The following is a 52,749-nucleotide window of genomic DNA, read 5'->3' on the forward strand; positions in this document are numbered from 1 at the left end:
CTTCGATTACCAGCAGGCCCGCGCCACCCGCACGGCGTCCGAAGCTTACAACGAACAGCAGGGCGTGTGCCGGGACTATGCCCATCTGGCGATCTCCCTCTGCCGCGCGCTCAATATTCCGGCGCGATACTGCACGGGCTATGTCAGCGATGTCGGCCTCAATCCTCCACCCAGCGATCCCATGGATTATGCTGCCTGGATGGAGGTGTATCTTGGCGGTCGCTGGCACGCGTTTGATCCGCGCAATAATGCTCCGCGCGTCGGCCGTATCCTGATCGGCGTCGGGCGTGATGCCGCCGATGTTCCGATCGTGCACAGCTTTGGCGCAAATCGCCTGACAGGCTTCAAAGTCCTGACAGAGGAAGCCGAAGAACCATCGCGTGGTTGGTAGGGTTCGAGGTATCGCCCCCTTCCGTTTACTCCAATACCGCAATCTTTGCTCGGCTGCACCTAAGCCGTGACAAATAGAGTTTCCCCATGCCCGGCGGCGCGAAAGGCGTTATATTCGTGCCACTCGACCACATGCTGGACGCGGCAGAGGGAGATATTCGATCATGGATCTTTGGACTGAAATCGGCCACGGCCTGATTATCGGCCTCTTGGTGATCGCCCTGTTTTTATTGCTCGGCACATCGCCTGAAGATGGCCACCGGCACGCCCGCGCCTCCCGCGACCGGTGAGCGGCTCCCGCGTTTCATAAGACCTGATGCTGGGCGTCTCATATCAATTTATTTTGCACTTAAAATATCCAACGCTGCCTAAAGCTTGAACGTTTACGCGTCACCGAAGATCGGTCAGTGGCGCTGCCCTTGTGTCGGCATGGCTCTTGCTATTCCCGAGACTCGATTATTACCGTCATGGGACTGGTAAATGACGGGCGACCGGCGCGAGGGCTTCACGGGTATGGTAAGGCGTTCTCTGGATCTTCTCTACCTGGGGGCCGGGTGGCTGGCCGGGTTGTTCCTGATCTCGATCTTTGCCCTGATGATGGGCCTGTCCATAGGACGGCAAGTGGGGCTGAACATCCCCTCGGGCGATGATTTCACCTCCTGGGCGATGGCGGCGATGGCCTTTCTGGGGCTCGCCCATACCTTCAAATCCGGCGATATGATCCGGGTGGAGCTGCTGTTCGAACGCTTCAAGGGCCGCATCCGCCAGGTGATGGAAATCCTCTGCCTGTCGCTGGCCCTGGTGATGAGCGGCTATTTCTCCTGGCATGCCACGATGATGAGCTGGGACAGCTATCGCTTCTTCGAATATTCGCAGGGCGTGCTGGCGGTGCCGATGTGGATCCCGCAGATCGGCTACGCGCTGGGCCTGATCATCCTGACCATCGCGATCCTGGACGAGCTGGTGATCGTGCTGTCGGGGCGCAAACCGACCTACGAGAAGCCCCCCGCGACCACGGCTGAAGAAGTGGTCGAACGCGCCCTTCAGAGTGGGGTCTGAGGGTATGGATATCGTCACCCTCTCGGGCCTGCTGCTGATCGCCCTGCTGGTTCTGCTGGGGTCGGGCGTCTGGATCGCCATCGCGCTGCTGAGCATCGGCTGGCTCGGCATGCAGTTTGTCCCCAACGTGCCCTCCAGCGGCACGGTGCTGGCCACCACCATCTGGGGCAATTCAGCTTCCTGGACCATGGCGGCACTGCCGCTGTTCATCTGGATGGGCGAGATCCTGTTCCGCTCGCGTCTGTCGGAGGAAATGTTCCGCGGCCTAGCGCCCTGGCTGAACCGCATTCCCGGCCGTCTGCTGCATGTGAATGTGCTGGCCTGCGGGATCTTCGGATCGGTTTCCGGCTCGTCCGCCGCCACCTGCGCCACGGTCGCCAAAATGGCGCTGCCGGAGCTCAAAAAGCGCGGCTATGACGAGAAGATCAGCCTGGGCTCGCTGGCTGGAGCCGGGACGCTGGGCATCCTGATCCCACCATCGATCATGATGGTCATCTATGCCGTCGCCGCCGATGTCTCGATCATCCAGGTCTTCCTGGCGGGCTTCATCCCTGGCGCCCTCGTGATGGGGCTCTATTCCGGCTACATCATCCTGTGGGCCCTGCTGAACCCCAAGCGGATGCCCCCGCCTGAACCCCTGATGAGCTTGCGCGAAAAGCTGAGCGAAAGCGCCAAGCTGATCCCCTGCATGGCGCTGATCTCGCTGGTGTTCATCTCGCTGCTGGCGGGCTGGGCGACGGCGACCGAATGTGCCGCCTGGGGTGTCGCGGGATCGCTGGCCATCGCCTGGTGGTCCGGCACCTTGAGCCGCACCAGCTTCTGGCAGAGCGTGATGGGCACGACGCGCGTCACCTGCATGATCATGCTGATCCTGGCAGGCGCCTCCTTCATGTCGACTTCAATGGCCTATACCGGCATTCCGCAGGCCCTGGCGGCCTGGGTTCAGACGCTGGGGCTTGGGCCGTTCGGCCTGATCGCCGCGCTGACGGTCATGTACATCATCCTTGGCACCGCGCTGGACGGCATCTCGATGATCGTGCTGACCACCACGGTCGTTATTCCGATGGTGCAGCAGGCCGGCTTCGATCTGATCTGGTTCGGCATCTTCCTGGTGCTGATCGTGGAGATGGCGGAAGTCTCGCCGCCGGTCGGCTTCAATCTGTTTGTCCTACAGACCATGTCGGGCAAGGACAGCAATACCGTCGCCCTCGCCAGTCTGCCGTTCTTCGGCCTGCTGGTCATCGCGGTTGCCATCATCACGATCTTCCCCGGTCTGGTGATGTGGCTGCCGCGCCTCGTCTTTCCAGGTTAACCCTTAAGGAGTGTTCCCATGTCGAGCTTCGTTACCCGTCGCGCGCTCTTGGCTGCCACCGGTCTGGCCCTGTCGATGGCCGCCTTTCCGGCCTTTGCCCAGACCAAGTGGAACCTCGCGTCGGCCTATCCGGCAACCAACTTCCATACCGAAAATCTGGTGAAGTTCGCCGAAGACGTGAAGACCGCCACCAAGGGCGGCCTGGAAATCACCGTCCATCCCAACGCCTCGCTGTTCAAAGCGCCGGAAATCAAGCGCGCCGTCATGACCGGCTCGGCCCAGGTCGGCGAGGTGCTGATCTCGGTCCATGAGAACGAAGACCCGATCTATGGTGTCGACGTGGTGCCGTTCCTGGCCTCCTCCTATCCCGATGCCATGAAGCTGTGGCAGGCGCAGAAGCCCTTCCTGGAAAAGAAGTTCGAAAGCCAGGGCCTGAAGACGCTTTATGCCGTTGCCTGGCCGCCCCAGGGCATCTTCGCCAACAAGGAAATCAACAAGATCGAGGATCTGAAGGGCACCAAGTGGCGCTCCTACAATCCCGGCACCGCCCGTATCGCCGAACTGGTCAGCGCGCAGCCCGTGACGGTGCAGGCCGCCGAACTGGCCCAGGCGCTGGCGGGCGGCATCGTCAATGCCCTCATGACCTCCTCGGCCACCGGCGTCGACTCTAAGATCTGGGAATCGCTGAAGTACTATTACGACACCCAGGCCTGGCTGCCGAAGAACGTCATCATGGTCAATAAGACCGCCTTCGACGCACTGCCTGCCGATCAGAAGGAAGCGGTGCTGAAAGCCGCCGCCGATGCCGAAAAGCGCGGCTGGGAAGTCTCGGCCATCAAGACCAAGGAAAATGCCGAGAAGCTGACCGCCAACGGCATGAAGGTTCTGCCGCCCAGCCCCGAACTTGCCGCTGCCATGAAGAAGATCGGCGAAGAGTTGACCGCCGATTGGCTGAAGAAGGCAGGGGCCGACGGCAAAGCCCTCGTCGACGCCTACAAAAAATAAGACACTTAGGCGGAGAGAGCATCTGCCCTCTCCGCCCATCGCTTCTAAACGTTCAACCAAAAAGACTGTCATCCCGGCCCCCGAGCCGCGATCCGGCCGCAGGGAGTAGCTGTATACAGCGTCGGGCGTCGTGCAACAGCCGTCGGCCGGATCCCGGGTCAAGCCCGGGATGACAGTTTGCAGTTATTTCTACCGCTTGAAATGCACGATCCCGACGCCGATCAGAGCCATAGCGCCGCCGATGGCGCCCAGCAGGGTCGGCACTTCACCGAGCCACAGGAAGCCGATCAAGGTCGCAACCGGCGGCACCAGGAACAGGACGTTCGACGCCTTACTGGCAGGCAGTTTCGAGAGAACGATGGCCCAGGCGGCGTAGGAAATCAGGCTCGGCACCACGCCTAAGAACACAACCGACAACAGACCGGATGTCGAAGCGGCAGAGGCCTGCTCGAACCCGCTGGGCAGGAAGGGCGCCAGGAAAAGCGCACCTAAGATCATGTTCCAGGCCGAAACCGTGAGCGGACGATGGCGGGCGAACAGCGGCTTCTGCACGACCGTGGTGACCGACGTCGCAAAGGCAGCGCCCAGGATCAGCAAGGCTCCGGAGTCGATGGAGATCCCGCTCCGCTCGCCGAGTGCGATCAGGCCAACACCGCCGAACGACACCAGAGTCCCGATCCAGGCCTTGGTCCCAAAACGCTCACCCAGCAGGAACATGGCCAATACGGGGGTGATGATCGGGCTGGTATTGACGATGAAGCTGGCCGCGCCCGCCGATACCGTCATCTCGCCCATGTTCAGCAGGGCCGAGTAGAGCGCAATGAACAGCAGGCCACCGGCGACAAAGCGCCAGGCCTCCCCGAGGCTAGGCAGCGGGGCGCGGGTGATCGCCAGGAACAGCGCGGCAGGGATGGCGGCCACCAGGAAGCGGAGAGCGCCGATCTCAATCGGACCGAATTCGGTCAGCGCGACGCGGATGGCGGGGAAAGAGGCCGCCCAACCCAGGATGGTGGCCGCTGCCGCCAGCAGGGTCCCCAGGCCGACACTGGGAGCGGAATTGATCGAAAGTGCAGGGGCAGACATGGCGAAGGCTCCTATCTGAAACAATTTCCGTTACTAGGCGCCTTCCCCAGCCTATTGACAAATGAGCAAATAGGGAGCGAGCTGTGAGCATGACTCACACCTCATTCCAGCTCCCTCCCTTGGACAGCTTGCGCGCCTTCGAAGCAGCCGCGCGGGCAGGCAGTTTTTCCGGTGCGGCCGAGGCGGCGAACATGACCCACGGGTCGATTTCGCGGCAGGTCGCCAAGCTGGAACAATGGCTGGGTCTGAAACTGTTCGAGCGGCAGGCGCGCGGGGTTGAACTCACTACCGACGGTCAGCGCCTGCTGGAGCGCACACGCGAGGCCTTCGCCCTGATCGCCGATACGTCGGACCGCTGGATCGAGCCGCGCGGGACCGAGGTGGTGCGCCTGACCTCGCTGCAATCGGTCTGCGGCCTGTGGCTGATGCCACGCCTCACCCAGTTGGAGACCGGCAATCCAGCGCTGCGGATCGTACTGCGTGTCGATGGCCGCATGAGCGATATGGAAGAAGACGGCATGGAACTGGCGGTACGCTGCGGGCGCGGCAGTGTGCCGGGGCGCGTGTCGGTAAAATTGTCGGAGGAATGGTGCTATCCCGTCGCCAATCCCGAGATGGCGGCAAAGATCGGCGATGGCGATCCGGAACGGTTGCTCGCTTATCCCCTGATCCATGACAGCGATGCCTCGGGCTGGCGCGCCTGGTTCGCGGCCCAGGGCCTCGATTATCAGCCGCGCCCCAAGGATCGGCGATTCGACGATTACAACATCGTGCTGGATGCCGCCGCGCACGGTCTCGGTATCGCCTTATCGCGGCCGATGCTGGCCGAGGCTGCATTGGCGAGCGGCCGGGTGGTGCAGATCGACGACCGCACCGCCCTCAATCCCAATTCCTATTGGCTGGATCGCCCGATCCGTCCCCTGCGACCGGGCGCGGCGGCCCTGGCGGAACGGATCGGCGCTGCTGCCGGGCTGAACCCCGCCCATATGGCGGTGTTTCTGCGGAACGTGCGATAGGGGGTTCTTTAAGAAGACCGTCATGCCGGGACTTGATCCCGGCATCCCCTCCGGGAGCGCTTCCACGCCTAGCTAAAACCTTCTGGACAGGCTCCCAAAGGAGATCCCGTGGTCAAGCCACGGGATGACGAGATTTTTGATCAGCTGACTTAGCCTGCCACCAACCACGCACCGAAGACGATCAGCAAACTCCCCGTCACCCGGTCGATCCAGACGGCAAAACGCTGATAGGTCCTTTGAGCCGCCGGGTTGGACAGAGCAAAAGCCACCGTCACATACCAGACGAAGGATGCCCCGGTCACCGTGACCACCGCCCCGACCAGCACCCAGCCCGGCGTTCCCGGTACCAGGATCTGACCGAAGGTGCTGGCGAGATAAATCGGTGCCTTGGGGTTGGTGAGACTGACCATCATCGCGGGGAAGAAACCGCTGGTACGCCCCACTGCCTCCACCCCCTGTCCCGCATAGCGCCAGAGGCACCAGCCGACATAGGCGAGATAGAGCCCTCCCCCAATCCGCAAGACAGTCTGCAGACTGGGGACAGCCTCCAGCAACGCCGAGAGGCCGATGACGGCGCCGATGGCCCAGAGCGTGTCACCGGTCATGATGCCCAGCGCCGTCGCCACCGCATGACCGCGCGAACGCTTGACCGCCGCCCCGCTGACGGTCAGGAAATTTGGCCCCGGCGAGATGCAGGCCATCATATTGAGGGTGAAGATCGAGAGGAGGATCGGCAGATAGACACTCATGCTGCGACCCCTTCGACAGCCAGGGTTTCATAGACGCTGGAGGGCTGCGAGGCCTCGGCCGTACGGGTGAAATCCATCACCCAGTTGGTTTCCCAGCTGTCGCCGCCATCGGTGGAGAAAGCCTGTTCCCAGCGGGCAGAGGTCGCAGCGATCTGGCTCCAGAGGAACCGCACCCGGATCGGACGGCCATTGAAACTTTCATCGCAGAAGAAGCGACCGATCCCGCCCTCGAACCTACCCACCATCGGCACGTCGAAGGCCGGGTTGCGGCTGTCGACCCAACTGATCGACCAGAGTTCGCTCTTGGGGTCATAGAGGCGGATCGTTACCCCGACGTAGGTGCCACCCGGCAGATGCAGCACCGATTCATCGAAATTCCCAAGCCCCCCAAAGCTTTTACGGATTTGCGAATAGCCGGTGAACTCGTCGCAGCTCGGATCATCCGCCAGCCGGTTGCGCAGGCGGCGATGGCGGATGTCCCAGGACCCAAGCAAGAAGTCGAAGTCATTGGCGGACATGGCAGTTTCCTCGTTTGCGTTGGCCTACCGCGCTTCGCGCTACTTGAGGCCGGTTGCGTTGAAGAACATCCTGCGCCGTTAAAACTGACATCTAATGTCAGGTATTTCTGCTAGATTTAAAAAATCATGCGCGCCAGCCGACTGCTCTCGATCCTGCTGCTGCTCCAGACCCGTGGCCGGATGACGGCGCAGGCGCTGGCGGATGAGTTTGAGGTATCGGTCCGCACCATCTATCGCGACATTGATCAGCTCTCAGCGGCCGATGTGCCGGTCTATGCCGACCGCGGCGCCAATGGTGGCTTTCAGTTGCTGGACGGCTATCGCACCCGCCTGACCGGCCTCACCCCCGCCGAAGCGGAGGCGCTGTTTCTGGCGGGTCTGCCGGGACCGGCGGCCGAACTGGGTCTGGGCGATGCGATGGCGCAGGGGCAATTGAAGCTGCTGGCCGCTTTACCCGATCCCATGCGCGCCGACGCCCAACGCCCCGGCAAACATTTCCACCTGGATCCCATCGGCTGGTTCAAGGGGGCGGAGCAGGTGAAGCTGCTTCCCCTGATCGCCCCGGCTGTCTTCGGCGAGAAGCGCCTCGCGATCCGCTATGACAGTTGGAAAGGCGTGGTGGAGCGGCAGCTCGATCCCCTGGGTCTCGTGCTCAAGGCTGGCGTCTGGTACCTGATCGGGCAGGTGGGACAGCAGGTGCGGACCTATCGCGCCGCCAGTATTCTGGATGTCCAGGTGCTGGAGGAAGGGTTCATCCGCCCGCCCGGCTTTGATCTCAGCACCTTTTGGGAGAACTGGGCGCAGGAATATGAACAGCGCATGCAGCAGCGGCAGTCCAGCGTGCGTCTGTCGCCACGCGGCATGACAATTCTGGCGCGTGAAGGTCAGGTGATCGCCCAGGCCCTGCGAACGGCGGGTCCCGCCGATGATTCCGGTTGGCGCGAGGTCACCCTACCCATCGAATCCATCGAGGTCGCGACGGCCAGCTTCCTGGCTCTGGGCATCGAGGTGGAGGTCCTGGCGCCCCCCGACCTGCGCGACAGCATCCGGCAGACCGCCGCCAGCGTGGCTGCCCGCTATTCCTGAGGTTTCGTCAGCGAGGCTTTGCTCAAGGCCCGGAACCACCCCGCCACCGCCAAGGTGCCAAGGACGCTCAGGAGTCCGCCGCCTACCAGCGCCGCCATCGGCGAAAACAGGCGGGCGGAGAAACCGACCTGGGCATTGCCGAGGGCAGGGCTCAGGCTCGCCTGCATCATCCACAGGCTGGAGACGCGGCCCATCATGGCATCGGGAATGATCGATTGCAGCCAAGCGCCGCGCAGAATTTCCGCCACCGTAAAGGCAAAACCCGCCCCGAGCAGGAAGACCATGGCGAGCGGGATATTACCCGCCAGACCAAACCCAGCCACCAGCACGCCCCAGGCCAGGGTCGCGCCGATCAGCACCATGCCGGTGTGCTTGAATTTGCCCATCCAGCCGGAGGTCAGGGCCGCCGCCAGGGCGCCTGCGGCAAAGGCCGAATGCAGCAGACCCACCGTTTCCGCCCCGCCGCCCAGCTCGCCGGCGCCGAGTTCGGGAAACACAGCGAAAGGCATGGAAAAGATGACCGCAGCCAGATCGATCAGCAACACGCCGCCAACCACGGGGTTGCCCCGGATGAAGCGCGCGGCTTCCTTCAGACCCGCAAGGCCGGGGGTCTGACTTTCGCGCCCTTCGGGCCGTAGCGGCTTCATGAAGAGGATCAGCAGCGGCGTCAGGCTGACCCCGATGGCGCAGAAGAGGTAACAGGCCGCCAGCCCCCAACGCGCGATCATCGCCGCTGCCATCAGGGGGCCGATAATCGTGCCGAACTGGGTCGCGGCGGCATTGAGCGCCCCGGTCGCCGCCAGTCTCTGCCGCCCCACCAGTGCCGGTATCGCGGCGATGAAGGCAGGGGAAGACAGGCCGCCGGTCGCGCCCGATAGGCTGGCCGCCAGATGGATCGGCCAAAGGCGCGGCTCGTCGGACAGGGTATTCAGCAGCAGCAGGATATTGACCGGCACAAACGCCGCCCGCGCCCAGAACAGCAGGGCTCTGCGGTCATAGCGATCAGCCAGAAATCCGCCCAGGATCAGGAAGACGAAGGCCGCCACCGCGATGGTGACATTGATCAGCCCCACCTGGAACGACGAGCCGCTGATCGCATAGATCTGGCTGTTGCAGGCCACCACCATCACGCCGATGCAAAGCAGTGTGATGGCGTGACCGGCATAGAGATAGCGAAAGTCCGGGACCTCGCGCAGGGGCGCGAGGTCGATCATCAGGGATTTCACTCGGTCGGTTTCCCGGCGAAATCATCCTCCGTTGTGCCACGCCGCCAATAAGCGACGCAGTAATGCTGGGTCTTGTCCAACTCCAGCTCGTTCCGGAAATAGCGGCGCAGCGACTTGAAGGCGGAGAACTCGCTGGCTGTCCAGGCGAAGTTGCGGCCTTCCGTCGGCCATTCGACCGTACGCACTGCTGCTTCCAGCAGATGGGTCGTGCCGGGTTCGGCGCCATCGCGATGCAGCCAGGTAACCTCGATGCCAGTGTTATTGACCAGCGTCTGTTCCTCGGCTGCGTCCGCCACTTCGATGAAAGCGCGCCCCTTGGTCGACGCGGGCATATCTTCCAGAATGCGGGCGATGGCGGGCAGCGCGGTTTCGTCCCCGGCCAGCAGCACCCAGTCGGCATCCGGCACTTCGCCGCCACCCGGCCCCAGGATACCGACGATATCGCCCGGCTGGCAGTGGCTGGCCCAGCGCGATCCTGCAGTATCGTCACCATGCAGGACAACGTCGAAATCCATCGTCCCCGCCGCCACGTCGATCCCGCGGATCGTATAGGTGCGCAGGGTCAGCGCATCCTCGCCCGGCGGCCAGATCAGAATGCCGTTTACCCCGAAACCCGGCCACACCGGCGCGCGACCGACAGGGGGGATCAGCAGGCGGATATGCAGGCCGCCCAGATTGAAGCGGTCCAGGCGCTCGCCCGATAAGGTCACACGTCGCATATGCGGCGTGATAGTGCGCGCGCCGACCACTTTGAGTTCACGGAAATAGGCGGGCGTGCGCGTCTCGCAGCCATCGCCCACCCAGACGAGATTCGGCACCGTGCCGGGGCCAACGAACTCCTCCAGATGATAGGCGACACCCGCCCGCATCAGGTCGATATAGCCCATGTCTTCGGCCTCGACCCGGAACACCAACTCGCGCCCATCGATCTTCATCACCGTCCGGCCGATGGAGAACTTAGCTTCGCCCCCCTTGGCCGTGCGGGTGATCTTGGCGTCATGTTCGACAAAATGTTCACAGATCGCGTCGATCAGCTTGCCGGGATCGGCCACACCGACGCGGACTTCGGAAACCAGGGTCATCGGCTCGTCACTTTCTCCACTGTCGCGTCCACCAGCACCTGCAGCCGACCCATCGAACAGGGCTCAACCCGGGCGGAGACGCCATAAACCTCGGCCAGCATCGCGGGCGTGATCGCTTGCTCCGGGCTGCCTGCCGATTTCAGATGCCCGCCATTGAGCACCAGGATGCGATCGGCCCAGCGCGCGGCCAGGGCCAGATCATGCAGCACCGCCACCACGGCGGCGCCCTTGTCGGCCATATCCCGAGCGATCGACATCACCCGTGTCTGGTGCCGCAGGTCGAGGGCGCTGGTCGGCTCGTCCAGCAGCAGCAGGCGCGGATTGCGCACGATGGCCTGGGCAAGCCCCACCATCTGCCGCTGCCCACCCGACAGGGTATCGAGCGAAATGAGCGCCAGACCTTCGATGTCCAGGCGTTGCAGAATCGCTAAAGCCTGCTCCCGCGCCAAGGCGCTCGACCGGGGCCGCTGGCCGGAGGGAGCGGCCATCAGGGCGCTCACCACCGTTTCCAGCACCCGCAGTTGCACGCCCGCAGGCAGGGCCTGGGGCATGAAAGCGATCTGGCCCGCCCGGTCAGCCAGGCTGGCGCGTTGCAGATCCATCTCGCCCCAACGCAACCCGCCCTTGGAGGGAATGAGCCCGGCGATGGCCCGCAGCAGGGTCGATTTACCCGCCGCATTCGGCCCCACCAGCGCCGTCACCGCGCCCGATGGGATCGCGGGCAACGTCAGGCTATTGATGATTGTGCGACCGCCAAGCGCGACGCTCAGGCTTTCAACATGCAGCGCGCTCATAGCCGCTCCTTCCGCTTCAGGATCAGCGCAAAGAAGATCGGCAGCCCCACCAGGGCCGTCACGATGCCGACCGGAATCAGGATCCCCGGCACGATCATCTTCGAGGCGATGGAGGAGAGCGACATGACCAGCGCGCCCATCAGCGCGCTGACCGGCAGGAAGAACCGATGATCCTCCCCCACCAGCAGGCGCGCGATATGGGGGCCGACCAGCCCGATGAAACCGATGATGCCGACAAAGGCGACGGAGGCGGAGGTCAGCAGCGCGATCCGCAGCAAGGAGGCGATGCGCAACCGGCCCACATCCACCCCGAAGCTGCGCGCACGATCCTCGCCCAGCCGCAAAGCCGTAAGGCCCCAGGCGGCGCGGAAGGACAGCGGGGTGATGACCAGGATCACGGCGCCCAGGATGGTGATGGATTCCCAATTGGCGCGCGTCAGGCTGCCGAGGGTCCAGAACACAAGGCGCTGCAAGGTTTCCTGCGAGGCGACAAACTGCAGCAGCGACACCAGGGCATTGAAGGTGAAGACCAGGGCGATACCGAACAACACCAGCGTCTCCGCCCCCGCCCCGCGTAGACGGACGAGCAGTTGCAACAGCGCCATCGACCCGAAGGCGAAGACAAAGGCGTTGAAGGCGACGATCCAGCCCTGCGGGATGCCGGGAATGCTGATCCCCAGCACGATGGCGAAGGCCGCGCCCAACGAAGCGGCGGACGAAACACCCAGGGTGAAGGGGCTGGCCATGGCATTATTCATCAGCGTCTGCATCTCTGCGCCCGCCAGCGACAGGCCGACACCGACCAGCACCGCCATCACGGCGGCAGGCAGACGCACCTGATAGAGGATAACGGTCACCGACCGCTTCACCTCGTCCGGGAACAGCAGACCCTGGATGGTTTCGCCCAGCGACAGGCCAGACGGACCCAGGGCCACATCGGCCAGAAAAGCGATGAGCGTCAGAAAGCTTAAAGCCGCCACGATGAGCACGCGGCGGCGCAAAAGGGTGCCATATTCGGCCAGCGTATCCGCATCCGGCCGCAAGGTAGTATCCATCAGGGTCTACTCGGTTCCTTGAGATCGATCCAGTAGGTCCCCTCGAAAGGAACCGCCAGGAAACGCCTGTTGATTTCGGCCATAGCCGCGTCGGGATCAAGATCGGCAAAGACCGTCGGCTGGATCCAGCGCGCCAGCGCCTCGATGCCCAGGATGTTCAGCGGGCTGCCGTTGAAGAAATTCCACAAACCATGCGCGCGCCCCTTATCCTTGGCTGAAAGCTCGGCGATGCCGGGGATCTCCATGACCCCTGCGAGACTGGTACGCGCCGCCGCCTTGTCGACACCCCAGCCGACCGACAGCGTATTCTTCTGTTTGAGCTGCGGCAGGCCGGTCGCGATATAGACGTCCGGATCCTGGTCGATGACGAATTCCAGATTGAGCTGGCCGCCATTCTCGGTCGGGAACTTGTCAGCGCCAATGTTCCGGCCGCCCAGCAGGCTGATGAATTCACCCGTTCCGCCCGATCCCGCCGACCAGCAGCAAGGCCAAAGGCCGGGATAGGCATGCAGCAGCACCGTCGGCTTTTCCGGCAGACCGGCCGCAACCCGGCTGCGGATGCGGTCCATGCGGGAATTATAGAAGTCGATATAGGCCTTCGCCGCCGCTTCCTTGCCCAGGGCTTCGCCCAGGACGCGGATGCTTTCGACGGTGTTCTTCAGCGGATCGCGATAGAAGTCGATGATGACGACCGGAATGCCCGCCGCCTCGAACTTCTGCAAGGCAGGATCCTGGACACCGCCCGGCACCTGCCAGGCGCCAAAGATCGCAAGGTCCGGCGAAACCGCCAGCGCCTTTTCCAGCGAGAAAGTGTCGCCGGTTCCAGCCCCTACCACCGGCACTTCGGCCAGCTTCGGAAACGCCTTCAGATAGGTTGCGTAGATCGCAGGCTCCAGGGCAGAGAGGTCGCCGCCCCAACCGACCAGCAGATCGGCCGGATTCTTATCCAACAGGCCGAGCGTCTGGATCTGGAAACCTTCAGCCAGCATCAGGCGCTTTGGCTGCGCCTTCAGCTCCACCTTGCGCCCCAGGACGTCGGTCACGGTACGTGGGAAACTCGTGCCTTGTGCATAGGCTGATGGCGCCGCTGAAACCAGCGACGCCATCAGGACCACTACCCAGACCAGAGCCAGGGCAAAGCGGCAGTATTTTACCACTTGTAGCTCGCGTTCAGCATCGCGCGGCGACCTTCGCCCCAGTAGCAGTATTCGTTGCCGTGGGTGGTGCCGGTGCAGGCCGCGACATAACGCTTGTCGAAGAGGTTCGAGACATTCAGGCCCAGACGCCAGCCCTGGATGTCGTAGAAGATCGCGGCATCGGCCAGCGCGTAGTCGGGAACATAACGGCTGTTTTGATCATTGGCTGGCGAGTCACCGACGTAGCGCACACCAGCACCGAAACCAAGACCGCGCAGGTCGCCGGTCTGGAAGGTGTAATCAGCCCAGGCCGAAGCATAGAGTTCCGGCGCCGAGACCGGACGCTCGCCCTTGTTCGAACCTTCGAGGATCTTCAGGTCGTGATAGGTGAAGGCGCCGCGCAGGTTCAGACCATCGACGATCTCGCTGCTGCCTTCGATTTCGAAACCGCGCGAGCGGACTTCGTCATCCTGACGGCCGTTGAATGGCGCGACGTTGGAGCTGACGACGTTTTCGCGGACGATATCGAACACCGCCGCCGTGATCATGGTGCGGCTGCCTTCGGGTTGGAACTTCACACCCAGTTCGTACTGGCGGCCGGTTTCCGGCTTATAGAGGCCACCCGTGGAGTTTTCGCCCACGACCGGATTGAAGAAGGTCGAGTAGCTGACATAGGGAGACAGACCGATGGAGGTCTTGTAGAGCAGGGCCGCACGGCCGCTGAAGCTCGAATCCTTGCGATCCAGATTCGGGTCCATCCCGGTCGGGCTGTTCTGTTCCAGGGTCACCCAATCGTGACGACCCGACAGCGTCAGATACCAGCGGTCGAGGTTCATCTCGTCCTGGAGATAGACGCCGTACTGGTTGAGCTTCTGGGTGTTGTCGTTATAGGCAAACCGCCCGAACGCCGGGGGATCATAATCCGGATTGGCAACATCCAGGGCGGCCGGGAAGCCGAATTCATCGTAGTTGTCGGTCTGATAGTAGCGATAGTCGAAGCCACCCAGGAAGGTATGGTTGACCGAGCCGGTCTGGGCCTTGAAGATCGCCGAATTATCGACCGAAACCTGATGCGACTCGGGCTTGCTGAGGCCCCAGAGGCGGTTGAAGGTCGTGCCGGTACCACCGTTCGGCATCGAGTAGGTCAGGCCATAGCTGACGTCGAGATAGGTGTATTTCGTGCTCTGACGCAGGGTCAGCTGGTCATTGACCTTATGCTCGAAATCATAGCCGAGCATGATCTGGTCGCGATCAAAACCGTCCAGGCTGTCTTCACCGAAGTTGAAATCGCGATCGATATGGCCATAGCCGGGGATCGGATCCACCGTACCGACGTAAGGCAGGAAGGTCGGCTTCAGTTTCGGGCCGGTATGGTCCTTCTGATAGGAGGCCAGAACCGTCAGCGTGGTGTCGTCGGTCGGGCGCCAGGTCAGCGACGGGGCGATGAAAAAGCGTTCGTCCTTGGCGCCATCGCCCTCGACCTCGCCCGCGCGACCCAGTGCGATCAAGCGGTAGGCAAGCTTGCCCGACGCATCGACCGCACCCGTGGCATCGGCACCGGCATAGAACTGGCCGAAGTTGTCGACGCCGGTCTGGACTTCATAGCCGTTCTCGAACTGCGGGCGCTTGGAGACCATGTTGACGAAACCGCCAGCAGGTGCGCCGCCGTACATGGCCGAATTAGGCCCCTTCACGACTTCGATACGCTCAAGGCCAAATTCTTCGATACGGGTCCCGGCAAAGCCGGTCGCAAACATCGAATGGCCATCCAGGAAGCCACCGTCGGAGGTGGCGTGGATACCGCGGATCGCGAACCAGTCATGGCGGGTATCGGTACCGAAACGCTCAGAGCGGATGCCGCTGGTATAGCGGGTGGCGGCATCGACCGTGCGGGCGCCCTGGGCCGTCATGGCATCGCGGGTCACGACCGAAACGGACTGCGGAGTGTCGATCAGCGCGGTGTCGGTCTTGGTGGCGGTCGCACTGCGGGACGCGATGATGCCCTGGTCAGGACCGACCGGGCTTTCCTGGCGGCGACCTTCCAGCGTCAGCGGCGCCAGCGTGGTCGTACCGCTGTTGGCGGCGGCCATCTTCTGAATAGTGACCGACTTCGGGCCGGTGAAGCGCGGGGCAAAGCCGGTCCCGGCGAGCAGGCGGCTCAGGGCTTCCTGCGGGTCCATGCTGCCGGACACGCCCGGCGAACGGACGCCATTGGCGACACCGGCGTCATAGAGAACTTGGATACCGCTGGCGGCGCCAAAGGCTGCCAAGGCGCCATCAAGGGACTGCGGGTTGATCGCAAAGGCAACCGGGGCTTGCGCCTGGGCGCGCGCTTCGGTGGGAACCATTGCGATCATCGGCACGGCGACCAGGGCGCTTCCCGACAGAAGGAGGGCGGCAAGTCCACCCCGCTTTAATTTTGCCCAACTAGCCACCGGCTGACCCATTCTCTGTCCCTTTTCTAAGACACTGTCTTCGGCCCCTTTTAAAGGCCGGCGCAATCGCGATTGCGAACTGCTCTCAATGTCTAAGACGACAGGGATTTTGAAAACCGAACTGCGGACGCAAAGTTTTTTAGGTTTTTATGTCGGGGTCGATTTGGGAGGAGCGGGGGACCTCCCAGGACTCGGCCTCCTTCATCAGCCGTCATCCCGGGACTTGACCACGGGATCTCCTCCGGGAGCCTGTCCAATTCTCACCCCGACAGCGTGGAAACGCCCCCGGAGGAGACCCCGGGATCCAGTCCCGGGGCGACGGGTTTTTTGTTTAGCTCAGAACGATCAGACGATTGGTGATGCGGGTTTCGGACAGGCCTAGGGTCTGTTCGATATGGCGCAGCAGCTCTTCCGGGCGGTCCAGATGGAAAACACCGGTGACCTTATGTTCGGCCCGCTTGGGATCGGCAATGATGATCCAGCCGCTGCGATAGCGGCCGACCTGTTCGATGACAGTCCCCAGACGCTCGTCGCGGAAGATCAGCAGGCCCTTGCTCCAGGCGGTCGCAATCTGAGGATCCACTTCCTGGACCGGACCGATGGTCCGGCCATAGCGGATCTGCTGGCCTGCCGTCAGGCGCGCCGTACTTCCTGCCGCGACGTCGATGATGCCCTCGACGCAGGTAACCGCCACATGGCCGTCGGTGCGATGCACGGAAAAGACCGTACCGACCGCTGTCGTGGTTCCCTCGGAGGCCTGCACGACGAAGGGCCGTGCCTTATCGGGGGAGACGGTGAAAAGCGCTTCACCCTCGACCAGTTCGATCCGGCGCTCCCCTGCCGTATAGCGAACGGAGAGGGCGGTTCGGGTATTGAGTTCCACCCGGCTGCCGTCGGGTAGCGCCACTGTCCGCCGTTCTCCTACGCCGGTGCGGAAATCGGCGAATAGAGCCCCCATCGACGGGCCCAGCACGCCATATCCCCCCGCCACAACCGCCAGCCCGGCAACGCTGGCCGCCAGAGCGCCGGAGCGCAGAAAGCCACGACGGCTGACCGGGGTTTGCGCGAACGGATTATGGCTGGCGCTTTTCACGGTCCCGAGATCCCGCCACAGGCGGACCGCCTCGCGATAGGCGCGCTCATGATCCTGTCCCGTTGCACGCCAGCCCTTCAGTGCCGTGGCATCGGCCTCGGTCGCATCGCCCGACGTCAGACGCACGACAAACGCCAGCGCCTCCCGCAGCAGCGGGTCGAGACCGGGTAAATCGAGGACGTTGCTCGTCGTATTCTGGGGCATCTGATCCATGAACATTGCGACGCAGGGGCTCGCCAACGGTCGGCCAGCCAACCCACGTTGCATTACTCTATCCTCTAAGACGTTTCAGACTGTCCAGACCCGAATCGCCCTTTTAAAGATCGACGCAGGCGGAGTGCGCAATGTTCGAGCGCTTTCAGGATATCTTTTTCCACCGTCCGGGTTGAAACGTCGAATTTCTCGGCAATCTCGCGGTGGGCCATCCCCTCAATGCGGGCAAGACGGAAAATTTCGCGCTGACGGCTGGGAAGATCCCCCAAGGCCTTTGCCAGCACCTGGAGCTCCTGACGGCCGGTCGCAATCTCGGACGGGTCGGGGCTATCGGCCGGAATCTCAAGCAGATCTTCGACCTCGTTAGCGGTCAGGCGCCGATTCTCGACCCGCGCATGATCGGCGGCGAGGTTGGCCGCTACCCGGAAGAGGTAGGCGTCGGGATTTGCAACCTCCATCGAAACGGAGCCGGTCGCGATCCGGATCCAGGTTTCCTGGGTCAGATCCTCGGCAATCTCGGGATTGCGGACACGGCGGACCAGGAAGCGCGTAACGGCTTCCCGTCGCTCCTGAAACGCTGCCAGCAATTTCTCCCGCTCGTCCGTCATCGGCCCCTTAAAGCCCGAAGGTCGCTGCCGCCATCCGGCCCTATAATGGCTACTTCAATTGATAATCGTTCGCAATTACTAAGAAATGCCTACGCACCTGCGAGAATCGCAAGGCATGCGGCTGGGACATTTGTGCATTGCGATGAAAAAAGCGGATCAGCGTGGGGAAAATGCTCGCCTGGAACGTCTTATGAAATGAGAATAGATTGCGCTCGCACTCGCAAGGCTGCGGGCCGTCGGCATTTCTCAAGGCCTGCCGCCGTTCTGATGACACTCCCGATAGGGTAAGACCGATGCGTTTTCTTCTGACCTGCCTGCTGCTTTTCCCGACCCTGGTGTTTGCCCAAGCTCCGGCAGCAGAAACCCTGGCCATCCCGACGGGCATGACCCACGACCTGTCGCCGATGGGCATGTTCCTGGCTGCCGATTGGGTGGTCAAAGCGGTCATGATCGGCCTGGCACTGGCGTCGGTTGCGACCTGGACCGTCTGGCTGGCAAAAAGCTGGGAACTGTCAAGCGCCCGCAAGGATCTGCGCGCTGGTCTCGATGTCCTCTTGCGCGCTCGTACCTTGGCCGAAGCGGGGTCAAAGCCGACCAAGGGCATCGTGTCGCGTCTGGTGAAAGTCGCTGCCGCCGAAGCCGAGGCATCGGGCAGCGGCACGGGCGAGGGCTTGAAGGAGCGTGTCTCCTCGCACCTCGACCGCCTTGTGCAGGCGACGGGCCGCCGCATGACGCGCGGCACGGGCCTGCTGGCCACCATCGGCTCCATCGGTCCGTTCGTGGGTCTGTTCGGTACCGTCTGGGGCATCATGAACAGCTTCATCGGTATTTCGAAGAGCCAGACGACCAATCTGGCCGTCGTCGCCCCCGGTATTGCCGAGGCGCTGCTGGCGACCGCCATCGGCCTCGTGGCCGCGATCCCCGCCGTCATCATCTATAACGTCTTCGCCCGCGCGATCGCCGGTTACAAGGCCGAATGCCTGGATGCCGCCGCTGCCGTCGAACGCCTGATCAGCCGTGATCTGGACCGCCGGATCTCCCCGGCCCCGCTGACCCGCGCGGCGGAGTAGTCACTATGGGCGCACGTCTGGGCGGTCACGATGACGACGATCTCGCCGTCAATCACGAGATCAACGTTACCCCCTTCATCGACGTCATTCTGGTTCTGCTGATCATCTTCATGGTGGCGGCGCCGCTCGCCACCGTCGATGTGCCCGTCGATCTGCCCGCCTCCACCGCGGCCCAGCAGCCGCGCCCGGACAAACCGGTCTATCTGACCGTGAAGGACGATCTGTCGCTGGTGTTGGGCGATCAGCCGATCAGCACCAGCGGCCTCGTCCAAGCCCTGGAGGGTGCCACCCATGGTGACAAGGAAACCCGCATTTTTCTGCGCGCCGACCGGGTCGTCCCCTATGGCGACCTGATGGATACGATGAACAAGCTGCGGGACGCAGGTTACCTAAAGGTCGCCTTGGTCGGGATCGAGCAGGCCGTCCGCCCATGACCATGGAGCTCTATCAGGAAAGCCGGAGTTCCCGGCCCTGGTTGATCGCGGGCCTCGTGGTGCTGACCATCCATGCCGGCGGCGTGGCAGCAATGCTTGTGCGCTTCTTCGACCCCGCGCCGATGCCCCCGCCGCTGCCCGCGATCCTGATCGATATGGAGCCGCTGCCGCTGCCCGAAATCCCGCCCGAGGCTATCCCCCTGCCCGAGGAAGCGCCGCCGGTCGATTTGCAGCCGCCCCCACCGCCGCCCGAGCCAGAACCTGTACCCGAGCCGCCCAAGCCGATCGAAGTTCCCATCGAACTGCCACCGCCACCCGAACCACCGCCGCCGGTGATCGAGCGCGAGGTCGCGGTGCCTTTGCCGCCGCCTCCCCCGCCGCCCAAGCCGAAACCCAAACCGGCGCCCAAGCCCCAGGTGCGGCAGGTGGTTCCGCCACCGCCAAATCCGCTGCCGCCGGTCGTCGACGCGCCGCCGCCCCCGCCTGCGCCGCCCCCCTCGGCTCCGGCTGCCCCTGCGGCCGTGGAGGCGCCACCGCCGCGCCCGACCATGAAATCGGACGCGGAGATGACTTGGGAAAACCAGATGTTCGCGCGCTTGCGCCGATTCACCCGGCGCACGGACTACATCACGTCACGGGGCATCCGCCCTTACATCGAGATCAAGTTCGTCATCGATCGCGAAGGCAACGTCCTATCGTCTCAGGTGCATGTTTCCTCCGGCAATGGCGATTTCGACCGCACCGCCCTCGGTATCGTTCGCCGCGCCTCCCCGCTGCCCGCGCCACCGCCTGAAAAGCTGGGGGAAACGGTGGAGATCATTGTGCCGGTCAACCTAAGCCTTTAGTAAACGCCGCCATTCATGTCCGAAAACCGCGAGACGGCCTCGCAGGTTTCGGGGATGATCGAGGCATGGAAAATCTCGACCCCGATATCTGCTATCGTGCGCTTGCCACCAGAGACGCCCGCTTCGACGGGCGGATCTTCGTGGCGGTCCGCAGCACCGGGATCTATTGCCGCCCGATCTGCCCGGCCCGCACCGCCAAGCGCGAGAATGTGACCTTCTATGCCTCGGCCGCCGCTGCCCAGGAGGCGGGCTTTCGCCCCTGCCTGCGCTGCCGTCCCGAAACCTCGCCGGACATGGGCGCCTGGCGGGGGTCCTCCAACACCGTCTCCCGCGCGCTCGCCCTGATCGAGGAAGGTGCGATGGATGAAGGCGACGTGGAAGCCCTGGGTGACCGTCTGGGTGTCGGCGGGCGTCAGTTGCGGCGGCTGTTCAAGCAGCATCTGGGGGCCAGCCCCGTGGCCGTTGCCCAGACTCGCCGGGTACTGCTTGCCAAGCAGTTGATCCACGAGACCCGCCTGTCGATGGCCGAAGTGGCTCTGGCTGCCGGATTCGGCAGCGTCCGCCGTTTCAACGAGACCTTTCAGACCCTGTTCCGCCGCGCGCCTGCCAGCCTTCGGCATGGCGCCCAAGCCATCGAGATTGCCGACGCCCCCGTGACCCTGACCCTGGGGTACCGCGCGCCCTATGATTGGGCTGGCATGCTCGGCTTCCTGGCCTCGCGGGCGATACTGGGGGTCGAGGCGGTCATCGACGGGCGCTACGCCCGCACCATCGCCTTGGGAGGCAAAACCGGTCATCTGCTGGTGGAACCCGGCAAAGGCGACAGCCTGAAGGTCACCATCCGCTTCCCCGATCTGACCCAGTTGCCGCAGATCATCGCCAGGGTCCGGCGGGTCTTCGATCTGTCGGCCGATCCCCTGGCGATCAGCTCCCATCTGGCAGAAGACCCGACCCTTGCTCCCCTGGTCGCCCGCCGCCCCGGCCTGCGCGCACCGGGCGCCTGGGATAGTTTCGAGCTGGCGGTACGTGCCATCCTTGGCCAGCAGATCACGGTGCCGGTTGCCAGCAGACTGGCCGGGACGCTGGCTGCCACCTTCGGGGGAACCCTTAGCGATCCTGCCGCCCTCGCGCTGGGATTGACCCATGTCTTCCCCGATGCCGCCGCCTTGGCCAAAGCCGATATCGCGGGGCTGGGCCTGATGCCGGGGGCGCGGGCAAAGGCACTCACCGGACTGGCCGCTGCCGTCGCCACCGATCCCCGCCTGCTCTGCCCCTATGGCGATCTCGATAGCGCGGTCGCGAAACTCTGCGCCCTGCCGGGTATCGGCGACTGGACCGCCCAATACATCGCGCTGCGGGCTTTGCGGGAAAGTGATGCCTTTCCAGCCGCCGATGTCGGTCTGCTGAAGGCCATGGCCGTGGCTGGCATCCGCCCCAGCGTACCGGAGCTGCTGGATCGCGCCGAAACCTGGCGGCCCTGGCGGGCCTATGCCGCGATCCATCTGTGGGCGTCGCTCAGCGATGCGTCGGAGGTCAAACATGCAGCCTGAACGCCTGACCCTCGACCAGCTAGATAGCCCCATCGGCACTATCCTGCTGGTGTCCGATGAAGAAGGGCGTCTGCGCGCTCTCGACTACAGCGACTATGTCCCCCGACTGGAGAAGCTGCTGCGGCTGCATTACGGATCGCTGAAGCCGACCCCCGGCACTGCTCCAGCGGCCATCAAGCGTCACCTCGGCGAGTATTTCGCGGGCGATCTTGCCGCCATCGACGGTATCGATTGGGCAACGGCGGGGACCGAGTTTCAACAGAAGGTCTGGCGCGCCTTGACCCGGATTCCCGCTGGAACCACCACCAGCTATGGCGCCCTGGCCCAAGCCATCGACGCCCCCAAGGCCGTGCGCGCGGTCGGGGCCGCGAATGGCGCCAATCCCGTCGGGATCATCGTGCCCTGCCACCGGGTGATCGGGGCCAATGGCGCGCTGACCGGCTATGGCGGCGGCCTGCACCGCAAGGAATGGCTGCTGCGTCACGAAAGCCGCGCTTAAGTTACGGAACTTAGGCCCCGCCGTTGGGTTGAGGGAGATACGCGCCCTCATGCCCGGAGAAGAAGCGTGGCCAATTTAAGCGTCAGCGACGCGGTTCCGCCGGAGGTTGCAGACTCGCAACCCCTGCCCAGCGACATGCCCTTGCCGACCGATCCACGTGTCGTGTTCCAGGGCGGGCTGTTCCTGCTGGCGCTGCTGGCCGCCTGCTATGTCGCGTCCGACATTGTGCTGCCGATCGTCCTGGCCTTCATCTTCAAGCTGCTGCTGCATCCCGCCATACGCCTGCTGGAGCGGGTGCGCGTGCCGCGAGTCCTCGCCGCCATCCTCGTGATCCTGGCCGTCTTTGGGGCTATCGTCGGCTTTGGCGCCGCCCTGTCGGGTCCTGCCAGCAACTGGGCCGCCAATCTTCCCGAAGGCGTGCCACGCCTGCAGGAGCGCCTGAGTTTCCTGAGTGCGCCGGTAGAAACTCTGCGCCATTTCATGCATCAGGCCGAAGGTTTTACCCAGGTCGGTGCCGGAACTGCGGCAGCGCCAGCCGTAAAAGGGCCGAGCCTCTGGGAATCGCTGTTTGTCGGGACCCAGCATTTTGCCAGCGGCCTGTTCACCATGCTGCTGATCCTGTTTTTCCTGCTGATGTCGGGCGACACTTTCCTGCGCCGTCTGGTGGAGATCCTGCCGCGCTTCAAGGACAAGCGGCAGATCGTCGATATCTCGCAGCAGATCGAAAGCGACATCTCGGCTTATCTCTCGACGATCACCCTCATGAACCTGGGCGTCGGGATCGCCACCGGCCTTATGACCTGGGTCTTCGGACTGGAAGATCCGGTCCTATGGGGCTCCGTCGCCTTCCTGCTGAATTATATCCCGATCATCGGCCCGATCTTCGCAGCCGGTATTCTGCTGTTGGCGGGCCTCTTGAGCCTCGATCCCCTCTGGCGAGCCTTGCTGCCCGCCGGATGTTACTTCGCAATCCATATTATCGAGGGTCAGGGCATCACGCCGCTGCTGCTCGCCCGCCGCTTTACCCTCAATCCGGTGGTGGTGATTCTGGCGCTGGTCTTCTGGTTCTGGATGTGGGGCGTTCCCGGCGCCATCATCTCCGTCCCCATGCTGGCCATTGCCAAGATCATCTGTAACCGCATCCGAGGCCTCGCCGCTTTTGGGCATTTCCTGTCTGGCTAGGTGAAGAGCGTAACGATAGAGGCGACCAGCAGCCCTGCCATCGTCAGATTGAAGACCCGGAAAGCCCGCGCGGACTGCAGCAAACGGCCCGCCGCCTCGCCCAGCAGGCCCCAGATCGCCATCGACGGCAGAGCAATCAGCCCCGTCACCCCGGCGATCACCAGGACCTGTCCCGACATCTCCTCGGTTGGGCGCGTAAAAGCTGTCACAGCCCCCAGCGCGATGATCCAGCCCTTTGGGTTCAGAACCTGCAGCATCACCGCCCCCAGGAAAGACACCGGCTTGCGATCCGCATTGATCCGGGGCGGTGCCGCCGTCGCGATCCGATAACCGAGATAGAGCAGATAGGCCGCACCGGCGTATTTCAGCGCCCCATGGATCTGCGGCAGGCGCAGCAAAATCTCCCCCAATCCAAAACCCGCCGCCAGGATCATGGCGAATAGCGCGACAGCGATTCCCAGGATCTGCGGCACGATGCGGGCGATGCCGAAATTGGTCGCCGTCGCCGCCACCATCAGATTGGCCGGACCGGGGGAAGCGGTCATCGAAAAGGCAAATGGCACAATGACCAGGGCAAGCTCGAGCATCACAGAATCTCCTGAAGCGATGCCTCACGATCTGCGCTTCATGTCGATCAGACAAATTGATAGAATTGTTGATATCTTCAATTTTCCTGAAGACATGCTATGCGCCCGCTCGATCCCGATCTGCTCCGCACCTTCCTGGCCATCGTTGAGGACGGCAGCTTTCGCGCCGCTGCCGAGCGGGTAGGCCGTACCCAATCGGCCGTCAGCATGCAGATCGCCCGGCTGGAGGAGGCTGCGGGACATGCCCTCTTCACCCGCGAACGCCCCTGGCCACGCCTGACCCCCAAGGGAGAGCTGCTGCTGGGCTATGCCCGGCGATTGCTGGCCTTGCAGGAGGAAGCGGTGACCGCGCTTAGCGGCACAACCGCCCGCGGCAATGTGCGCTTCGGCATCCCCGACGATTACGCGGGCGGCATCCTGCCGATGATTCTGGAGCGGTTTGCCGCCGATCAGCCGCAGATCGATCTGGAACTGCGGTGCGAGACCAGCGACCGCCTCACGGCCCTGATTGCGGCGGGGGATCTGGATGTGGCCCTTGTCTCGCAGGTGCCGGGCGGGTCACCGGGGCAGTTTTTCCGGCGTGAGCCGCTGGTCTGGGCAACATCCCTGCGCCGTCCGGCCCTGGGGCGCGAACCGATGCCGCTTGCCGTCTTTCAGCCCGACTGTCAGGCCCGGCAATGGGCAGTTGCGGCCTTGAGCGAGGCAGGTATCGAGCATCGCATCGCCTATAGCAGCCCAAACCTGGCGGCGCTCCTGGCCGTGGCCGAAGCCGGGCTCGCGGTTGCCGCGCTGCCTCTGTCCAGCCTTACGGATCGCCTGAAGATCCTGCGCAATCTGCCGCCGCTGCCCGACCTGACCCTCGGCATCCTGACCGCCCGCACCCTCACCCCGGCCGCCCACGCCCTCTGCCGCTCCATCCTGGAGGGCGGCGCTGCGGACGCGGCTTAGCCCGCCAATGCTAAAGCCGTCAAAGCCACGCCAGCGGCACCTGCGGCCATCGAGATCATCTCGTTCTTGAAGATCTGCGCCGCCAGAACGGCAGCGATGATCCCCACCGCCGTTACCACGCCGCCCGCGATAATCCCTGCAACCGCAAAGCCGATGAAGAGATTGCCCGGCGCTAGATAGAGCAACCGATAAAAGAGGCTGCCGGGATCGGCCCGTTTCACCGCGACGAAACCACCCGCCCGCAAGGCGAAGGTCAGCACGGCCAGCGCGGCGAGTGCCAGTAGGATGTCATTTTCCAGCGTCATCGCGCCCTCGCATCGCTCCGATTGCGGTTCCCAGCGCCGCCCCTGCCAAAGTCGCCCAGGTCAGCGGCATCAGATAAGAAGCCGCCCAGACACCGGCCGCCGTGATGACCCAGGGCAAAGCCACCGCCCGCGCCTTGCCCTTCATCTGCGCCGGGATCATCGACACGATCAGCCCCAGGGGCAGGAAGGCAAAAGCCAGGGCCAGCGCACCCTTGGGCGCCAGATTCAGGGCATGTCCTGCAACCGTCCCGGCGACCCAGCCTGACCACATCGGCAAACCGGAGCCGACCAGCAGCCCCACGTCGCGGTCGCCCTTCTCCGCCTTGGCGACGGTCAGCACCCAATTGGCATCGGCCAGGAGGAACAGCGCGGGCAGCATGCGGCGCAAGGGCACGTCGGAGAAATGCTGGCGCAGATTGGCGCCCATCACGAGGTAGCGGGCATTGACGCTTAGGATCGCCAGCATCATTGCCGCCAGCGGCAGCGGGGAAACCGTCCACATTGCCGCCGTCACCGCCTGGGCCGTACCGGAATAGAGCAGCGCGCTTAGCAGGAAGGCGTGGATAGCGTCCAGTCCCAGCTCGCGATAGGTCACGCCCATGATGAGGCCGATGGCCCCGCTGGAGAAGAGGAACGGCCAGCCGACCTTCAGCCCCCGCCCGACCCCGGCCAGGGTGAAGGGCCGCCTGTCGCCCGCTTGCGCTTCAACCGTCGTCATGTCAGATTTCCTAATGGTCAAAACCATTATGTTTGCACTATGGACCAAGTCAAGCGACAGCACGGCCCCTATCGCTCACCGCAGTGGATCGACAGTTTCTGCGGGGGCGCGGTGTGCCTCGACTTCGTCAATACGGTCGAACAGCTCGACACAGCGAAGGCCGAGGAGCGACTGACATCCTATGACGCGCTGCTGGCCTGGAGCCGGGCGCGGGAGACTGCCGCTGCCGATCCGCTCGACCGTCTGGCTCGGGTCGCTGCGCGCAATCCCAAAGTGGCGGAAGCCGTCTGGCGGGATGCCATCGCTTTGCGGGGCGAGATGCGCGCCTTTCTGCATCGGATCGAGGCGGGAGAAACGCCGGATCCGAAGCCGATGAATGAGCGTCTGCGCACCCTGCCAGCCCTGCCACCGCTGATCGTCGGCGGCGACGCCTATCTGCCCGACTTGCCCGGGCGCGATCCGGGCGAAGTTGTGTGGCCCGTGCTCTGGTCGCTGTCGGCCCTGCTGACCTCAAGCGATGCCGGACGCCTCGGCATCTGCGGCGGACAAGGGTGCGGTTATCTGTTTCTTGATCACTCCCGCAACCGCTCGCGCCGCTGGTGTTCGAGCGAAGGCTGCGGCAATCGCGAGCGGGCACGCCGCGCCTATCATGCCCATAAGGCTGACTAGCGGTCGGTAGCGCCTATCAGTAGGCGGATACCCAGCGCACCCATTACGGCCCCCGCCGCCCGGTCGACCCAGCCTTTGGTCCGCAGATAAAGAGCGCGCGGCTTATCGGCGGAAAATCCCAGTGCCACCACGGCGTACCAACCTGTCTCCAGGCAGAAGATCAATGGCGGCAGAACCAGCATCATCCAAAGCGGCGTCTGGGCGGGCAGCAGGGCAACAAAGACCGAACCATAGTAGACCGCTGTCTTGGGATTGCTCAGCTGGGTCAGGAGCGCGGCGGCAAAAGCCCGGCCAGGATTACTGGCGCCCGTATCGCCCGTCGCAACCGTCAGAGGGACATCGGCGCCGCGCCAGATGCGGATGCCGAGATAGAGGAGATAGAGCCCGCCTGCGATCTTGAAACCCATATAGAGCCAGTCGATCTGCGCCAGCAGCGTGGCGAGACCTAGCAGCGCCAGCGCTCCGAAGGCCGCCCCACCGGCTCCCATCCCCAAGGCCGCCGCCAGCCCATCCCGACGCGAGGTGGAAATGGCCAACCGCGAGACCATCACGAAGCTCGGCCCCGGACTCATAGCCCCGATAAGCAACGCGGCAAGAATACTGAACAGAACGGGCAGAACTTCCATCGGTGCCTCCATTGACAAGAGGCGGGAAGTCTAGAGCCACGGCCTTTAGGTCATCGACAGTCGACTTGTCTCCACGACAAGATTTCCACAATCGATCAGCGGATCAGCCCCGCCGACTTCAGCGCCTTTGAGAAAATCGCGGCCAGATCGCTGATCGGATCGGGCTCAGGCGGTGCAACCGGCTTGACGCGTGGCTGGGTCACGACCACGTCCGTCAGCCCCCAATCCTCGGCAATCAGATAGGTCGAGGACAGGCCGATATCCAGCAGGTGAGGACCAGCGACCCCAGGGCCGGGACGGTCGGGACGCGTATCGACCGGTGTGCCATGGCCAAGGCCGTGGACCCGGATCTCCTGCACCGCGACCTTCCCCGCGCTGTCGCGCCAGGAGCGGCGGGGATGGGTGCCGACCTCATCATGGGTCGGCGTGCGCTGGCTGATGCCATGGACATCCGTCCATTGCTTCACCAGTTCATCGGCATTCATAGGCACAACCGTCTCGTCGGCATCGCCCTGCCAGATGGCGACCTTTGGCCAAGGGCCGGTATGGCGGCTGGCACTGCGCACGAGATCGCCCCATTGGGCGGCAGGTTTGGCGGTACCCTGGAACATGGCGTGCAGCGCGTCCTGCACCGTGCTGGCGGCCCGATAGGGCAGGCCAGCGATGATCGCGCCTCCGGCGAATACCTCGGGATATGTCGCCAGCATCACCGCCGTCATGGCACCGCCTGCCGAGAGGCCGGTCACGAAGATTCGGGCCGGATCGATCCCATGGTCTGCGACCATGCGCGCAATCATCTGACGGATCGACAGTGCCTCGCCGCCATCACGTGCGGTGTCCTGATCGCGGAACCAGTTGAAGCAGGTCTTGGGGTTATTGCCGCTGTCCTGTTCGGGATAGAGCACGGCAAAGCCATGACGGTCGGCCAACTGCGACCAACCTGAGCCATGGTCATAGATCGCAGCAGACTGGGTACAGCCATGGAGCACAACCACCAACGCCGGGGACGGCGCGAGTTTCTTCGGCACATAGCAGAACATGCGCAGGCGACCGGGATTGGGCCCGAATCGCCGGACTTCCTCCAGCCGGTCTGCTGGCGGATGAAAATCGCCCTCCTTACTCTGGGCCTCCGCCCTGGCATGCAGGGCTTCCCATTGCCGTCGGTAGAGGGCGAGATCGAAAATAGTCCCTTCAAGTCCGGCCATTTCCGTCATCCCTTCTCGATCAACGGAAAAACTCCGCCTCCTTCCAACATATATATTGCGACGCACAAATCAATGTTGCATCGCAATATTGCGGCGGGCGAATTGTCTCAGGTGCCGCGACCCAGATGCCGGATCAAGGCCCTGGCATCGGGCGGCGGTGGCAGCTCGGCGCGGCGATATTCCCGCCCGTCACGGGTGCGTGTCAGCAATCCCGCTTCGAAAAGGGCGCGCCGCAGCAGGGCCGGATCGCCAAAGACATGCCACTCTTCCAGCAGAAGATTGATCTGGATCTCATTGCGCACCTCGGCGGCAGGTATCCGCGACCACAACACCCAGAGGCCAAGCTCGCGATGGGCTGCCTTTGCTGGCCATCGCAGCAGACGACCAGCAGCATCGAAATGGCGAGAGGCGCGTTCCACCTGCTGATGATCCACCGGGGCATCGGGCAATGGAACGGCCTCCAGCCGCTCCTGCGCAGCCTGACCGGCCCGGAAATGTTGGAAATTACGATAGCCGACCGACCGGGCCAGCATGTTCAGCAGCTGAACATGCCCCGGTTTGCCATCCAGCGCGCCAAGTTCGCGGTGAAGCGAGCGCGCAAGCGAAGAGACATCCCTTGCAACGAAGGGAAGAACGGATCTGGACATCACACACCCTCAATCGTGCCGATCGAGCTTTGACTGTCGATGGTCGCTGGCTTACGACGCGGCACGGGGTTTCGTGTGTCGAACCGGAAGGAAAGGCAGGTTTAGCATCCCTTGCGGGACAGCGACGCCTCGGTGAACTGCCGACCGATGAGGGTGGTATCGCGAAGGGCGGTGTTTTTCAACCGCAATCAGGGGAGCTAGAACTTGCCCAGGAAATCCATCTTGCCGATGGCAAGCCCGCTGTGGCGCAGGATCGCGTAAGCCGTGGTGCAATGGAAAAAGAAGTTCGGCAGCGCAAAATTGAACAGATAGTCGCTGGCCGTGAAGCGGGTTTCGAAGCTGCGCAGCTTCAGGGTAACGCCGCGCTCCTCCGCCCCATCGAAGGCGGCGGGATCGATGGACTTCAGGAACTCGACCGTCTTGGCGATACGGGCCTGTAGATCCTGATAAGTCTTTTCCACGTCCGGCATGCTGGGCGGGGTCTGGCCCGACAGGCGGGCGGCGGCGCCCTTGGCGGCGTCGGAGGCCAGCTGGATCTGATTGATCAGCGGATGCATGTCGGGGGCCAGACGGGCGGTCAGGAAGCTCTCCGCGTTCGGCTCGTCCGCAGCCTTTTCCAGGATCGTCGACAGATTGGTGAAGGCACGCACAAAGGTCGGGATCGAGGCCTGATACAGCAACAGGGACATGGATTTCACTCTAAGGAAGGAAGGGATGGCCGAAGGTAGCGCAGGCCCTGAATTGTAGCAATGGCAGGTACGGATTATCGCTACGGACTGGCCGCCAGCGCCTCCTGATCCGCTGCCATTTCGGCCAACAACCAGTCGCGGAAGGCCTTGATTTTCGGCAGATCGGCCGTCGCCTTGGGGGAAACAACCCAATAGCCCTTGTCCAGCGGCAGTTTGGCCGTGAAGGGCCGCACGAGGCGCCCGGCGAGCAGGTCCCGCATCGCCAGGGTCGTGCGGGTCATCGCCACGCCCTGGCCGCTCATAGCGGCATCCACCGGCAGGCTGTCCTGGGTGAAGATCGGGCCGCGATCAACCGAAAACCCATATCCCAGTTCATGCTTCCAGCGGCGCCACTCCTCGTAATTATCCACATGCAGCAACGTCTGCCCGGCCAGATCGTCTGCATGACTGATCCTGGCCGCGATACCGGGGGAGCAGACGGCAAACATCTCCTCCACCGTCAGGCGGACGGCATGAACCCCTGGCCAATCGCCGGTGCCATAGCGCACAGCCATGTCGATATCTTCGCGGGCGAAATCGACCAGATGGGCCGAACTGCCCAGCCGTAGGTCGATGCCAGGATGCAGTTTTGAAAAATCCCCCAGGCGCGGCACCAGCCAGCGGGAGGCAAAACTGCTGGAGGTGCTGACGGTGAGGACGCCGCTGCTCTGACGGCGCATCAGATCCTCGGCCCCCCGGGCAATACGATCGAAAGCCTCGCGCACCACCGGCAGATAGGACCGCGCAGCCTCGGTCAATTCCAGCCGATGGCGTCGGCGGATGAACAGGCGCAAGCCCAGATCTTCCTCCAGCGCCTTGACCTGATGGCTGATCGCGCCCTGGGTGACATTCAGCTCTCCCGCCGCCGTGGTGAAGCTTTCATGGCGGGCGGCGGCCTCAAAAGCTTTCAGCGCATTGAGGGAAGGCATCCGGCGCGGCATCGGCACATCCTGACATTAGAAAAACTAATGATAAACCGAGAAAGGATGCTTTGTAAGGCCCGGAATTCCGGCGCTACATCGAAATTCATGCGCTTTTAAAACCGGAGCAAAATTCATGAGTCTCGAAGAACGCGTTAAGGCCCTTGGCCTTAAGATACCTGCTGATGCAACACCCGGCGCCAACTATGCCCCGGCGGTCCTGCACGGTGGGCTGGCCTATGTCAGCGGCCAGTTGCCGCGCGAAGGCGACCATGTCTTTGTGCGTGGCCGGGTCGGCAGCGACGTGACGCTGGAAGCCGCCCAGGAAGGCACGCAGATCGCTTTGCTGCGCTCGCTGGCAGCCTTGAAGGAGACGCTCGGGTCATTGGACCGGGTGACGCAGATCGTCAAGCTGACCGTCCTGGTGCAGAGCGCGCCTGGCTTTTTCCAGCAGAGCATCGTCGCGAACGGTGCATCCGACCTGATCTATCGGTTGTTCGGCCAGGAAAAAGGCGCCCATGCCCGCACGTCGGTCGGCGTCGACCAACTGCCCCGCAATGGCGCGGTGGAGGTCGAGATCGTGGCGGCCTACGACTAACCTAGCGATCCCAGACCGGCACACCCGTAAAGGATTGGGCGAGGTAGTCGACCATCATCCGCACCTTGGCAGAAAGATGCCTGCGGCTGGGATAGGCTGCCAGAATATCGATGTCCGCCATGCGATACTCCGGCAGCACCGGCACCAGCCGCCCCGCTTTCAGATCCTGACCGATGATGAAAGTCGGCTGCCAGGTGATACCGATCCCACCCAGGGCAGCCGAGCGCGCGGTGTCGCCGTTATTTGTGTGAAATCCGAAGCGGACTTTCTGCACGACCGGCTGCCCGGCGGCATCGAAAAAATGCCAGTCCTCGGCCGTCACATTGTAGGAATAGCCGATGCAGCGATGACCCGCGAGGTCGGCCGGAGTGCTCAGCACGCCATGGCGCTTCAGATAGTCAGGCGAGGCAACGGCGACATTGCGCGAGGCCGCGAGACGGCGCGCGACAAGGGAAGTGGCGCCCCCGCGTGAGATACGGACCGCGAGGTCATAACCTTCCTCCACGATATCCACGACCCGGTCCGACAGCACCACGTCCAGCTCGACCTCGGGATATTTCACCAGGAACCCTGGCCAGAGCGGCGCCAGATGCAGAATGCCGAAGCTGACCGGCGCATTGATGCGCAACCGGCCCTTGGGCGTCACCGAACTGGCGGTCGCCAGCGCTTCGGCCTCGGTCACGTCATCCAGAATCCCCCGCAGCTTCTCGAACAATGCGGCTCCGCCTTCCGTCAGGGAAAGGCGGCGGGAGGAGCGGTTGAGCAGCCGGGTCCCGAGGTGCGCCTCCAACTCGTTCACATAGCGGGTCACATTGGCGGGCGAGGTGTCCAGGGCGTCGGCAGCCTTGGTGAAACTGCCGCGTGCGGCGACGGCAGAGAAGACTTCAAAGGCGCGCAGGCGGTCCATGGTCTGGGCTCATCATTCAGGAAAACTGAATGATACTCGCATCTCTGCTGCCTGTTTCCAATAGATCATGAGAGTTAGGGTCCTTTCAACGACGGCGCACCGCCGCCGATACACACCAGATGAAAGGATCTTCAAAATGAACCGTCTCAATGGCAAGCGCACCCTGATCACTGGCGGCACCAGCGGCATCGGCCTCGAAACTGCCAAGCAGTTCATCGCCGAAGGCGCCCGTGTCGCCGTCACCGGCACCAACCCGGAAACCCTGGCTAAGGCCAAAGCGGAACTGGGCGAACAGGTCCTGGTGATCCAGGCCGACGCAGGCAATATCGCCGACCAGAAGAAAATCGCCGATGCGATCCAGGAAGGTTTCGGCGGTCTGGATGCGGTCTTCATCAATGCAGGCGTCGCCGAATTCCGCCCCATCGAAGCCTGGGACGAGGCCGCCTTCGACAAATCCTTCAACATCAACGTCAAGGGTCCGCTGTTCCTGGTGCAGGCGCTGCTGCCGCTCCTCTCTAACCCGGCTTCGATTGTGCTGAATACCTCGATCAACGCCCATATCGGCATGCCGAACAGCACCGTCTATGCAGGCAGCAAGGCAGCGCTGCTGTCGCTCGCCAAGACCTTGTCGGGTGAATTGATCGGCCGGGGTATCCGCGTCAATGCCGTCTCGCCGGGCCCGGTTTCGACCCCGCTCTATGGCAAGCTTGGGCTTTCCAACGAGGATCTGCAGAAGACGGCCTCGGCCATCCTGGCCCAGATCCCCGCCGGTCGCTTCGGCGAGCCGTCGGAAATCGCCAAGGCCATCGTGTTCCTCGCCTCGGACGAATCGCGCTACACCGTCGGCGCCGAACTGATCATCGACGGCGGCATGAGCACGCTCTAATTGCTTGGGTTCCTTGAAACGGGGGCGCAGACTGGCGCCCCCGTTTCCTATTGAGCCAAACCATGCGCCTTCTGAAAGCCGACATCACCAAGCTCGAGGTCGATGCCATCGTGAATGCCGCCAATGGGGCGCTTTCGGGCGGTGGCGGCGTTGATGGTGCGATCCACCGGGCGGCAGGGCCGGAGCTCTTGGCCGAATGCCGGACGCTGGGGCGCTGTCCGCCGGGCGAGGTACGGGTGACCCAGGGTTACCGCCTGCCCGCCAGGCTGGTTTTCCATGCTGTAGGTCCGGTTTGGCGGGGTGGGGAGGCGGGCGAGACGGATCAGCTGGCCGCCTGCTATCGCCATTGTATGGAGCTCGCCAGGGAGCACGGCGTACGCAGCATCGCCTTTCCGGCCATAAGCTGCGGCATCTATGGTTTCCCGGCGGAGAAGGCAGCGCCCATCGCCCTCGGTATCGTGGCGGAAATGCTGCCGGAAAGCGGCGTCGAGGATGCCATTTTCGTTATGTTCGATCCCGGCATCGAACGCGCCTATGAGAGAGCCTTCGTAAACACTCAACCAAACGGTTGACAATCAAAGTCGGCACGTAGATATTCAACCACATGGTTGACCATATCTCCCCCACTCACCGTCTCGACACGGTTTTTCACGCCCTCTCCGATGCCACCCGCCGCGCGATGCTGCAGCGGTTGGGTCGGGAGGATCAGAGCGTCACCGCATTGGCCGAGCCCTTCAGCATCTCGCTGGCGGCTGCCTCCAAGCACATCAAGGTGCTGGAGGGGGCAGGGCTCATCCGGCGCGAGGTCCGGGGTCGCACCCACCTCTGCCGGATCGAGGCCGGTCCGATGCGCGAGGCTATGGAATGGCTCAATCACTATGGGCGGTTCTGGGATGCACGCCTCGACGATCTGGAGCGTGCTCTGGCCGAGGACGAGACAGAAAAACAGGAACCGACAGATGACCATTCTTGAAGATTTCGGCACCCTCACCGCGCCGGATACCGTTCGCCTGGAACGCCTGCTGCCCGGCCCGATCGACCGGGTCTGGAGCTTCATCACCGACAGCGAAAAGCGCCGGAAATGGCTGGCGCCGGGACCCATGGACCTGAAGGTCGGCGGAGAGGTCGATCTGCGCTTCAATCACGCCGAACTGACCGGCGACAAGAATACCCCGGCCGAATTCTGCAAATACGACGGGTCGATCAGTCAGCCCGGCCATATCGTGGCGGTGGAAGCGCCCCATCTTTTGACCATGACCTGGGGCGAAGGCGGCAGCAATCCTCCGTCCGAGGTGACCTTCGAACTATCGACTAAAGGCGACAAAGTCCTGATGGTCATCACCCATAAGCGCATCCCGAACCGGGGCTATATGCTGAGCGTTTCGGGTGGCTGGCATGCCCATGTCGGCGTTCTGATCGATGTGCTGGCGGACCGTGAACCGCGACCTTTCTGGAAAACCATCGAAGCCTTGAAGGTCGAGTACGAGCAGCGCATCCCAGCTTGACCGAGACAGTAATCAACGCCTTTGACGAGCCGCTAAATGCGGCTCGTCTTTGTTATGGGCGGGTGCGTTAGTTATATTAACTTTCTGTCATTTACCTGAATACATGATTATTATTTCGATCATAGAAGCAAAAATTTGAATATAAACGCCGTTAATGAAAATTGAAATTTCCTCATAGAAAGTCTTTGAGTCAACAGACTCGGAATCAAGATTATTTTATACTAACCTATCCTCTGAAAATATCAGAGGGAGGGGACGATGAGGCATTTAACCCTGTTGTGCATGCCGGTTGTATTGTCGGGATGTATGCAAGAGATTACGCCGACGGCAGCGTCGACAGATTTCCGGTCGAACCTGATGTCCGACGGCCCCAATCCGCTGGTGAAATATCCCGCCCTCCGACAGATCGAGGTCCAGCTGCGCGATTATGTGATGCAGCCGACCCCTGACATGAAAACCGACTATCTCATCGCTGTCGGCGCACCGGAGATCGGTGCCGCGCATGTCCGCCAGTCGGTTTCGGAGCTTAACCAGGGGGCTGATGCCCTAATTGCCCAACGCTATGGCGCCCCCTCTGCTCCTAACGGCTCCTGCGGGGTCGAGCCGACCGCAGAGCTGCCTTTCCGCCCGGTCGAGCAGGCGATTAAGCCGGTCGATTGGATGTTCCTGTCGGGCGCCTGTGTCGACGGCAAGGCTAACGGCATCGCGTCGGTTCGCAGCGCAGACGGCGTGCAGCATTTCACCGGGCAGTTCGTGGATGGCCGGGCGGTCGACGGCATCTATCAGGATACCGCGCAAAACTTGCTTTATGTCGGGCCGATCAGCCAGTCCGGCGAACCAGTGCGGGCGTCGCTGCGCCATCAGTGGCCAGGTAAATCCGTGGTCTATTATATCGGCGATCTTCAAGGCGGATTGGCGAATGGCAAAGGGGTGTCGGTTTCCCCGAGCAGTGTCGGCGGGCTCCATCTGAATACCGCCGGTCAGTTTGCCGCCACCAAGCTCAACGGCTTCGGCACCTATCAATCTCTGATGAATTTCGGCGACGGGGGTCGGAAGGTCGGCGCCTGGATCGGTTCCTGGGCCGATGGCAAGGCCCATGGGCTGGCAGGCAATACCAACGACGCGGATTCGCTGTTCGTCGGCACCTATGAACACGGCCAGGGGAATGGGGTCGGCGGGATGTATTATGCCGATCTGACGCCGCTCAGCACCTATCGTGCCTTCCGCTTCGGCGGCTACCGGGGCGGGAAGCGGGATGGTGGCCATCTGATCCAGAATGCCTGGAGCGGGATGGAAGCGCGGGAAGTCTGGCGGAATGGCCTGATGATCGAAGATGATACCTTCGATTTCGGCCAGATCTTTGCCTTAGCCGGGGGTGCGGCCGTGCTGGGCATGTCGAATATTCCCGCTGCGGCCAAGGTGCAGATGGGCGGCGCCTATACGGCGGACGTCATGGGAAATACCGGCGGCAGCAACACGATCAATACGGCGAATGCCCTGGCAGGTGGAGCAGCGGCAGGTCGTCCTGGCATGATCGGGGGGCGCCCGGTTTCTTCTTCCGTTGCCCCAGCCGGGGCGATGCGCACCGAAAGCTATAGCTTCACCTGTGCGCACAGCGGATCCCATACCATTCAGATCCCCTATCGCGATGCATCAAAACTGCCCATCAAGAAGGCCTATACCAAGACGATGGCCTGCAACGAGACGGACAATTGGTCCAAAGCCCTTGCCGACTGCAACCGGGCCTTTGGCAATCAGTCCTGCCAAGAACAGTGATGGGCAAGGCGACGGCGATCCCCTTGCCGTCGCCTGTCCTACTAAAGGGCCAAGCGCGTCTCGACCCGCAGGTCACCCGTCAAAGTACGATGGACCGGGCATTTGTTGGCGATGACCAGCAGCTTCTCCCGGTCTTCCGCGCTCAAGTTGGGCCCTGTTAGGAGGATTTCGCGCTCGATCATCTCATGGGCCGGTTGGTCGCCTTCGGCGGGAATCCGGCGGTGGTGCAAAGTGACCATCACACGGTCCAGCGGGATCTGTTTGCGTTCGGCATAGAGCCGCAGGGTCATCGAGGTGCAGCCGCCCAAGGCGGACAGCAGGAAGTCATAGGGATTTGGCCCGGCGTCCTGCCCGCCTTCCTCGATCGGTTCATCGGCCAGATAGCGATGACGTCCGGCGGTTACTAGCTGCTCCAGCTTGGTGCGGCGGCTTTCTTCCACTGTCACCTGCCCCTGCGGCAAGGCCGGCGGCGCGTCGGGTTCAGGGACGGCATCGAGATACCGCTCGGCCCAGCCCGCGATGACACTGGCAGCATATTGTGCGTCCGCCAGCCGTGTCAGCAGATGGTCGGCATTATCGAGCGAGATGAAGCTCTTGGGGTGCAGCGCCGCCTCATAGATCTGGCGGGCATTGTCGATGCCGACCACATCGTCGATGGGGGAATGCAGCACCAGCAAGGCCCGATGCAGCTTGGCGATCCGCCGCTGCTGATCGTGCTGGGCAACATCCTCCAGGAACTCCTTGCGGATGGTGAAGGGGCGCCCGGCCAGATTGACCTGGGCTTCGCCCTTGGCCTCGATCTCCGGCACGCTGTCCTGGAACTGATGCACGATATGGCCGACGTCGTAGGGCGCGCCGATGACGGCGACGGCCCGCACCTCCGGGATCTCGCCTGCTATCCCCAGCACCGCCGCGCCGCCAAGACTATGGCCGATCAGCAGCGAGGGCGCGCGACCGGTCACCCGCATATGGGCGATGGCGGCTTTCAAGTCGGCGAGGTTGGAGGAGAAATGGGTGTTGGCGAAATCGCCGCCGCTGCCGCCAAGCCCGGTAAAATCGAAACGGATCGTCGCAATGCCGCGCTGGGCCAGGGCCGCCGCGATACGGGCAGCGACGTGGATATCCTTGCCGCAGGTAAAACAATGGGCAAACAGCGCATAGGCCCGCACCGGCCCTTCGGGCAGATCGAGGCGCGCGGCGAGCTTGATGCCATCGGCGCTGGGGAAATCGAAACGTTCGACGGGCATGCGGTGTCTCCCTTGTTCTCTGGCTTTATCCGTCATCCCGGGACTTGATCCCGGGATCCCCTCCGAGAGCGCTTCAATTTGCCTCGGCCCTCCTTGGACAATCTCCCGGAGGAGATCCCGGGATCAAGTCCCGGGATGACGACAAAACGTGAAGGAGCGGAGATCCCGGTGTCGAGCACCGGGATGACGGTATCAGCGGATATCATGCGCAAAAGCTTGCCACAGTCGTTTGCGAGTCTGCTTCTAAAGGAGACCCGTCATGCGCTTCGTCCCAGCTTTCGCCCTTCTGTTTGCAGCCACCCCGGCCCTGGCTTCCAGCCCTGACGCTTGGGCTGCCTTCGCAGGTGAAGTAAAGGCCGCCTGCGTTGCGGCCAGCGAGCTGAAAGATGCCAAACCCGCCTCAAGCCAGCTGCTGTTTCCCGGCACCCATCAGCAGGTGGCGATGCTCGTGACCGGGATCTATCCGCAGCCCCATATGAAGGGCAAGGCAGGCACCGTCCTCTGTCTTTATGACCAGAAGAGCGCGACTGCCCAGATCTCCGAAGCGGAAGGCTGGGCAGCCGTTCAGCCCTAGGCCTCAAGCAGCCCGGAACAGCCGGATCTCCACCGGCTCCCGGCGATTGCGTACCTGGATTGCCGGACCATCCTGATAGCGGGGAATCATCTCCGACACACGCGGATCAGCCGTGGCAGCGCTGATCAGCGCGTGGCTGGCCACGATAGGGGCGGCATGTTCGCGGGTCAGCTGCTCCAGGCGGCTGGCCACATTCACGCAGTCGCCGACCACCTGATATTCCAGCGACCGTCCATCGCCCAGATTGCCGACAGCGCAGAGGCCGTAATGCAGGCCGATTCCCACCGCGACCGGCTTTTGTCCGGCGGCCCGGCGCTGATCGCTCCAGGCACTCATTTCCTCCAGCAGCGCATGGGCGCAGATGAGGGCGCGGGCGGCATCGTCCGGCTTGGCATGCGGGGCGCCATAGGTGATCTTCACGGCGTCACCGATGAATTTCTCCATCACCCCGCCATGGCGGAAGACCACGGCAGAAACCCGCGTGTGATATTCCCGCAAGAGCCCCATCAGCTCCACCGCCGTCATTTTCTCCGACAGGCTGGTGAAGCCGATGATGTCCATGAAGATGATCGCCACATGCTGTTCGCGGATCTCGTTCAGCACGGCAGGGGCGGCGGCGAGGCTTTCGGCTACCTCGGGCGGGAAATAGCGGGCGAGGTTCGCCTTGCCGACCTCTGCCTGGATGGAGCGCATCAGCAGGCGGCGCCCGCGCCAGACCGCCACCGCCAGCAGGCCGGTCGCCAGCAACAGTACAACGATCTGATTGAGATAGACCAGGACGCTTAGGTAATGCGGCCCAAGGGTGCGGGCGATGTCCTGTTCGACGGCGCTACGGGCGGGGTCCAGCACCAGCGGCGTCAGGTAATTGATGGTGTCGGGTTGGAAGAACAGGATCCAGAAACCGGCACTCCACGCCAGCGCCGCCGCGACCCCCGCCCAGATGACCAGCAGGGGAGAGAAAGTTAAGGTTGCGAGGCCCAGGTACACGAAATAATAGCCGAAATTCTGGAAGCGCATATTGAGCAGCGCCGTCCAGACATCGGGGATGAAGGGGCTGGGGACGATCAGCACCCAGGTCAGCAGCAAGGCATCGACCGTGGTCAGAATGGCCTGGGTGCGCGCGATATTGTCGGACCGGCAGAGCAGGCGCGGCAGCCAGCCGAAGGCGGTAAATGCCGCGCAGATCCCAACGTAATAGAGGGCCTGAAGACCCTCGGTCGACAGGATCGACCAGATGGCAATGGCCAACATCGCGGCGGTTCGCGCCCAAATGGCAACCTGCAACCCATGTTTCTCGGCTTTTAGGAGCAAACCGCCGCTGGACGGAGGGGATAGCTGGGGCGCCATGGGTAACCTCGAAGGTTGGGACCTGTCTGCCGCAGATCCTAATCTGCAATGGCCTCCGCTCGAAGGTGGTATCTGCGCAATGTGAATTCCAGTCAGGCTTGCGCTCACGGCAGGTCTGGTCTGATAAAACGTTTCATTCAATTTTGCTTAAGACTTTACGCTTATACCCGCCACAACCGAGGCGGCGCTCCCGATGGTTCGCAAGTCCTCAATCGTTCTTTCAAATGTTTGGTGAGGACCATGTCGATTCGGGTTATGCTTAATACATCGTTGCTACTGATCGCAGTCTTGGTCGGTGGATTAGGTGGATTTGTAGCTTGGCGGCAGTCCGCCCAGATGAGCTTCACGACAGAAGCGGGTGAACGGGTAGCAATCTTCCGCTCCTTGGCCGTTATTGCTCAGAATCTTTCGTCCGAGCGTGGTGGCATGACCGGCGCACTCGCCGCAGCGCCTGGATCGGCCGCCGTGGCAGGGGCGCAGAAGACCCTGTCCGACAATCGCGCCGCCCTCGACGCAGCCTTCACCGAATTCGACCGGGTTGCGGCCCTGCACAGCTTTCCTGGCAGCGAAGCGGTCCTGCGCGACATCAAGGCGCTGCACGACCGCGTCATGATTTTCCGCAAGGAAACTGCCGAAGCCGTGGCTCTGCCGCTGGAACAGCGCACCGCGCTTCTGAAGAAGCTGACGGCCGATAATCTGCAGATGCTGACCGATCTTGGTGAACAGATGCGCGAACAGCAGTCTCGCCTCTCTTCCCTGATGGGGGGGGCCGCGCAGATGATCGGCCTGGCCTCGACCGTCTGGGACTTCCGCGACCAGACCGGGCGCCACGCGACCTTCTTCACCAACATCATTCCAACCGAAAAGCCAATGACGGATGCCGGGCAGCGAGCGCTGGCACGCCAGCAGGGCGTTGTCGACCGCATCTGGTCGGAAATCGAACCCTATCAGACCAGCCCCGATGCCTCTCCCGCCCTGCGTGCCGCCACGGCAGAAGTGGCCAAGGTGCAGATTGCCGAACTGGGTGAAGTGCGCGCCAAGCTGGCCGAGGGCTTCGTCACCGGCGACTATTACATCGACGCGACCGAGTTCCGTCGTCGCATCCAGCTTGGCTTTGCCGCGATCAACGCCCTGCGCGATGCCGCAATCACCGAGGCCGAGGAGATCGTCGCGACGGCCTATGCGACCGCGCTCTGGAGCTTCATCATCGGGGCAGCAGCAGCGGCCTTCGTGCTGGCTGTGGTAATCATCGTTGCGGTTCTGGTGCGCCGCCGTGTAACGCAGCCCCTGGACGGCTTGACCGGCACGATCCGCAAGATTGCCGACGGCGCCCGTGACCTCGACGTCGATTTCGCCGGTCGTACCTGCGAAATGGGCACCCTGGCCAAAGCGATCATCGTCCTGCGCGACAATGCCAAGGAAGCCGACCGTCTGGCGGCCGAGGAAGCCGAACAGCAGCAGCAAAAGCTGGTCCGTCAGCAGCGCGTCGATGGCTTCATCGCCGATTTCGAAATGGCCGTCGGTGGCGTGTTGGGTGCCATGGCCGGCGCTGCCGGGCAGATGCAGCAGACTGCCAGCCAGATGAACCGCACCGCCAGCAACACCAATGAACAGGCAACCACCGTGGCTGCCGCCTCCGAACAGGCATCGGCGAATGTGCAGACGGTTGCCGCCGCCTCCGAGGAACTGACCAGCTCGATCAGCGAGATCAGCCGTCAGGTTCAGGAATCGGCAGAAATCGCCCTGCGCGCCACCAGCGAAGCTGAGCGGACTGCCGGTCAGGTTCGCGATCTCAAGGCCGCGGCCGAGCGGATCGGCGAAGTCGTCAAGCTGATCAACGACATCGCTGCCCAGACGAACCTCCTGGCGCTGAATGCCACCATTGAAGCGGCCCGTGCCGGTGAAGCGGGTAAGGGCTTTGCCGTCGTTGCTTCCGAGGTGAAAAACCTCGCCAGCCAGACCGCCAAGGCGACCGAGGATATCTCTGCCCAGGTGGCGGGCGTGCAGTCGGAGACGGCAACAGTCGTCGCCTCCATCGAGGAGATCGGCCGCACCATCCACCGCATGAACGACATTGCCTCCGGTGTCGCGGCAGCGGTCGAGGAACAGGGTGCCGCGACCCAGGAAATCACCCGCAACGTCCAGCAGGCAGCCCAGGGAACCCAGCAGGTTTCGTCGAGCATTGTCGATGTCACGCTGGGCGCCCGCCAGACCGGCAATGCTGCCGAAGAGGTTCTGGGGGCATCGGGTGAACTGGTCCGCCAGGGCGATCATTTGCGCGGAGAGATCGAGGGCTTCCTCGGCAACATCCGCGCCGCTTGAGGTCGCTTGGCGGGAGGGGGCATCTGCGTCGTTGCTTGCCGTGCTCGGTGCTCACGTACAGTCGTACGCTCCGCGCGCGTTGCGCGCAGACTTTATGGTTAGGCGGCAACGCCGCCGGTGCCTGTGCTGCAAGCGCCTAGCATCTGACCCCTCCCGCCGTCGCTTCTAAAGCTGAACCCCCAAGGCTCATCGCGCCGTCAGGCCGCCATCGACGGTCAGGGTATGGCCGGTGATGAAGGAGGCGCGGTCGGCGAGCAGGAAGAGGGCGGCTTCGGCCACTTCTTCCGGTTCAGCAACACGGCCGATGGGGTGGAAGTCGGTCAGGACGTGCTTTTGCTCGCCGTCGGCCCCGGTCTTGAAGCCGCCCGCCGTCATTGGCGTGCGGGTGATGGCAGGGCTGACGACATTCACGCGTACGCCCTTGGCCGCCACTTCCACGGCAGCGGAGCGGGCCAGACCGATAAGGCCTGCTTTGCTGGCGCTATAGAGGTTGCTGCCCGGCAGAGATACTTCGGCCAGCACGGACGAGGTGAAGACGATGGCGCCCTTGCCCTGCGCCAGCATCACCGGCAGTTGGGACTTCAGCGCGAAGAAGGCACCCTTCAAATTGATGTCCATGATCCGGTCATAGTCGGCTTCGGTCTGATCGATGACCGGCTTCATGCCCCCATCAATGCCGAAGTTATTGAAGGCCGCATCCAGCCGCCCATGACGCTTTACGATTTCCTGCGTCATCTCCTCGACAGAGGCGGCATCCGCGACATCTGCCTGAATGAAGCTGGCCTTGCCGCCCGCTGCCAGGATATCGGCCACGATTGCCTCGCCTTCGGCCTGACGACGACCGACCACAGCAACCGTCGCGCCTTCCTTGGCAAACAGCTTCGATGCCGCTTCACCGATACCCGAGGTGCCGCCGACAACGGCGACGATCTTATCTTGCAACAGGCCCATGACTGCTCACTCCATTTAAATGATGATCGTCATTTATAAATAGATGACGTATATCATTTATGTCAACGGGCATTTTCAGGAGGCCGCCATGGCACGGGTCAGCAAGGAACAGAGCCAGAAGAACCGGGAAACGATCCTGCAGGTCGCGGCAGGCTTGTTCCGCGAGCGCGGCCTTGCCGGGATCGGGGTTGCGGATCTGATGGCGGCGGCGGGCCTGACCCATGGCGGCTTCTATGGTCATTTCGCCTCGAAGGACGATCTGGCGGCCGAAGCAGCGGGCCGCGCCTTCGACGAGGTGTCGGGGATGTGGAAGTCGGACGCGGCTTTTGAGGCAAGCGTCACGCAATATCTGTCGGCCGAACATCGCGACGCACCGGACAAAGGCTGCCCCATGGCGGCCCTGGCGGCTGATGTCGCGCGGGAGGGGAATGACAAACCGATCCGCGCGGTTTTTCAGAAGGGGATCGCGGAAACTGTCGAGGCGCTGAGCGGCCTTCAGGCGGACGGACGTAAGGGTGCGCTGGTGGATTTGGCGGCTTTGATCGGTGCTCTTACGCTAGCACGGGCGACCAAGGGCGACGCGATATCGGATGAGATTCTGGCGGCGGTGAGGGAGCGGCTTTTGGGTAACGCCTAATTGGACGTCATCCCGGCCCCCGAGCCGGGATCCGGCCATATGAGGTGGCCGACCTGAAGCGGCGCAGGGCAACAAACGGCGGCCGGATCCCGGATCAAGTCCGGGATGACAAGGTTTTTTGGTTGTTTGTTGCAGACGCCCCCGGAGGAGACCCCGGGATCAAGTCCCGGGGTGACGGTGTCCCTACTCCCGGTTCAGCCTATTCCCCGCGAATAGCGTGACGATCCAATCCGTGAAAACACGCACCTTGTTCGAGAGGTGCCGGTTAGGCGGATAGACGATATGCAACGGCATGGTGAAGGCCTGCCAGTCGGTCAGTACCGGCACCAGGTTCCCCTGCGCTAGATCCTCGCGCACCATGAACAGCGGCACCTGCGCGACACCGAGACCCGACCGCACCGCCACCAGAAAGGCGTCAGCCTCGTTCACCGCCAGCTGATAGCGACCGCGAACCTCGACTGTCTCGCCATCCTTGGTGAATTCCATCGGCATATGACGGCCGGAGGTCGCCATGAAATAACCGACGACCTGATGCTCGCTGTCCAACTCGCTCGGATGGGTGGGCGTGCCATGGCGCGCGATATAGGACGGGGCGGCACAGGTGATGAAATCGAAACTCGCCAGTCGGCGGGCGATCAGCGAGGGATCGGTCAGATCGCCGCCACGCAGCACACAATCCACATTCTCGCCGACCAGATCGATGGCCCGGTCCGATACGCCAAGGTCGATCTGGATGTCGGGATATTTTGCATAGAAATCACTTAAAGCCGGGATGATGAACCGGTTGGCGAGCGATCCGCCCACATCGACGCGCAAGCGGCCGCTGGGGCTGGCCTGGGATCGAGTAATGCTGCCGTCGAGTTCCTCGATATCGGCCAATATGCGGATCGCCCGCTCGTAATAGCCTGCACCGTCTGGTGTCACGATCACCCGGCGGGTGGTGCGGTTCAGCAGTTTGATCCGCAGATGGGCTTCCAAGGCCTGGATATGTTTGGTCAAAGTCGGCTTGGGAATGTCGAGCAGATCGGAGGCGCGGGTGAAGCTGCCTGCCTCCACCACCCGCACAAAGGCCCGCATGGCGGTCAGTTGGTCCATCTTAGATCCCACAGACAGAGAAACGGGCAAGCCGCAGACAGTTTCACGCAAAACCGCTTCATTATTTCCATATAGAAAAAATGATATTCATAAAGTGGGGTTTATTCGCGAAATCAGCAAGGCTAACTTCTGCTGCATCGCAACAGGTCGACCCATCGGGCGACCCCTTCTTTTGAGGGCCGGACAATGGCTATCAGCTGGACGGAAGAGACACTGCCGAAGGACGCCGCGGGTACCGCGACGTTGCCGGTCCGTGTCTACCGCCATGCCGATACCAAGCGCGCCGCCCCTCTCGTCTTCCATCTGCACGGCGGCGCCTTCACCGGCGGATCGGTCGCAAGTGGCGAGCAGATCGCAAGCCTGCTGGCCGAGGCCGGTGCAGTTGTCATTTCGGTCGGTTATCCGGTCAATACCTGCGAATGCCCGTTCCCCTACGCCTTGCAGGCCACCTTCCATGCGCTGAACCACCTGCACAAGAACCGCACCAACTGGGTTGCCAAGAAGAGCGGCCTCTATGTGGCGGGTGAAGAGGCGGGCGGCAATATCGCTGCCGGTCTCGCCCTCATGGCGCGTGATCAGCATGAACCCCTGCTGGCGGGGCAGATCCTGCTGTCGCCGATGCTGGACCCCGATCTCGCCACCAAATCCTTCCGCCAGGCGCAGGCCGGTGCGGGCGGATGCAAGTGGGCGGACGGCTGGAATTCCTATCTCGGGACCGTCGACAAGGCGCTCCACCCCTATGCGGCCCCTGCCAACGCGTCGCGTCTGGCAGGGCTGCCGCCCACTCTTATCCTGACTTGCCCAGACGATCCCATGCGCGACGAAAGCCTGCGCTATGCCGACCGACTGCGCAAATCAGGCGTCTATGTCCAAGATCAGATTGTCACTTCCGCCGATCATTGGCCCGAGGCCTTGAGCCAGGACACCACAGGTGAGGCAGATTGGGCTCCCCTGGTCCAACGCAGATTTACCGAGTTTTTCGCACATAGCTGAGGGCATAGCGCCCCCGCCCGCTTATCGGCCCCAAGGGCCACCAGGAGACATCATGAACGCATCGCCTCGCCGCGGTCTGTGGACCGCGGGCCTGCTCGCTTCTGCCGCAATCGCCGCCGCTGCCGTTCTTTACGACGGCGGCACCAGCCCCGCAAAAGCCAGTGAAACCGCCGTTGCCGCCCCGGCTCCGGCCCCTGCCGTCCCGGTATCGGTCGCGCTTGTCGAGCGCCGCGACATCGCCACCTGGGACGAGTTTTCCGGTCGCCTGGAAGCCGTCGAGCGGGTCGATATCCGCTCTCGCGTCGCCGGGCCGGTGCAGACCGTCCATTTCCGCGAAGGCGCGCTGGTGAAGCAGGGTGATCTGCTGTTCACCATCGACAAGGCGGTCTATGCCGCCGAGGTTGACCGGGCCGCCGCCCAGGTTTCCGCCGCCCAGTCCCGCGTTACCCTGACGGCGGGCGAGCTGGAGCGCGGTCAGAAGCTGACCGCCTCGCAGACCATTACCCAGAGCACCCTGGATAATCGCCTGAACGCCAAGCGCGAAGCCGAAGCCAATCTGCGCGCCGCCCAGGCAGCCCTGCAGGCGGCCAAGCTGAACCTCAGCTATACCGACGTCCGTGCGCCGGTTGCCGGTCGTGTCGGCAAGGTCGAAATCACCACCGGCAATCTGGTGGCCGCCGGTCCCGGCGCGCCGATCCTGACCACGCTGGTGTCGGTCAGCCCGATCTATGCCAGCTTCAATGCAGACGAGGAGGTCGTCCTCCAGGCGCTCGCCACCCTGCCCGCCGGGCAGGACGCCCGCACCAAGGTCGACCAGATCCCGGTGCAGATGAACACGGCGCTGGCTGGCGGCGAGACCTATCAGGGCCGCCTGCAGCTGATCGACAATGCCGTCGATGCCCGCAGCGGCACCGTCCGGGTCCGGGCGATCTTCGACAATGCCGATGGCAACCTTATCCCCGGTCAGTTCGCCCGGCTGCGCATGGGTCAGGCCAAGGCCGAACCCGCCCTGCTGATCAGCGAACGCGCCGTCGGCACCGACCAGGACAAGAAGTTCGTCATGGTGGTAGGCGAGGATAACAAGGCGACCTATCGCGAAATCACCCTCGGCGCCCCGGTCGATGGTCTGCGGATCGTCACCCGTGGTCTGAAGCCCGGCGAAAAGATCGTCGTCAATGGTCTGCAGCGCATCCGCCCTGGCGTCACCGTCGCCCCGCAGGTGGTCGCAATGACGCCCAATCAGAGCGTCGCGCAGAACTAAGAACTGAACGGCCTTCCTAATTTCTCCGTCATCCCGGGACTTGATCCCGGGATCTCCTCCGGGAGCTTGCCCGATCCTACCGAGGTCGCGTGGAAACGCACCCGAAGGAGACCCCGGGATCAAGTCCCGGGGTGACGAGAAGGGAGGGGCCCTATGAAATCGACACAACGGAGCGTGTCATGAACCTCTCCCGTTTTTTCATCGATCGCCCCGTTTTTGCCGGTGTGCTGTCGGTGCTGATCTTCCTCGGCGGGCTGCTGGCCCTCCGGGTTCTGCCGATCTCGGAATATCCCGACGTGGTGCCGCCCCAGGTGGTGGTGCGCGCGCAATATCCGGGCGCCAATCCCAAGGTCATCGCCGAAACCGTGGCGACCCCGATCGAGGAATCGATCAATGGCGTCGAGGACATGCTCTATATGTCCAGCCAGGGCACGACCGACGGTCTGATGACCCTGACGGTCACCTTCAAGCTGGGCACCGACCCCGACCGCGCCCAGCAGCTGGTGCAGAATCGCGTCAGCCAGGCCGAACCGCGCCTGCCTGAAGAAGTGCGGCGCCTGGGCGTCACCACCATCAAAAGCTCGCCCGATCTGATGATGGTCGTGCATATCACCTCGCCCCAGAATCGCTACGACATGACGTATCTGCGCAATTACGCGGTGCTGAACGTCAAGGACCGGCTGGCCCGCATCGACGGTGTCGGTCAGGTCCAGCTGTTCGGGTCGGGCGATTATTCGATGCGCGTCTGGCTGGATCCGCAGAAGATGGCTGCCCGTGGCCTGTCGGCTGGCGACGTGGTGCGCGAGATCCGCGCCCAGAACGTCCAGGCCGCCGCCGGTGTCATCGGCGCCTCCCCCAGCGTGCCCGGCCTCGATCTGCAGCTGTCGATCAACGCCCAAGGCCGCCTGACCTCCGAAGAGGAATTCGCCGAGATCATCGTCAAGACCGGCGAGAGCGGCGAGGTTACCCGCCTGCGCGATGTTGCCCGTCTGGAACTGGGCGCGGCCGACTATGCCCTGCGCTCCCTGCTGGATAACAAGCCTGCCGTCGCGATCCCGGTCTTCCAGGCGCCCGGCTCGAACGCCATCGAAATCTCGGACAACGTCCAGAAGGTGATGGAAGAGATCCAGGCGAACATGCCCGAGGACGTGGATTACTCCATCGTCTATGACACGACCCAGTTCGTCCGCGCCTCCATCGATGCCGTCGTCTCGACCCTGTTGGAAGCCGTGCTGCTGGTCGTGCTGGTCGTGGTGCTGTTCCTGCAGACCTGGCGCGCTTCGATCATCCCACTGGTTGCGGTTCCGGTGTCGATCATCGGCACCTTCGCGGTGATGCAGGTCTTCGGCTTCTCCATCAACGCCCTGACTCTCTTCGGCCTGGTGCTGGCCATCGGCATCGTGGTCGATGACGCCATCGTCGTGGTGGAGAATGTGGAGCGCAATATCGAGGAAGGCCTGTCCCCGCGTGAAGCCACCTATCGCGCCATGCAAGAAGTGTCCGGCCCGATCATCGCGATTGCCCTGGTGCTGTGCGCTGTCTTCGTCCCGCTGGCCTTCATCACGGGTCTGGCCGGTCAGTTCTACAAGCAGTTCGCCCTGACCATCGCCATCTCCACCGTCATTTCGGCGATCAATTCGCTGACCCTGTCGCCCGCCCTGGCCGCTCTGCTGCTGAAGGGCCATCACGAACCCAAGGACGTGCTGACCCGCGCGATGGATTTCGCGTTCGGCTGGTTCTTCCGGGGCTTCAACAAGGCTTTCAGCGCGGCATCCAACGGCTATAGCCGCACGGTCGGCGGCATCCTGGGTCGCAAGACCATCATGATGGTGATCTATCTCGTCCTTGTTGGCGCCACCGTCTTCCTGTTCCGCACCATCCCCGGCGGTTTCGTGCCGGGCCAGGACAAGCAGTATCTGGTCGGCTTTGCCCAGCTGCCCGATGCCGCCACCTTGGACCGTACCGAAGACGTGATCCGCAAGATGGGCGATATCGCCCTGAAGCATCCCGGCGTGCAGAGCGCTGTTTCCTTCCCCGGCCTCTCCATCAACGGCTTCACCAATTCCTCCAACGCCGGCATCGTGTTCGTCACGCTAAAGCCGTTCGAAGATCGCAAGACGCCGGACCTGTCGGGCAATGCCATCGCCATGCAGCTCAATCAGCAGTTCGCCGGGATCGAGGAAGCCTTCATCGCGATGTTCCCGCCGCCGCCCGTCCAGGGTCTCGGCACCATCGGCGGCTTCAAGCTGCAGATCGAAGACCGCGCCGGTCTTGGCTATCAGGCCTTGAACGAAGCCACCCAGGCCTTTGTCGCCAAGGCCTATCAGACCCCGGAACTGGCGGGCATCTTCTCCAGCTTCCAGGTCAATGTTCCGCAGATCTATGCCGATATCGACCGCACCAAGGCCCGCCAGCTCGGCGTCGCGGTGACCGATGTGTTCGATACGCTGCAGATCTATCTCGGCTCGCTCTACGTCAATGACTTCAACAAGTTCGGCCGCACCTATTCCGTCCGCGTCCAGGCAGATGCCCAATATCGCGCCCGCCAGGACGATATCGGCCAGCTGAAGGTGCGCTCGGCATCGGGGGAGATGATCCCGCTGTCGGCCCTGCTGAACGTCAAGTCGGCCGCCGGTCCGGAACGGGCCATGCGCTACAACGGCTTCCTGACCGCCGATATCAACGGCGGTGCCGCCCCCGGCTATTCGTCCGGCCAGGCCCAGGCAGCCGTCGAGCGGATCGCCGCCGAAGTTCTGCCCAAGGGCATGACTTTCGAATGGACCGAACTGACGTATCAGGAAATCCTGGCCGGTGACTCGAGCCTGCTTGTCTTCGGCATTGCCCTGTTGCTGGTCTTCCTGGTGCTGGCCGCGACCTATGAAAGCCTAACCCTGCCGCTCGCCATCCTGATGATCGTGCCGATGGGCCTCTTGTCCGCAATGGCCGGTGTCTATCTCAGCCAGGGCGACAACAATGTCTTCACCCAGATCGGTCTGATCGTGCTGGTGGGTCTGTCGGCGAAAAACGCGATCCTGATCGTGGAGTTCGCCCGGGAGCTGGAGTTCGCGGGCTATACCCCCCGGGAAGCCGCCATCGAATCGAGCCGCCTACGTCTGCGTCCGATCCTGATGACCTCACTGGCCTTCATCATGGGTGTCGTGCCGCTGGTCATTTCGACGGGTGCGGGTGCCGAGATGCGGTCGGCGATGGGTGTGGCGGTGCTGGGCGGCATGATCGGTGTCACCGCCTTCGGTATCTTCCTGACCCCGGTGTTCTATGTGCTGCTGCGGGCCATGGCGGGCAACCGTCCCCTGAAGCAGCCCAAAGGCCACCCTGTTCCCCAGCTGGGCCATGAACACGCCCCGCAGATCGAACATCACAAGCAACCCGCGGGCGTCGTCTAGACCCCTTCGATGCCCAACGGTAAAAGGCCGGGATCGCAAGATTCCGGCCTTTTCTTTTTGAAACCCTAACACCTAGTGTTAGAGTTCTTCAATGCGGGTTTTCAAGAATAGGTGGTTTGGTCGATGGTCGCGTGGCGAAAAGATTGAGGATCACGACCTCTGCCAAGCCGCTCGCGACATCATCGCAGGAAAAGTAGAAGCAGACCTTGGCCACTGCTTGTTCAAAAAGCGGATTGCCCGAAAAAGGCCAAGGTAAAGCGGCGGCTATCGAATCCTTGTAGGATACCGGAGCCCTGAAACCAATAGAGTCATTTTCCTCTATGGTTTCGCCAAAAGCCGAGCTGCGAACATCTCCGCCAAGGAGCAACTGGCACTTAGCCTGATCGCCGAAAGCTTTATCGCAGCCACCGACACGACTGTAATTGCCTTGCTAGAAAACGGCAGCGTCCTTGAACTGGAGTGCACATCCTCATGAGCGATATTCTGAAGATGGCAATGGAGATGGCAACCGACCTTAAAAAGGCCGGGGCCATAGATGACATCACGATGCGACAGGTTGAGACGCTTTGCCTGCCGCCAAAGCCGAATTTTACCGCCGCTGACGTGCGCCGTATTCGAGCTTCCGCGCGCATGAGCCAACCTGTCTTTGCAGCCCTACTGAATGTCGTGCCGACGACCGTGGCTCAATGGGAAGGCGGACAAAAGAAACCCTCTGGTTCCGCTGCGCGCCTTCTCGACCTGATCGACCGTAAAGGCGTCAGTATTATCACCTCGTAAAGCCGCCTTAGGCCGGCCAGGGGCCTTTGAAGCCCTCGAGGCTGTTGCGCAGGGCGACAATGTCCTGCTTCAAAGCATCGACCCCGGCATCGCCCTTACCCGATGCATCGGTGATGCAGCCGCCGAATTCAGCGGTCTTCTCCTGCAGTGCCCGTCCCGATTGGGTCAAGGTGATGCGCACCTGGCGCTCGTCGATGGGATCGCGCTTGCGCTCGATCAGCCCCTGGGTTTCCAACCGCTTCAGCAGCGGGGTCAGAGTGCTCGACTCCAGGAACAGCTTCTCGCCGATCTCCCCAACCTTCTGACCGTCGCGCTCCCAGAGCACGATCATCACCAGATACTGCGGATAGGTCAGGCCGATGCTGTCCAGCAGGGGCTTATAGACCCGGTTGAAGGCATGCCCTGCGGAATAGACCGCAAAACATAAGAGATCGTCGAGCTTCAGGGGCATGGCGTTTCTCCAGTGCAATCGCTCCATATATATCGTACACGATACAATCGCAAGAACGTAAGTCGCATGGCTGGATTGTCGAGATTAATATCGTGCACGATCTAATCGTGCGATATCCATTTCTCACCGAACAAGGGACGCCGCCCGACGCAAACGAACCGGCGATCAACGAACCCCAAGAGGAGAGTATCATGAACAAGTTCCGCGCCACCGTTGCCGCCGCTGCCCTGCTGGCCTCGACCTCCACCATCGCTTTTGCTGCCGAACCCGTTCTTGAGCCGGTAACGCAGAAGTTCGTGAGCGATCTGGCCGCCTCGGGCTTCAAGGGTTTCCATGTGCTCACCCCCGACGAGGCCCGCAAGGTTCTGGTCGGCGCCCAGTCCGGCGCCGTCAAGAAGCCCGCCGCTTCGATTGAAGACCGGGTCATTCCGGTCGGCCCGACCGGTGAAACCCGTATCCGCATCCTCCGCCCCGAGGGCGCCCAGGGCACGCTGCCGGTCGTCATGTACTACCATGGCGCAGGCTGGGTGATGGGCGATGCAGCAACCCATGACCGGCTGGTCCGGGAACTGGCCGTCGGCGCCAATGCCGCCGTCGTCTTTGTCGATTACGACCGTTCGCCGGAAAACCGCTATCCCGTTGCAATCGAGCAGGATTATGCCGCGCTGAAATATGTCTTCGACAATGCCGTTGCCCTGAATGTCGATGCCAGCCGCATCGCCATCGCCGGGGACAGCGTCGGCGGCAATATGACGGCGGTGGTCTCCCTGCTCGCCAAGGAACGCAAGGGGCCGAGCCTGAAGGGCCAGTTGCTCTTCTATCCGGTGACCGACGCCAAGATGGATAACGGCAGCTACAGCCAGTTCGAGAACGGCCCCCTGCTGACCAAGGCTGCGATGCGCTGGTTCTGGGATGCCTATCTGCCCGATGAAGGCGCCCGCAAGGACCGCACCGTCTCGCCGCTCAATGCCAGCCTCGAACAGTTGAAAGGTCTGCCGCCCGCCCTGGTCATCACGGCCGAGAATGATGTCCTGCGGGATGAAGGCGAAGACTACGCCAAAAAGCTGATCCAGGCCGGGGTGACTGTCACCTCCACCCGCTATAACGGCACGGTGCATGACTTCGTGATGCTGAATGCCTTGTCGGAGACCCCGGCCGCCCGGGGGGCAATCGCCCAGGCAACCAGCTTCCTGAAGGACGTGCTGCGCTAATCCACCCGCCAAGA

General features: G+C 62.9%; 54 protein-coding genes and 1 pseudogene (1 of these 55 running past the window's edge). 30 read left to right on the forward strand and 25 right to left on the reverse strand.

The genetic code is table 11. The features are described 5' to 3' along the window. The 5 genes from ACFSM5_RS19675 to ACFSM5_RS19695 form a co-directional block, all read left to right on the forward strand. Nucleotides 1-391: the end of a transglutaminase-like domain-containing protein gene (locus ACFSM5_RS19675; protein WP_379878305.1), read on the forward strand. 527 nt of this gene lie to the left of the window's left edge; the window shows 391 of its 918 coding nt (coding positions 528-918); its start codon lies off the left edge, out of view; the stop codon is at nt 389-391. Nucleotides 392-554: 163 nt separating this feature from the next. Next, the gene (locus ACFSM5_RS19680) at nt 555-680 is read left to right on the forward strand and encodes a hypothetical protein (protein WP_379878306.1); all 126 of its coding nucleotides are present in this window, start codon (nt 555-557) and stop codon (nt 678-680) included. A gap of 190 nt (nt 681-870) precedes the next feature. Next, complete coding sequence (locus ACFSM5_RS19685; protein ID WP_379878307.1) at nt 871-1,449, forward strand: TRAP transporter small permease; 579 nt, start codon at nt 871-873, stop codon at nt 1,447-1,449. A gap of 4 nt (nt 1,450-1,453) precedes the next feature. Then, complete coding sequence (locus tag ACFSM5_RS19690) at nt 1,454-2,761, forward strand: TRAP transporter large permease (RefSeq protein ID WP_379878308.1); 1,308 nt, start codon at nt 1,454-1,456, stop codon at nt 2,759-2,761. An 18-nt stretch (nt 2,762-2,779) separates the two neighbouring features. Then, nucleotides 2,780-3,766, forward strand: coding sequence for a TRAP transporter substrate-binding protein (locus tag ACFSM5_RS19695; RefSeq protein ID WP_379878309.1), 987 nt, complete (start codon nt 2,780-2,782; stop codon nt 3,764-3,766). 189 nt (nt 3,767-3,955) lie between these two features. Here ACFSM5_RS19695 and ACFSM5_RS19700 read toward each other — a convergent pair whose 3' ends face one another. After that, nucleotides 3,956-4,849 (reverse strand): DMT family transporter, encoded by an 894-nt coding sequence (locus ACFSM5_RS19700; protein ID WP_379878310.1) that lies wholly within the window; start codon nt 4,847-4,849, stop codon nt 3,956-3,958. Between the two features lie 89 nt (nt 4,850-4,938). Here ACFSM5_RS19700 and ACFSM5_RS19705 point away from each other — a divergent pair, with 89 nt between their 5' ends. Next, nucleotides 4,939-5,865 (forward strand): LysR substrate-binding domain-containing protein, encoded by a 927-nt coding sequence (locus ACFSM5_RS19705; protein ID WP_379878311.1) that lies wholly within the window; start codon nt 4,939-4,941, stop codon nt 5,863-5,865. Between the two features lie 149 nt (nt 5,866-6,014). Here ACFSM5_RS19705 and ACFSM5_RS19710 read toward each other — a convergent pair whose 3' ends face one another. Together ACFSM5_RS19710 and ACFSM5_RS19715 are read right to left on the reverse strand one after the other, a co-directional pair. Further along, nucleotides 6,015-6,614 carry a LysE family transporter gene (locus ACFSM5_RS19710; RefSeq protein WP_379878312.1) on the reverse strand — a complete coding sequence of 200 codons (600 nt, stop codon included), beginning with the start codon at nt 6,612-6,614 and terminating at the stop codon, nt 6,015-6,017. Further along, nucleotides 6,611-7,132 carry a DUF1579 domain-containing protein gene (locus ACFSM5_RS19715; RefSeq protein WP_379878313.1) on the reverse strand — a complete coding sequence of 174 codons (522 nt, stop codon included), beginning with the start codon at nt 7,130-7,132 and terminating at the stop codon, nt 6,611-6,613. Before ACFSM5_RS19715 ends, ACFSM5_RS19710 begins: the two co-directional genes overlap by 4 nt. A gap of 126 nt (nt 7,133-7,258) precedes the next feature. Here ACFSM5_RS19715 and ACFSM5_RS19720 point away from each other — a divergent pair, with 126 nt between their 5' ends. Next, nucleotides 7,259-8,218: a helix-turn-helix transcriptional regulator gene (locus tag ACFSM5_RS19720; protein ID WP_379878314.1), complete on the forward strand. Its 960-nt coding sequence runs from the start codon at nt 7,259-7,261 to the stop codon at nt 8,216-8,218. On the opposite strand, the gene ACFSM5_RS19725 is transcribed toward ACFSM5_RS19720, so the two are convergent. From ACFSM5_RS19725 to ACFSM5_RS19760, 8 genes are all read right to left on the reverse strand, one after another. Continuing rightward, nucleotides 8,209-9,444, reverse strand: a complete 1,236-nt coding sequence (locus ACFSM5_RS19725; RefSeq protein WP_379878315.1) for an MFS transporter — start codon at nt 9,442-9,444, stop codon at nt 8,209-8,211. The two genes, ACFSM5_RS19720 and ACFSM5_RS19725, sit on opposite strands and share 10 nt — an antisense overlap. After that, nucleotides 9,441-10,526, reverse strand: coding sequence for a DUF2218 domain-containing protein (locus tag ACFSM5_RS19730; protein ID WP_379878316.1), 1,086 nt, complete (start codon nt 10,524-10,526; stop codon nt 9,441-9,443). The genes ACFSM5_RS19725 and ACFSM5_RS19730 overlap by 4 nt, the downstream gene beginning before the upstream one ends. Beyond that, nucleotides 10,523-11,320 carry an ABC transporter ATP-binding protein gene (locus tag ACFSM5_RS19735; RefSeq protein WP_379878317.1) on the reverse strand — a complete coding sequence of 266 codons (798 nt, stop codon included), beginning with the start codon at nt 11,318-11,320 and terminating at the stop codon, nt 10,523-10,525. Before ACFSM5_RS19735 ends, ACFSM5_RS19730 begins: the two co-directional genes overlap by 4 nt. Then, on the reverse strand, nt 11,317-12,375 hold the full coding sequence (locus tag ACFSM5_RS19740; RefSeq protein WP_379878318.1) for a FecCD family ABC transporter permease: 1,059 nt from the start codon (nt 12,373-12,375) through the stop codon (nt 11,317-11,319). Before ACFSM5_RS19740 ends, ACFSM5_RS19735 begins: the two co-directional genes overlap by 4 nt. Further along, on the reverse strand, nt 12,375-13,532 hold the full coding sequence (locus tag ACFSM5_RS19745; protein WP_379878319.1) for an ABC transporter substrate-binding protein: 1,158 nt from the start codon (nt 13,530-13,532) through the stop codon (nt 12,375-12,377). Before ACFSM5_RS19745 ends, ACFSM5_RS19740 begins: the two co-directional genes overlap by 1 nt. Further along, a complete protein-coding gene (locus ACFSM5_RS19750) occupies nt 13,526-15,946 on the reverse strand; it encodes a TonB-dependent siderophore receptor (protein WP_379878320.1) in 2,421 nt (806 codons plus the stop codon). Before ACFSM5_RS19750 ends, ACFSM5_RS19745 begins: the two co-directional genes overlap by 7 nt. Nucleotides 15,947-16,277: 331 nt before the next feature. After that, nucleotides 16,278-17,306: a FecR family protein gene (locus ACFSM5_RS19755; protein ID WP_379878321.1), complete on the reverse strand. Its 1,029-nt coding sequence runs from the start codon at nt 17,304-17,306 to the stop codon at nt 16,278-16,280. An 11-nt stretch (nt 17,307-17,317) separates the two neighbouring features. Beyond that, nucleotides 17,318-17,860: an RNA polymerase sigma factor gene (locus ACFSM5_RS19760; RefSeq protein ID WP_379878322.1), complete on the reverse strand. Its 543-nt coding sequence runs from the start codon at nt 17,858-17,860 to the stop codon at nt 17,318-17,320. 293 nt (nt 17,861-18,153) lie between these two features. On the opposite strand from ACFSM5_RS19760, the gene exbB reads away from it, so the two are divergent. From exbB to ACFSM5_RS19790, 6 genes are all read left to right on the forward strand, one after another. After that, nucleotides 18,154-18,930 (forward strand): tonB-system energizer ExbB, encoded by a 777-nt coding sequence (gene exbB / locus ACFSM5_RS19765; RefSeq protein ID WP_379878323.1) that lies wholly within the window; start codon nt 18,154-18,156, stop codon nt 18,928-18,930. A gap of 5 nt (nt 18,931-18,935) precedes the next feature. After that, complete coding sequence (gene exbD, locus ACFSM5_RS19770; RefSeq protein ID WP_379878324.1) at nt 18,936-19,364, forward strand: TonB system transport protein ExbD; 429 nt, start codon at nt 18,936-18,938, stop codon at nt 19,362-19,364. Continuing rightward, nucleotides 19,361-20,209: an energy transducer TonB family protein gene (locus tag ACFSM5_RS19775; RefSeq protein ID WP_379878325.1), complete on the forward strand. Its 849-nt coding sequence runs from the start codon at nt 19,361-19,363 to the stop codon at nt 20,207-20,209. The genes exbD and ACFSM5_RS19775 overlap by 4 nt, the downstream gene beginning before the upstream one ends. Before the next feature lie 65 nt (nt 20,210-20,274). Continuing rightward, a complete protein-coding gene (locus ACFSM5_RS19780) occupies nt 20,275-21,759 on the forward strand; it encodes an AlkA N-terminal domain-containing protein (protein WP_379878326.1) in 1,485 nt (494 codons plus the stop codon). Beyond that, on the forward strand, nt 21,749-22,258 hold the full coding sequence (locus ACFSM5_RS19785) for a methylated-DNA--[protein]-cysteine S-methyltransferase (RefSeq protein ID WP_379878327.1): 510 nt from the start codon (nt 21,749-21,751) through the stop codon (nt 22,256-22,258). The genes ACFSM5_RS19780 and ACFSM5_RS19785 overlap by 11 nt, the downstream gene beginning before the upstream one ends. Before the next feature lie 66 nt (nt 22,259-22,324). After that, nucleotides 22,325-23,440 carry an AI-2E family transporter gene (locus ACFSM5_RS19790; protein WP_379878328.1) on the forward strand — a complete coding sequence of 372 codons (1,116 nt, stop codon included), beginning with the start codon at nt 22,325-22,327 and terminating at the stop codon, nt 23,438-23,440. Here the strand turns inward: ACFSM5_RS19790 and ACFSM5_RS19795 are convergent. After that, nucleotides 23,437-24,027: a LysE family translocator gene (locus ACFSM5_RS19795; protein ID WP_379878329.1), complete on the reverse strand. Its 591-nt coding sequence runs from the start codon at nt 24,025-24,027 to the stop codon at nt 23,437-23,439. The genes ACFSM5_RS19790 and ACFSM5_RS19795 overlap by 4 nt on opposite strands. 99 nt (nt 24,028-24,126) lie before the next feature. On the opposite strand from ACFSM5_RS19795, the gene ACFSM5_RS19800 reads away from it, so the two are divergent. Further along, a complete protein-coding gene (locus ACFSM5_RS19800; RefSeq protein WP_379878330.1) occupies nt 24,127-24,975 on the forward strand; it encodes a LysR substrate-binding domain-containing protein in 849 nt (282 codons plus the stop codon). On the opposite strand, the gene ACFSM5_RS19805 is transcribed toward ACFSM5_RS19800, so the two are convergent. Continuing rightward, complete coding sequence (locus tag ACFSM5_RS19805; RefSeq protein WP_379878331.1) at nt 24,972-25,280, reverse strand: AzlD domain-containing protein; 309 nt, start codon at nt 25,278-25,280, stop codon at nt 24,972-24,974. The two genes, ACFSM5_RS19800 and ACFSM5_RS19805, sit on opposite strands and share 4 nt — an antisense overlap. Then, nucleotides 25,264-25,998, reverse strand: a complete 735-nt coding sequence (locus ACFSM5_RS19810) for an AzlC family ABC transporter permease (RefSeq protein ID WP_379878332.1) — start codon at nt 25,996-25,998, stop codon at nt 25,264-25,266. The genes ACFSM5_RS19805 and ACFSM5_RS19810 overlap by 17 nt, the downstream gene beginning before the upstream one ends. Nucleotides 25,999-26,037: 39 nt before the next feature. Here ACFSM5_RS19810 and ACFSM5_RS19815 point away from each other — a divergent pair, with 39 nt between their 5' ends. Then, entirely contained in the window at nt 26,038-26,667 is a 630-nt protein-coding gene (locus ACFSM5_RS19815; RefSeq protein WP_379878333.1) for a CGNR zinc finger domain-containing protein, read from the forward strand. Here ACFSM5_RS19815 and ACFSM5_RS19820 read toward each other — a convergent pair. The 5 genes from ACFSM5_RS19820 to ACFSM5_RS19840 form a co-directional block, all read right to left on the reverse strand. Beyond that, nucleotides 26,664-27,293: a LysE family translocator gene (locus ACFSM5_RS19820; protein WP_379878334.1), complete on the reverse strand. Its 630-nt coding sequence runs from the start codon at nt 27,291-27,293 to the stop codon at nt 26,664-26,666. The genes ACFSM5_RS19815 and ACFSM5_RS19820 overlap by 4 nt on opposite strands. Nucleotides 27,294-27,388: 95 nt before the next feature. Further along, a complete protein-coding gene (locus ACFSM5_RS19825; protein WP_379878335.1) occupies nt 27,389-28,498 on the reverse strand; it encodes an extracellular catalytic domain type 1 short-chain-length polyhydroxyalkanoate depolymerase in 1,110 nt (369 codons plus the stop codon). A gap of 107 nt (nt 28,499-28,605) precedes the next feature. Continuing rightward, entirely contained in the window at nt 28,606-29,145 is a 540-nt protein-coding gene (locus tag ACFSM5_RS19830) for a DUF2087 domain-containing protein (RefSeq protein ID WP_379878336.1), read from the reverse strand. A gap of 197 nt (nt 29,146-29,342) precedes the next feature. Then, a complete protein-coding gene (locus ACFSM5_RS19835; protein ID WP_379878337.1) occupies nt 29,343-29,834 on the reverse strand; it encodes a DUF1993 domain-containing protein in 492 nt (163 codons plus the stop codon). An 80-nt stretch (nt 29,835-29,914) separates the two neighbouring features. After that, nucleotides 29,915-30,814 carry a transcriptional regulator GcvA gene (locus ACFSM5_RS19840; protein WP_379878338.1) on the reverse strand — a complete coding sequence of 300 codons (900 nt, stop codon included), beginning with the start codon at nt 30,812-30,814 and terminating at the stop codon, nt 29,915-29,917. Between the two features lie 115 nt (nt 30,815-30,929). Here ACFSM5_RS19840 and ACFSM5_RS19845 point away from each other — a divergent pair, with 115 nt between their 5' ends. Beyond that, complete coding sequence (locus ACFSM5_RS19845) at nt 30,930-31,391, forward strand: RidA family protein (RefSeq protein WP_379878339.1); 462 nt, start codon at nt 30,930-30,932, stop codon at nt 31,389-31,391. A gap of 1 nt (nt 31,392) precedes the next feature. Here the strand turns inward: ACFSM5_RS19845 and ACFSM5_RS19850 are convergent, their stop codons facing one another. Continuing rightward, a complete protein-coding gene (locus ACFSM5_RS19850) occupies nt 31,393-32,298 on the reverse strand; it encodes a LysR family transcriptional regulator (RefSeq protein WP_379878340.1) in 906 nt (301 codons plus the stop codon). A 136-nt stretch (nt 32,299-32,434) separates the two neighbouring features. On the opposite strand from ACFSM5_RS19850, the gene ACFSM5_RS19855 reads away from it, so the two are divergent. The 5 genes from ACFSM5_RS19855 to ACFSM5_RS19875 all read left to right on the forward strand — a co-directional run bounded on the left by ACFSM5_RS19855 (nt 32,435) and on the right by ACFSM5_RS19875 (nt 36,465). Next, nucleotides 32,435-33,184, forward strand: a complete 750-nt coding sequence (locus tag ACFSM5_RS19855; RefSeq protein ID WP_379878341.1) for an SDR family oxidoreductase — start codon at nt 32,435-32,437, stop codon at nt 33,182-33,184. A gap of 62 nt (nt 33,185-33,246) precedes the next feature. After that, nucleotides 33,247-33,756, forward strand: a complete 510-nt coding sequence (locus ACFSM5_RS19860) for an O-acetyl-ADP-ribose deacetylase (RefSeq protein WP_379878342.1) — start codon at nt 33,247-33,249, stop codon at nt 33,754-33,756. A gap of 32 nt (nt 33,757-33,788) precedes the next feature. Further along, nucleotides 33,789-34,157, forward strand: a complete 369-nt coding sequence (locus ACFSM5_RS19865) for an ArsR/SmtB family transcription factor (protein ID WP_379878343.1) — start codon at nt 33,789-33,791, stop codon at nt 34,155-34,157. Beyond that, a complete protein-coding gene (locus ACFSM5_RS19870) occupies nt 34,144-34,689 on the forward strand; it encodes an SRPBCC family protein (protein ID WP_379878344.1) in 546 nt (181 codons plus the stop codon). Before ACFSM5_RS19865 ends, ACFSM5_RS19870 begins: the two co-directional genes overlap by 14 nt. Nucleotides 34,690-34,995: 306 nt before the next feature. Continuing rightward, the gene (locus ACFSM5_RS19875; RefSeq protein WP_379878345.1) at nt 34,996-36,465 is read left to right on the forward strand and encodes an MORN repeat-containing protein; all 1,470 of its coding nucleotides are present in this window, start codon (nt 34,996-34,998) and stop codon (nt 36,463-36,465) included. Nucleotides 36,466-36,506: 41 nt separating this feature from the next. Here ACFSM5_RS19875 and ACFSM5_RS19880 read toward each other — a convergent pair whose 3' ends face one another. Continuing rightward, a complete protein-coding gene (locus tag ACFSM5_RS19880) occupies nt 36,507-37,712 on the reverse strand; it encodes a bifunctional alpha/beta hydrolase/OsmC family protein (RefSeq protein WP_379878346.1) in 1,206 nt (401 codons plus the stop codon). 259 nt (nt 37,713-37,971) lie between these two features. Here ACFSM5_RS19880 and ACFSM5_RS19885 point away from each other — a divergent pair, with 259 nt between their 5' ends. Further along, on the forward strand, nt 37,972-38,286 hold the full coding sequence (locus tag ACFSM5_RS19885) for a hypothetical protein (RefSeq protein WP_379878347.1): 315 nt from the start codon (nt 37,972-37,974) through the stop codon (nt 38,284-38,286). A 3-nt stretch (nt 38,287-38,289) separates the two neighbouring features. Here ACFSM5_RS19885 and ACFSM5_RS19890 read toward each other — a convergent pair whose 3' ends face one another. After that, complete coding sequence (locus ACFSM5_RS19890) at nt 38,290-39,570, reverse strand: adenylate/guanylate cyclase domain-containing protein (protein WP_379878348.1); 1,281 nt, start codon at nt 39,568-39,570, stop codon at nt 38,290-38,292. A gap of 399 nt (nt 39,571-39,969) precedes the next feature. Here ACFSM5_RS19890 and ACFSM5_RS19895 point away from each other — a divergent pair, with 399 nt between their 5' ends. Beyond that, nucleotides 39,970-41,955: a methyl-accepting chemotaxis protein gene (locus ACFSM5_RS19895; RefSeq protein ID WP_379878349.1), complete on the forward strand. Its 1,986-nt coding sequence runs from the start codon at nt 39,970-39,972 to the stop codon at nt 41,953-41,955. A 186-nt stretch (nt 41,956-42,141) separates the two neighbouring features. On the opposite strand, the gene ACFSM5_RS19900 is transcribed toward ACFSM5_RS19895, so the two are convergent. Next, nucleotides 42,142-42,906: an SDR family NAD(P)-dependent oxidoreductase gene (locus ACFSM5_RS19900; protein WP_379878350.1), complete on the reverse strand. Its 765-nt coding sequence runs from the start codon at nt 42,904-42,906 to the stop codon at nt 42,142-42,144. 88 nt (nt 42,907-42,994) lie between these two features. Between ACFSM5_RS19900 and ACFSM5_RS19905 the strand changes: the two genes are divergently transcribed. Then, nucleotides 42,995-43,543, forward strand: a complete 549-nt coding sequence (locus ACFSM5_RS19905; RefSeq protein ID WP_379878351.1) for a TetR family transcriptional regulator — start codon at nt 42,995-42,997, stop codon at nt 43,541-43,543. Between the two features lie 183 nt (nt 43,544-43,726). On the opposite strand, the gene ACFSM5_RS19910 is transcribed toward ACFSM5_RS19905, so the two are convergent. Then, on the reverse strand, nt 43,727-44,638 hold the full coding sequence (locus ACFSM5_RS19910) for a LysR family transcriptional regulator (RefSeq protein ID WP_379878352.1): 912 nt from the start codon (nt 44,636-44,638) through the stop codon (nt 43,727-43,729). Nucleotides 44,639-44,824: 186 nt separating this feature from the next. On the opposite strand from ACFSM5_RS19910, the gene ACFSM5_RS19915 reads away from it, so the two are divergent. The 5 genes and pseudogenes from ACFSM5_RS19915 to ACFSM5_RS19935 all read left to right on the forward strand — a co-directional run bounded on the left by ACFSM5_RS19915 (nt 44,825) and on the right by ACFSM5_RS19935 (nt 51,073). Continuing rightward, nucleotides 44,825-45,631 carry an alpha/beta hydrolase gene (locus ACFSM5_RS19915; protein WP_379878353.1) on the forward strand — a complete coding sequence of 269 codons (807 nt, stop codon included), beginning with the start codon at nt 44,825-44,827 and terminating at the stop codon, nt 45,629-45,631. Between the two features lie 52 nt (nt 45,632-45,683). Continuing rightward, entirely contained in the window at nt 45,684-46,892 is a 1,209-nt protein-coding gene (locus tag ACFSM5_RS19920; protein WP_379878354.1) for an efflux RND transporter periplasmic adaptor subunit, read from the forward strand. Between the two features lie 179 nt (nt 46,893-47,071). Continuing rightward, nucleotides 47,072-50,296 (forward strand): efflux RND transporter permease subunit, encoded by a 3,225-nt coding sequence (locus ACFSM5_RS19925; protein WP_379878355.1) that lies wholly within the window; start codon nt 47,072-47,074, stop codon nt 50,294-50,296. A gap of 91 nt (nt 50,297-50,387) precedes the next feature. Beyond that, nucleotides 50,388-50,771 (forward strand): annotated as a pseudogene (locus ACFSM5_RS19930) (type II toxin-antitoxin system RelE/ParE family toxin). Further along, nucleotides 50,768-51,073 (forward strand): helix-turn-helix domain-containing protein, encoded by a 306-nt coding sequence (locus ACFSM5_RS19935; protein WP_379878356.1) that lies wholly within the window; start codon nt 50,768-50,770, stop codon nt 51,071-51,073. The pseudogene ACFSM5_RS19930 and the gene ACFSM5_RS19935 overlap by 4 nt, the downstream one beginning before the upstream one ends. A gap of 7 nt (nt 51,074-51,080) precedes the next feature. Here ACFSM5_RS19935 and ACFSM5_RS19940 read toward each other — a convergent pair whose 3' ends face one another. After that, the gene (locus ACFSM5_RS19940) at nt 51,081-51,524 is read right to left on the reverse strand and encodes a MarR family winged helix-turn-helix transcriptional regulator (protein ID WP_379878357.1); all 444 of its coding nucleotides are present in this window, start codon (nt 51,522-51,524) and stop codon (nt 51,081-51,083) included. Between the two features lie 191 nt (nt 51,525-51,715). Here ACFSM5_RS19940 and ACFSM5_RS19945 point away from each other — a divergent pair, with 191 nt between their 5' ends. Then, nucleotides 51,716-52,735, forward strand: a complete 1,020-nt coding sequence (locus ACFSM5_RS19945) for an alpha/beta hydrolase (protein ID WP_379878358.1) — start codon at nt 51,716-51,718, stop codon at nt 52,733-52,735. Nucleotides 52,736-52,749: the final 14 nt, after the last annotated feature.

Origin of the sequence: Lacibacterium aquatile (assembly GCF_042683105.1) — a bacterium.
GTDB lineage: Bacteria > Pseudomonadota > Alphaproteobacteria > Elsterales > Elsteraceae > Lacibacterium > Lacibacterium aquatile.

Bases quoted from the DNA above. Each gene is read 5' to 3' on its own strand.
- ACFSM5_RS19730 (WP_379878316.1), bottom strand. From the start codon at position 10,526: ATGACCCTGGTTTCCGAAGTCCGCGTCGGTGTGGCCGATCCCGGCAAG.
- ACFSM5_RS19915 (WP_379878353.1), top strand. From the start codon at position 44,825: ATGGCTATCAGCTGGACGGAAGAGACACTGCCGAAGGACGCCGCGGGT.
- ACFSM5_RS19940 (WP_379878357.1), bottom strand. From the start codon at position 51,524: ATGCCCCTGAAGCTCGACGATCTCTTATGTTTTGCGGTCTATTCCGCA.
- ACFSM5_RS19690 (WP_379878308.1), top strand. From the start codon at position 1,454: ATGGATATCGTCACCCTCTCGGGCCTGCTGCTGATCGCCCTGCTGGTT.
- ACFSM5_RS19740 (WP_379878318.1), bottom strand. From the start codon at position 12,375: ATGGATACTACCTTGCGGCCGGATGCGGATACGCTGGCCGAATATGGC.
- exbD (WP_379878324.1), top strand. From the start codon at position 18,936: ATGGGCGCACGTCTGGGCGGTCACGATGACGACGATCTCGCCGTCAAT.
- ACFSM5_RS19705 (WP_379878311.1), top strand. From the start codon at position 4,939: ATGACTCACACCTCATTCCAGCTCCCTCCCTTGGACAGCTTGCGCGCC.
- ACFSM5_RS19865 (WP_379878343.1), top strand. From the start codon at position 33,789: ATGGTTGACCATATCTCCCCCACTCACCGTCTCGACACGGTTTTTCAC.
- ACFSM5_RS19795 (WP_379878329.1), bottom strand. From the start codon at position 24,027: ATGCTCGAGCTTGCCCTGGTCATTGTGCCATTTGCCTTTTCGATGACC.
- ACFSM5_RS19855 (WP_379878341.1), top strand. From the start codon at position 32,435: ATGAACCGTCTCAATGGCAAGCGCACCCTGATCACTGGCGGCACCAGC.
- ACFSM5_RS19820 (WP_379878334.1), bottom strand. From the start codon at position 27,293: ATGGAAGTTCTGCCCGTTCTGTTCAGTATTCTTGCCGCGTTGCTTATC.
- ACFSM5_RS19805 (WP_379878331.1), bottom strand. From the start codon at position 25,280: ATGACGCTGGAAAATGACATCCTACTGGCACTCGCCGCGCTGGCCGTG.
- ACFSM5_RS19815 (WP_379878333.1), top strand. From the start codon at position 26,038: ATGGACCAAGTCAAGCGACAGCACGGCCCCTATCGCTCACCGCAGTGG.
- ACFSM5_RS19875 (WP_379878345.1), top strand. From the start codon at position 34,996: ATGCAAGAGATTACGCCGACGGCAGCGTCGACAGATTTCCGGTCGAAC.
- ACFSM5_RS19755 (WP_379878321.1), bottom strand. From the start codon at position 17,306: ATGCAACGTGGGTTGGCTGGCCGACCGTTGGCGAGCCCCTGCGTCGCA.
- ACFSM5_RS19925 (WP_379878355.1), top strand. From the start codon at position 47,072: ATGAACCTCTCCCGTTTTTTCATCGATCGCCCCGTTTTTGCCGGTGTG.
- ACFSM5_RS19685 (WP_379878307.1), top strand. From the start codon at position 871: ATGACGGGCGACCGGCGCGAGGGCTTCACGGGTATGGTAAGGCGTTCT.
- ACFSM5_RS19720 (WP_379878314.1), top strand. From the start codon at position 7,259: ATGCGCGCCAGCCGACTGCTCTCGATCCTGCTGCTGCTCCAGACCCGT.
- ACFSM5_RS19910 (WP_379878352.1), bottom strand. From the start codon at position 44,638: ATGGACCAACTGACCGCCATGCGGGCCTTTGTGCGGGTGGTGGAGGCA.
- ACFSM5_RS19845 (WP_379878339.1), top strand. From the start codon at position 30,930: ATGAGTCTCGAAGAACGCGTTAAGGCCCTTGGCCTTAAGATACCTGCT.
- ACFSM5_RS19710 (WP_379878312.1), bottom strand. From the start codon at position 6,614: ATGAGTGTCTATCTGCCGATCCTCCTCTCGATCTTCACCCTCAATATG.
- ACFSM5_RS19935 (WP_379878356.1), top strand. From the start codon at position 50,768: ATGAGCGATATTCTGAAGATGGCAATGGAGATGGCAACCGACCTTAAA.
- ACFSM5_RS19860 (WP_379878342.1), top strand. From the start codon at position 33,247: ATGCGCCTTCTGAAAGCCGACATCACCAAGCTCGAGGTCGATGCCATC.
- ACFSM5_RS19885 (WP_379878347.1), top strand. From the start codon at position 37,972: ATGCGCTTCGTCCCAGCTTTCGCCCTTCTGTTTGCAGCCACCCCGGCC.
- ACFSM5_RS19900 (WP_379878350.1), bottom strand. From the start codon at position 42,906: ATGGGCCTGTTGCAAGATAAGATCGTCGCCGTTGTCGGCGGCACCTCG.
- ACFSM5_RS19785 (WP_379878327.1), top strand. From the start codon at position 21,749: ATGCAGCCTGAACGCCTGACCCTCGACCAGCTAGATAGCCCCATCGGC.
- exbB (WP_379878323.1), top strand. From the start codon at position 18,154: ATGCGTTTTCTTCTGACCTGCCTGCTGCTTTTCCCGACCCTGGTGTTT.
- ACFSM5_RS19880 (WP_379878346.1), bottom strand. From the start codon at position 37,712: ATGCCCGTCGAACGTTTCGATTTCCCCAGCGCCGATGGCATCAAGCTC.
- ACFSM5_RS19760 (WP_379878322.1), bottom strand. From the start codon at position 17,860: ATGACGGACGAGCGGGAGAAATTGCTGGCAGCGTTTCAGGAGCGACGG.
- ACFSM5_RS19835 (WP_379878337.1), bottom strand. From the start codon at position 29,834: ATGTCCCTGTTGCTGTATCAGGCCTCGATCCCGACCTTTGTGCGTGCC.
- ACFSM5_RS19700 (WP_379878310.1), bottom strand. From the start codon at position 4,849: ATGTCTGCCCCTGCACTTTCGATCAATTCCGCTCCCAGTGTCGGCCTG.
- ACFSM5_RS19825 (WP_379878335.1), bottom strand. From the start codon at position 28,498: ATGGCCGGACTTGAAGGGACTATTTTCGATCTCGCCCTCTACCGACGG.
- ACFSM5_RS19840 (WP_379878338.1), bottom strand. From the start codon at position 30,814: ATGCCGCGCCGGATGCCTTCCCTCAATGCGCTGAAAGCTTTTGAGGCC.
- ACFSM5_RS19810 (WP_379878332.1), bottom strand. From the start codon at position 25,998: ATGACGACGGTTGAAGCGCAAGCGGGCGACAGGCGGCCCTTCACCCTG.
- ACFSM5_RS19870 (WP_379878344.1), top strand. From the start codon at position 34,144: ATGACCATTCTTGAAGATTTCGGCACCCTCACCGCGCCGGATACCGTT.
- ACFSM5_RS19850 (WP_379878340.1), bottom strand. From the start codon at position 32,298: ATGGACCGCCTGCGCGCCTTTGAAGTCTTCTCTGCCGTCGCCGCACGC.
- ACFSM5_RS19800 (WP_379878330.1), top strand. From the start codon at position 24,127: ATGCGCCCGCTCGATCCCGATCTGCTCCGCACCTTCCTGGCCATCGTT.
- ACFSM5_RS19775 (WP_379878325.1), top strand. From the start codon at position 19,361: ATGACCATGGAGCTCTATCAGGAAAGCCGGAGTTCCCGGCCCTGGTTG.
- ACFSM5_RS19830 (WP_379878336.1), bottom strand. From the start codon at position 29,145: ATGTCCAGATCCGTTCTTCCCTTCGTTGCAAGGGATGTCTCTTCGCTT.
- ACFSM5_RS19780 (WP_379878326.1), top strand. From the start codon at position 20,275: ATGGAAAATCTCGACCCCGATATCTGCTATCGTGCGCTTGCCACCAGA.
- ACFSM5_RS19895 (WP_379878349.1), top strand. From the start codon at position 39,970: ATGAGCTTCACGACAGAAGCGGGTGAACGGGTAGCAATCTTCCGCTCC.
- ACFSM5_RS19920 (WP_379878354.1), top strand. From the start codon at position 45,684: ATGAACGCATCGCCTCGCCGCGGTCTGTGGACCGCGGGCCTGCTCGCT.
- ACFSM5_RS19905 (WP_379878351.1), top strand. From the start codon at position 42,995: ATGGCACGGGTCAGCAAGGAACAGAGCCAGAAGAACCGGGAAACGATC.
- ACFSM5_RS19680 (WP_379878306.1), top strand. From the start codon at position 555: ATGGATCTTTGGACTGAAATCGGCCACGGCCTGATTATCGGCCTCTTG.
- ACFSM5_RS19695 (WP_379878309.1), top strand. From the start codon at position 2,780: ATGTCGAGCTTCGTTACCCGTCGCGCGCTCTTGGCTGCCACCGGTCTG.
- ACFSM5_RS19945 (WP_379878358.1), top strand. From the start codon at position 51,716: ATGAACAAGTTCCGCGCCACCGTTGCCGCCGCTGCCCTGCTGGCCTCG.
- ACFSM5_RS19735 (WP_379878317.1), bottom strand. From the start codon at position 11,320: ATGAGCGCGCTGCATGTTGAAAGCCTGAGCGTCGCGCTTGGCGGTCGC.
- ACFSM5_RS19715 (WP_379878313.1), bottom strand. From the start codon at position 7,132: ATGTCCGCCAATGACTTCGACTTCTTGCTTGGGTCCTGGGACATCCGC.